The following is a 42974-nucleotide window of genomic DNA, read 5'->3' on the forward strand; positions in this document are numbered from 1 at the left end:
CCGCCGGAACATCATTACAGGTCGAGGACCCCAACCACCAGGTTGGGGTCCTCCCGCATTTAAACCGCACCCCCGGAAAGTGCTGCCCACACCTTCCCCCAGTACCGGGCACGCCCCCGCGATCGTCCCGCACCACCGACACACCCCCGGGGCGTGCGGCAGCGTCGGGCCGATCACTRCAGGACGTGAGCGAGCGTCAGACACAGGCCCGCAGGCTGCCCGGATACCAGCCTGGCGGTGCCATCATGCGTTGGGAAGTCCGGCAGCACGGACGGCGACGGACCGTGGTGAAAACGGCACTGATGGAGGGGCGTCCGCTCTCGGCGCAATTTGACCGCGATCGGCGTCGAATCCAGTGATTTTCCCCAAAAAACGCCGAAAACACGCGGAATTTGCCACCTMGGCGGCGCCAAGCTGGTAAGTTTTCGAACAGTGGTTTGTACGCATGCCGTGTGCAGGCTCCAGAAATCATGACCGTCCAGGAGGACATAAATGGCTAAGAACCGTAGTGAAGTTGTTGCAGAGGTAGCGGGCAAGGCCGGCACCAGCCAGGCAGCAGTCAACTCCGTGCTCGACGCACTGTTCGAGGTCTTCGAGACCTCTGTCGCCGCGGGCGAGAAGATCACMATCCCGGGCTGGCTCGCAGTCGAGCGTACCGACCGTGCAGCTCGCACCGGCCGCAACCCGCAGACCGGCGAGACCATCCAGATTGCCGCTGGCCACAGCGTCAAGCTKACCGCCGGCTCCAAGCTGAAGGCTGCAGTCGCCAAGAAGAAGTAGTCTTCTTCTCACGCTTGAAAGGAGCGGCAACCCTCGGGTTGCCGCTCCTTCTGCGTCCCAACCCGGTTCGCCAGATTTGCTTAGCCGATTCAGCCGTTCGAGGTCGGGGCCGATTCGCTGAGCCGGGCGGCGTAGCGGACAATGGAAGGGTGCCTTCCGCAGTAAATCCCACTCCCACAACCGCAGCGCCCGTCCCCGGGGACGCGCGCGGCCCCGGCCAAGGTCCCGACGGGATTTCCCGGCCGTGGCTGATTGCCGGCCTTGCCGCGCTGTTCGTGGGCCTGGCCGCGGCACTTATCTTCTCCGGAGCAGCAGCCGCACGCGAAGTCTCTGATCCCGGGGCGCTGGTGCGCTGGGGGCTGCCGGTKAGCAAAGCAATCCACAACGTCGCGGTGGCCACCGTGATCGGCGGGCTGATCTTCGCCGTCGGCATCCTCCCGCGGGACAGGACCGGCTCCCGGTCCAAGCAACGGGACGCCCCGGAGCATCCGGCCTTCACCCGGGCGCTGGGGGTGGCCGCCKCCGCAGGCGCCGTCTGGACGCTCTCCGCGATCGCCGTGCTGGTCCTGGGCTACGCCGACATTGCAGGGCAGGGTATTTCCGGGGATCCGGAATTCACGCGGTCCCTCGTGTACTTCATGACGGATATCGAAACGGGACGCGCCTGGCTGACCGTGGTGATCATCGCCGCCGTCGTTACTACCGTCCTGTTCKGGGTGCGCTCCCGCGGCGGGCTGGCACTCACGCTGATCCTGGCCCTGATCGGGCTGGTCCCGGCCGCCCTGATCGGACACTCGTCGAGCTCCAGCGACCATGAGGGCGCCATCAACTCGCTCGGCCTGCACCTGGTAGGCGTATCTGCCTGGGTTGGCGGCATCATCATGCTGGCGCTCCTCTCCGGCGTGCTGGGCGGCCCAGGTGCCGGCGGCCGCAACAAGGGCGCGTCCGCGGGGACCCCAGACATCACCGAGCCGACCCTCCGCCGGTTCTCCTCCCTCGCAGGCTTTGCTTTCGCCCTGGTCTTTGCCTCCGGCGTGATCAATGCCAGCATCCGCCTCACCACATGGAGCGACCTCTTCGGCTCGGCCTACGGGCAACTGATCCTCGCCAAGACGGCAGCGGTCCTGGTGCTGGGCGGCATTGGGCTCATGCACCGCCGCTGGGTCATCCCGCAGCTGGGCAACCGCGCCATGGGCCGGTCCGCCCGCCGGGTGCTGTGGCAACTCGTGATCGTGGAACTGATCATCATGGGGGCGACCTCTGGGATTGCCGTGGCGCTGGGGCGTTCTGCCCCGCCACAGCCCACCACCTTTGCCCCCGAGGCGTCGCCGGCCTTCCTTCTCTCCGGCTACGAACTACCGCCGGAGCTGACGCCGGAACGGTGGCTTACGGAGTGGCGGCCCGACTGGCTCTGGATCGCCGTCGTGGTCTTTGCCCTCGTCTCGTACTTCCTCGGTGTCCGGAAGATCCTGCAACGGGGCGACTCGTGGCCCTGGTTCCGGACGGTCAACTGGGCGATCGGACTCGTAGTCCTAACGTACGTGACCTCGGGGCCGCCCTCGGTTTACGGCCGCATACTCTTCTCCGCCCACATGGTGGACCACATGGCCCTGACCATGGTGGCCCCTATCTTCCTGGTTCTCGGCGCCCCCATGACGCTGGCGCTMCGGGCGCTGACGCCGCGTCGGGACAGCTCCCGCGGACCGCGTGAGTGGCTGCTGATCATCATTCACTCCAAGTTCTCGCAGCTGGTGACCCACCCGCTGTTCGCGGCAGCCAACTTCGCCGGCTCGATCGTGCTCTTCTATTATTCTGACGCGTTCGGTTACGCGATGCGGGACCACGTGGGCCACGAACTCATGAACCTGCACTTCGCCCTCACCGGCTACATCTTTGTGCTCACCATGATCGGCACCGACCCGCTGCCGCGCCGCGCCCCATACCCMATGCGGCTGCTGCTCCTGTTGGCCACCATGGGCTTCCACGCGTTCTTCGGAGTCGCCATCATGGGCGGTACCGGGCTGCTGGCCGCAGACTACTTCGGCAACCTCGGCCGGCCGTGGGGCCCCTCCGCGCTGCTGGACCAGCAAATGGGYGGTGCCGTGGCCTGGGGCATCGGCGAAGTACCGACGCTTCTGGTGGCGATCGGCGTCGCCATCATGTGGTCCCGCTCCGACGCCCGCGAGTCCAAACGCACCGACCGGGCGGCGGACAGGAATAACGACGCCGATCTCACCGCTTACAACGACATGTTTGCCAAGCTGGCAGAACGCGATGCCAGGCTCGCCGAACGCAATTCAAAGCTGGAAGGACGCTGATGACCGACACCGTACGCACCCACCTCCGAGTCCGGGCCTCCGAACTGGTGGGCCGTAACTGGCTCAACACAGGCGGCAAGTCCCTGGACCTCGAATCCCTGCGCGGCAAGATCGTCCTGCTGGACTTCTGGACGTTCTGCTGCATTAACTGCCTGCACGTCCTGGATGAACTCCGCCCGCTTGAGCAGCAGTACTCCGACGTCCTCGTGACCGTGGGCGTGCATTCGCCCAAGTTCGAGCACGAAGCGGACCCCGTGGCGCTGGCGGCCGCCGTCGAACGCTACGAGATCCGCCACCCGGTCCTTGACGACCCGGAGCTGGAGACCTGGAAGGCCTACACGGCCCGCGCCTGGCCGACCCTCGTGGTCATCGACCCCGAGGGTTACATCGTGGCGCACCTCTCCGGCGAGGGCCACGCCGACGGCCTTGCCGTGCTGATCCCCGAGCTGATCGCCGAGCACGAGGCCAAAGGCACGCTACACCGCGGCGACGGCCCCTACGTGGCGCCGGAGCCGACGTCGGGAACGCTTCGCTTCCCCGGCAAGGCTCTGTACCTCCCTGCCGGCCGCGGCGTCGGAAGCGCCACGGAAGCCGGCTCCTGGCTCGTCACCGACACCGGGCACCACCGCCTCGTGGAGCTCTCCACGGATTTCCAGACCGTCCTGGCAACCTACGGTTCCGGCGAAAAAGGCCACACCGACGGTACGGCCGCCCATGCCCGGTTCAATGAACCGCAGGGCCTCGTGCTGCTGCCCGCGGAGGTCGCCGCGGAGACCGGCTACGACGTCGTGATTGCCGATTCCGTGAACCACCGGCTGCGCGGACTCTCGCTGGCAGACGGAAGAGTCCGGACGCTTGCCGGCAACGGCGTGCAGCGGCTGCTGGAAACCGGGCCGGCCCGCGTCAACGAGGAAGGTGCCGCCTACGGTGCCCGGCTGGAGGCGGACCCGCTGGCGGTGTCCCTGAGCTCCCCGTGGGATGTGGTCTGGTCCGCCAAACTTCAAGCCGTGGCGGTGGCGATGGCCGGCGTGCACCAGATCTTCAGCTTCGAGCCGACGTCCGGCGCCGTCAAGATCATCGCCGGCAACGGCCTCGAGGGACTCCTCGACGGCCCGGCCGCCGAAGCCTGGTTCGCCCAGTCTTCCGGCCTCGCCGAGGACGCCGAAGGCAACATCTGGGTGGCCGACTCCGAGACTTCTGCCCTGCGCAAACTGGTGATTGACGACGCCGGCAGCATCACCGTCGAGTCCGCCGTCGGCAAGGGCCTGTTCGATTTCGGTTTCCGCGACGGCCCCGCCGCAGAGGCACGGCTGCAGCACCCCCTGGGCGTGACGGTGCTTCCTKACGGCTCGGTGGCAATCGCCGACACCTATAACGGCGCCGTCCGCCGCTTCGACCCCGCCACGGGGACGGTCTCCACGCTGKCACGCGGGCTGTCCGAGCCCTCGGACGTCATTGTGGACCACACCCKGGTGGCCGGAGCCGAGCCGTTGCTGGTGGTGGTCGAGGCCAATAAGCACCAGCTGGTCTACGTCCCCATCCCGAAGGAAGCGCAGCAGGTGGACGAGGGCGCGGCACAGACCCACCGGCCCAAGAGCCCCGTCGCGCCCGGGCCGCTTGAGCTGGCCGTCCGCTTCACCGCCCCCACCGGGCAAAAGCTGGATGACCGCTGGGGCGATCCCACCCAGCTGAAGATCTCGTCCACGCCGCCCGAACTGCTGGTCTCCGGCGGCGGGACCTCCGTGGGCCTGCAGCGCACCCTGGAACTGTCCTCTGACGTTCCCGAGGGCGTCCTGCACATCACTGCCCGCGCGGCGGCGTGCGATGGCCCCGAAGACGCCGACGGCGAGATCCCGGACCACGCGGCCTGCCACCTGTACCAGCAGGACTGGGGCATCCCTGTGCTCCTGCAGGCCGACGGCGACACCGAGCTGGTCCTGGACCTGCGCGGAATKGACTGAGCCGGCGAGTCTGAGCCGCAGCTGACAAAAGGCTGCTGTCCGTGACCTGTCGTCATGGACGGCAGCCTTTTGGCTTAGTCCCGGCCGGGCGGCCCCGGATTCCGGGAGTGCTGAATCCTGGACCGCGCAAGAACCTGCTTGGCGTGACACGAGACTATCCACATAGCGTTCCGTGCGGGTGTCGCGGCCCGCGTTCAGGCGGCAACGTAACCCTATGGACGTCGTGAAGGCCCTAACCATCTGCGGGGGAGCCGCCCGCCGGCCGGCCCTCGCCCGCTTGGGCGTCGACGACGCCGCTCTCCGCCGTGCCGTGCGTTCGGGAGCGGCCCGGCAGCCGTGCCGCGGACTTTACGCGCTTCCGACGGCGGTGCCCGACTACGTCGCGTTGTTGCGGCGCAGGCAGTTGCTCACGTGTGTGAGTGCCGCGCCGTTCTACGGGCTCTGGGCGTTGGAACCGACGGGTCCGCGGCATGTGTACCACCGGCGCGGGGAAACGGCAGACGGGGAATCGCGGCACGGTGGACTGCTGTTTGAGCCGCATCCGCACCGGCCGGTTGCAGCCCTGGGTGATGTCCTCATCCATGCGCTGCGCTGCCTGCCGTTCCGGGAGTCCCTGATCATGGTCGAGTGTGCCGTCGGGAGGGGCGACATGACGTTGGATTTCCTACGGCAGCGACTTCCCGGGACGCGCAATGGCAAGGCCCGGGATGTCCTCACGTGGGTTGACCGCGGCGCAGAGTCCCTGCTCGAGACCCTGGCGCGAATGTATTTCCGACAAGCAGGCATCAAGGTGGAGACGCAGGTCTACATTGAAGGCGTCGGGTACGTGGATTTGTTGCTGGAGGGCAGGTTGATCGTGGAGCTCGACGGGCGTCAGCACGGTGAGTGGGCCCAAGTGAAGAAGGACCATCGCCGCAACAACCGCTCCGTCGTCCGGGGCTATGCGGTGCTCCGCTACTACTATGCGGACGTGGTTCACGCACCGGCGGCAATGGTCGCGGAGGTCCTGGCTGTCCTTGCCGGGATGAAGGCGCGCGGATAGGCGTCACGGGCAGCAGGTTTTCGGCCGCCGGCGGAGAAGAAATCCCCGGGTTTCAGGGGAATCCGGGGATTTCGTCTGGTGCAAAGTCTGCCCTGGGTGACGGGGAGGGGCTGCCCGGCGGGCCCGCAACTGCGGTTCTAGTAGTTAAGCTGCGGCGTGATCTTCACGGTGTCGCCGTCGATATCCAGACGGGTCGTGAAGCTGAAATCATGKACGGTGTTGATGTCGGTCACGGCGCCGGTGAACAGATCCACCTGGCGGGCTTTGATCCGGGCCTTGCCGTCCAGGGGTGCCACCACCCAGCGGCCGCCAAACGGCTCGATGCTGACGGTGGGGTAGTCGGTGATGCTCCAGTCAATGGTCCCGTCAAGCACGCGGTTGTTGGTGGCGTGGTAGAACGGGCAGTCGGGTTGCAGCTTCTGCTGTTTGTCGGCCTCGTCKGCACAGGAATCCAGGAACTCCTTGACCTTGCCGCTCACGGCAGCCTTCAGGGAGTCTGTTGCCTCGGTCAGGAGATTCAGCKGAGCCGGGTGCGAGTCTCCGGCGGTCACGGTGGCCCGGGTGGGCGGGGCCAAGAAGTACTGGCCGTTCAGGGCGGCCTCGTACTCGCCAGGGTAGAAGACGGCGAAGGAGTTGCGGCCGTTGGGCATGTTCACCGGTACGCCGTTCAGGGTGGCCTCGCCGGAGTTAACCACGGTCACGTCCAGGACGGGCAGCCCCGCCGGCACGAAGGACCATTTGTGGAAGAACAGCCACTCGGTGCCGGACCGCTCCAGCAGGAACTCGGTCCGCAACTTGCTGCCGTCGATGGTGTAGTCGACGGGCACCATGACCTGGTCCGCGCCGCGCTCTTCAGCATCGCCGACCTTGACGTCGGAGAGGCGTGCGGCTGYGGTCTGCAGGGCGGATCCGTCSAGCATTGCGGGATTGCTTTGCGGCACGGAGGCGTGCAGTAGCCCCAGCGCCTTTTCGCCTTCGCCCTTTTGCAGGGCACTGAGATACTCCCGGACGGGCTGCTKGGGACCGGCAATGGAGTTGTTCACCAGATTGATCGACACGATGGCTCCGGCCACGGCAAGCATCAGTCCCAGCAGCCACCCTGCTGCGATTTTGACCAACGCCTGACTCATTTGCACGATTCTTACGTTACCTGCACGCCGCAGGAAACCCGGTGTCACGGTCCGCGTCTGTGACGCGGAGCATTGCCGCCCGCGGCCCGGACACCGTGGCCCCGGTTCGCCGGCGCCGGGATCCTAGCGGCGGCGGCGTTTCGAGGACGTGCCGAAGACTCCGCGGAGCAGCTCCCGGCCAAGCTGGGTCCCCAGCGAGCGGGCCATGCTCTTGAGGCCTCCGCCCAAAGCCCCCGCAAGGTCATCGCCGATGCCGCCACCGATGCCACCGCCGCCTGTCGGCGGTGCCTGCCGCTCGGGCGCGTCCCCGTATCCGGGCTGCTTCGGCGGTTCCGCGGGGCGGCTGCTGGGCCGACCAAGGATTTCTTCTTCGATCCGGCGGGCCTCGGCGTCGATGGCGTTCGGATCCAGGGCGCCGCCCGGAGCCGCGCCGCCGTCGCCGCCGTGCCCCCTGCCGCGTGAGCCGCCGTGGTGCGCGGCGCCGGCCGCCGGCCCGGTGGGGGCAGCGCCTGTGTAGCCGCCGCCTTCGGCGGTGATTTTCTCGTAGGCGGAGATGTTGTCGACGGCGGTGCCGTATTTGGGTAGGAGGGCGGAGCCGGCCACGGTGCTGGAGATCAGGGCGTCGGTGCTGGGACCCATCACGGATTCCGGGGCGCGCAGCCGGGTGAGTGCCACGGGGGTCGGGGCGCCCTTCTCATTCAAGACCGTGATGACGGCCTCGCCGATGCCGGCCGTGGTGAGGGTCTCTGCGAGGTCGTAGTCGCTGGTCGGGAAGGTGGAGACGGTGGCCTTGAGGGCCTTGGCGTCCTCCGGGGTATAGGCGCGTAGGGCGTGTTGCACCCGGTTTGCCAGCTGGCCCAGGACATCCGCCGGGACATCCTTGGGAGTCTGCGTCACKAAGAAGATGCCGATGCCCTTGGACCGGATGAGCCGGACGGTGGTGGTAATTGCGTCAAGGAAAGCCTTCGAGGCGCCGTTGAACAGCAGGTGGGCCTCATCCAGGAAGAACACGAGCTTGGGCTTGTCGAGATCCCCGGCTTCCGGCAGGTCCTCAAAGAGATCTGCGAGCAGCCACATCAGGAACGTTGAGAAGAGCATGGGCTTGGTCTKCAGCGTGGGAAGCTCCAGGCAGCTTACGACGCCGCGGCCGTCCGGCGCAGTACGCAGCAGTTCGGCGGTGTCGAACTCGGGTTCGCCGAAGAACTTCTCCATGCCCTGCGCCTCGAGCGTGATCAGTTCACGCAGGATCACGCCGGCGGTTGCCTTGGAGAGACCGCCCAGTTCCTCGAGCTCGTCCTTGCMCTCGGCGGAGGTCAGGAACTGGATTACGGCGCGCAGGTCCTTGAGGTCGATCAGCTCGAGGTTGTTCTTGTCCGCGAAGTGGAACACGAGCTGCAGGCTGGATTCCTGGGTCTCGTTCAGGTCCATCACACGGGAKAGCAGGATGGGGCCGAAGGAAGTGACTGTGGCGCGGACCGGTATGCCCTGGCCGTCGCCGCCGAGGGCCAGGAATTCCACCGGGAAAGTCTTGCCGGACCACGGCTGTCCGATGCTCTCGGTGCGGGCCAGGAGCTTGTCGCTGCCGGTGCCAGCGGTGGCCAGCCCGGAAAGGTCACCCTTGATGTCGGCGAKGAATACCGGCACGCCCGCCGTGGAGAGCTGCTCGGCCATCATGTGCAGCGTGACAGTCTTGCCGGTGCCCGTCGCCCCGGCCACGAGGCCGTGCCGGTTCATCATCGCGAGCGGCAGCCGGACGGGGGCGTCCTTGCGGAGTTCGCCGTCGACGATCGCCGCTCCGAGCTCGATCGTCGGGCCCTGCAGGGTGTAGCCCTGGACGATCGTGGCGACTTTGTCTGCAGTGGATTTKATGGCCATGCGGTTAGCTTAGCCGGGTCCGGGGTTTCCGGACCCGGCTAGGGCTGGCCTATTCGGCGAGGGCCTTAAGGACTTCCTTGGCCACGTCCTCACTGGACTGCGGGTTCTGTCCGGTGATGAGGTTTCCGTCCCGCACGACGTGGGACGTCCACGCCGCACCGTTCTCCACGATCGCGCCTTTCTCCTTCAGCACGTCCTCCACGAACCACGGCGTGTTGGGCCCCGTGCCGCCGCCCAGCTCCTCCTCATTGGTGAAGACAGTGAGGCGGCGGCCGGCGAAAGTGAACGAGCCGTCGTCGTCCGTGGCGCTCAGCAGCCCGGCAGGGCCGTGGCAGAAGGGCGCGATGATTTTGGCCGCCGCGTTGGCGCCGGCGAGGATCCTGCCGAGGTCGGCGTCCTGGTAGAGGTCGGCCATGGGGCCGTGGCCCCCCGGCATGACGACGGCGTCGTAGCCGGCGACGTCGACGTCGGCCAGCACCAGCGGCGCGGACAGCTCGGCGTCGATCGAATCCAGGTACGTCCGGAAGCCGTCCGCGCGGTCCTGGCCGCCTGCGGACTCGGCCGCGAGACTGACCTCGTCCACGGTGGGCTTCCGGCCGCCGGGGGTGGCGATGTGCACGGTGTGCCCGGCGTCGAGGAGGGTCTGGTGCGAGACGACGAGTTCCTCGGCCCAGTAGCCCGTGGGGTGTTCGCTGCCGTCGCGCATGGTGAGGGAGTTTGCTGCCGAGACGACCATCAGGATGTTAGCCATGGTGTTGTTCCTGTTCTGCCGGCAGGGCCGGCGGGTAGTGGAGGGGTTTAGCGGGCCGCGTGGAGTTCGGCGTAGGTGGCATCGTCAAGCACGAGGCCGGCCGCGGCGAGGTTCTCTTCGAGATGCTGAAGGGAACCGGTGCCCGGGATGGGCATCATGACGGGGGAGCGGCGCAGCAGCCACGCCAGGGCCACCTGGGAGGTGGTGGCGCCGAGCCGTTTGGCGGCCTCGTCCAGCGGTCCGCCCGGCCGGGCGAGCTCCCCGGCGGAAATCGGCGCCCACGGAATGAAGCCGATGCCGTTCGCCTCCGCGTAGCCGAGGACATCCTCGGAGCTGCGGTCGGTGAGGTTGTAGCGGTTCTGCACCGTGGAAACGGTGAAGTACTTCCCGGCTTCCTCCAGCTCCTCCACGCTGACCTGGGACAGGCCGAGGGCTTTGACTTTGCCTTCCTTCTGCAGATCGCGCAGCACCGTGAACTGCTCCTCGCGGTCCACCTTGGGGTCGATCCGGTGCAGCTGCAGGAGGTCCAGGGAGTCCACCTTGAGCTTGCGCAGGCTCAGTTCCGTCTGCTGGCGCAGGTATTCGGGCCGGCCGACCGGTATCCAGGCGTTGGGCCCGGTGCGGGCGAATCCGACCTTGGTGGCGATCGTGAGGCCGTCCCGGTAGGGGTGCAGCGCCTCGGCGAGGATTTCCTCGCTGATGTTGGGGCCGTAGGAATCGGCGGTGTCAATGAAGTCGACGCCGAGCTCCACGGCGCGGCGCACGACGGCGATCGCGGCAGCACGGTCTGCCGGCTCGCCCCAGACGCCGTCACCAACAATGCGCATGGCGCCGAAGCCCAGCCGGTGGACAGTTCCCAGGTCCTTCAGGTCGATCGTGGCGGATAGTTCCGGATGCTGTGGATTGTCATGGCTCATAGGGTAGGGAACATCCTCAGTCTGCTGACTATTCCATCGGGCTATTCCTTCGGGCTCGCCGGCCGGGCGCTGAGGGGCCGGCAGGAGGGCCGCATTGGCGGGCATTGCGACCCGTGCCGAATTACACCACCGATTAGAAATTTTGCCTTAGACTGTGGCATGCCCAACTCGCTCCCTCGCATCGTACTGGCCTTTGTAGTGACGCTCGGCCTTGTCCTCCTGGGTGGAGGACCGGCCTCGGCCGCCACCGCCAGCTCCCCGGGACCGGGCATCGACGTCTCCTGGCCGCAATGCGGCACCACTTTGCCAAAACAGCCCGCCTTCGCGATCGTTGGCGTCAACCACGGCCTGGCGAACAACACGAACCCGTGCCTGGCGAGCCAGCTGGCCTGGGCGAAGACGGCAAAGGCCCCTGCGACGACGGCGCAGCCGAGGGTGGCGCTGTACGTTAATACCGCCAACCCCGGCCGGCAGGGGTCCTGGTGGCCGACGTCGAACACGTACAACGGTGTGAAGGTCACCAACCCCTACGGCAGCTGCGCCGCGGGGACGTTCAAAGCCTGCTCCTACATGTACGGGTGGGCGAAAGCGTCGGACGACGCCAAACGCCGCGGTGTCAGCAACCCGCAGTCCTACCTCTGGTGGCTGGATGTGGAAGCGGAAAACACCTGGCAGACCGACAAAGCGGCCAACGTGGCTGTCCTGGAGGGCATGACTGCGTATTTCAAGAGGATCGGCGCCCGCGTGGGCCTCTACTCGACCGGCTACCAGTGGGGACAGATCGCCGGAACCGTGAAGTCGACCAGCCCGCTGGCAGGATTGCCCAGCTGGCTTGCAGGCGCGGGATCAGCCGCCAAGGCGAAGGCGAACTGCACCCTTCCCGGGTTGACCCCAGGCAGCCGCGTCTCGATGACGCAGTACATMTCCGGAGGCCTTGACTACAACTATTCGTGCGGCTGATCCGACCGCTGAAATATCCGGGGCGCCGCCGTCGTTGACCCCAGTGTGCCCGCGCCGGAAACCCGGCGCCGCCCGGACCGTGGCTCCCAACCCTGGTCCGAACACTGCTCCGCTACGAAAGGCCGGCTTTTTCCGTGACTGTTCCGCTTTCCATCCTTGACCTCRCAACCATCGGCCCGGGCCAGACGGCGGCCGAGAGCTTCGCCGGAAGCGTGGCGATGGCACAGCTCGCCGAGGACCGGGGCTACCGGCGGATCTGGTACGCCGAGCACCACAACATGTCCTCGATCGCGTCCTCCGCCACGAGCGTGCTGATCGCGCACGTTGCGGCCCATACCTCCAGCATCCGGCTCGGCGCCGGCGGCGTGATGCTGCCCAACCACTCGCCGCTGACCATCGCGGAACAGTTCGGCACGCTCGAAACCCTGCACCCGGGMAGGATCGACCTCGGGCTGGGCCGGGCGCCCGGCAGCGACCAGAACACCCTGCGGGCCCTGCGCCRCGACCCGATGTCGGCAGACAGCTTCCCGCAGGACGTCCTGGAACTCCAGGGCTACCTGACCGGCCCCACCCGCATMCCGGGCGTCGAGGCCACCCCGGGCAAGGGCACCAACGTGCCGCTGTACATCCTGGGCTCCTCCTTGTTCGGGGCCAGGCTGGCCGCGCAGCTGGGCCTGCCGTACGCCTTCGCCTCGCACTTCGCGCCTGCCGCGCTGCAGGACGCGGTGGCGACCTACCGCCGCGAATTCCGGCCCTCCGCGCAGCTGGACACCCCGCACGTGATCGCCGGCGTAAACGTCATCGCCGCGGACTCGGCCGCCGAAGCCCAGGCGATGTTCCAGGCGACCAAGCGGGCCAGGGTTTCCCTGTTCTTCGRCAACGGGCGTGTGTTCAGCGACGACGAGGCGGACATGATCCTGGACTCGCCGCAGGGCCAGCACATGGCGCAGATGATGAAGTACTCCGCTGTCGGCACCCCTGATGCCGTCCTCGCCTACCTCGAGGAGTTCACGGACCACGCCGACGCCGACGAACTGATCGTGGCGCATCAGAGCACCGKGACCGAAGCCCGGCTGCGTTCCGTGGAACTGCTGGCCGACGCTGCCCGGCTCGTGCGGGCCTAACGGCCGGACTTTTCTATGGCCTCGCGGAGCCGGGCGGCGGCCGTTTCCGGCKGGATGTCCGCGATGAACGCGCCCATCGCCGCCTCCGAACCCGCCAGGTACTTGAGCTTGGTTTCCTCCCGGCGCGGGGAKGTCAGCTGCAGCATGAGCCGGATGTCGTCCCGGTGGGCGTGGACGGGGGCCTGGTGCCAGGCCGAAATATACGGGGTGGGGGTGTCGTACAGGGCGTCGACGCCGCGTAGGATCCGGCCGTAGAGCCGGGAGAACTCATCGCGTTCCTCGTCCGTGGTGGCGGCGAGGTCCGGGACGTGCCGGTGCGGGAGCATGTGCACCTCCAGCGGCCAACGCGCGGCAAACGGAACGAACGCCGTCCAGTGGTCGCCCTGGAGCAGCACCCGCTCGGATTTCTGTTCGAAGCTGAGGATGTCCTCGAACAGCGGGCCGCCGTAGTTCTCGATCGTGCGGATCAGCTGGGCCGTGCGGGGTGTGATGTACGGGTAGGCGTAGATCTGCCCGTGCGGGTGGTGCAGCGTCACCCCGATCGCCTCCCCGCGGTTCTCGAACGGAAAAACCTGTTCGACGCCGGGCAGCGCCGACAGCGCCGCCGTCCGGTCCGCCCACGCCTCCACCACCGTGCGCATCCGGGACAAGGGCAGTCCTGCGAGGGAACCGGTGTGTTCGGGGGAGAAGCACACCACTTCGCACCGGCCCACGGACGGCCGGCTGCGGCCCAGCCCCACCCGGGCGAGGTCCGCCAGACCCTCCGGTGCGGCGGCGCCGGCCAGCTCGGGTCCGAAGGACGGGGACTTGTTTTCGAAGACGGCGACGTCGTAAAGGCTCGGAATTTCCGAGGGGTTCTCCGGCGACGCCGGGGCCAGCGGGTCCAGGTGCGAGGGCGGCAGCACCACACGGTTCTGCCGGGCGGCCGCGATTGAAATCCACTCGCCGGTCAGGACGTCCTGGCGCATGGTGGCCGTGGGCGGCCGGACGGCCGGCTCGCGGAGGTCCTCCCCCCGCTCCGGCGGCAGGACGGTGTCGGCGTCATCGAAGTAGATGATGTCCCGGCCGTCGGAGAGCTTGTAGGCGCGTTTCGTAATCCGGCCCATGCTAAGAGTCCCTCACGGGGTGGCCGCCGGTCGCGGCGGGTTCGCCGGATGGTTCGGGGGCTGGTTCGGCAGCGGTGGCGCGGCGGACGGACAGGAGCAGCCCGTGCTCGGGGTTCAGGACAGGCATTGGCAGGCCGGACTCCGCCAGGAAGCGGCCGGTCGCCTCGACGCCGCCCCCGAGCCACCCCGGCGGCACCGCCTGCAGGAACGCCCGGCCGTCGTCGGCCGCCGGGTAGACCGCTTCCACCCGGTACCCGGCGTCCGGCAGCAGCCCCGGCAGGCAGACCCGCCCGGGGACTTCGGCGAACGACGTCGCCACGGACACCAGCGCGTAGAGGGCCTCGACGCCGTCATGGGACACGACGCCGTGGAGCCGGAKGGACGGATCGGGTTCGTCGGCCCGCACCATGCGCCCGCTGTGCAGCAGGGGACGGTACTTCTTGAACAGTGCGATGGCCGTGGCAAGCTCGGTGCGCTCGGAATCGGCGAGGTGCCGGACGTCCCATTCGAGGCCGAAGTGGCCGAACATGGCCGTGATGGCCCGGAAGGAGAGGTCGTGCGTCCGGGCGGTGGTGTGGCTCGTGGTGGGCCCGATATKCGATCCGACGAGCTCCGGCGGCACCACTATGCCGGTCCACCGCTGGATTGTCTGCCGTTCCAGGGCATCGTTGCAGTCCGAGCCCCAGATCCGGTCGGTGCGTTCGAGGATGCCGAGATCTACGCGGGCGCCGCCGGAGGAGCAGCTTTCGATCTCGACGCCGGGGTGGGCTTTGCGGAGTTCGTCGAGGAGGCGGTATACGGCCTGTGTCTGGGCATGCACCGAGGGGCGGCCGGCATGGCCCATTTCGGCCAGGTCCCGGTTCTGGTCCCATTTGAGGTAGCTGATCCGGTATTCGCTCAACAGGGCATCGAGCCGGTCGAAGATGTATTGCCAGGCCTCCGGATTGACGAGGTCCAGCACCTGCTGGTGCCGCCAGCGCTCCGGAAGCCGGCCGGCCGGGCCGCTGCCGGGAGCGGCCGGGCTGCCCCCGGCGGCCTGGTTCCCCCCGGCGGCCTGGTTCCCCCCRGCGGCCTGGTTCCCCCYGGCGGCCTGGTTCCCCCCGGCGCTCCGGGGTGCCGGTCCGGCGATCCAGTCCGGGTGGGCCCGGGCCAGGTCCGAGTCCTCGTTGATCATTTCGGGTTCGACCCAGAGCCCGAATTCCATGCCGTGGCCGGTGACCGCGTCGATCAGCGGGCTCAGGCCCTCGGGCCAGAGGTCCTCGTCKACGTACCAGTCGCCGAGGCCGGCCGTGTCGTTGCGCCGGCCGCGGAACCAGCCGTCGTCGAGGACGTAGCGTTCCACGCCCAGCCGCGCGGCGGATTCGGCGAGGTCGAGCAACGCGGGCATCCGGTGGTCGAAATACACCGCTTCCCAGACGTTGAGCACCACGGGCCGGGTTTTGCCGGACCGCACGCCGGGGTGGTGCGGGCGCCCGCGGAACCAGGCGTAGAAGGCATCGCTGATGCCGTCCAGCCCGGCGGCGGAGTACGCTGCGAACAACCACGGGGTCTCGTAGCTGGCGTTTGCCGCCAGGGTGATCTCGCCCCCGCCGAGCAGTTCCGAGGCGCCGATAACGGTCCGGCCGTCCGCTGAGGCATCAACGAAACTCTCGTGGTTGCCGCTCCAGCCCAGATGCACGGCCCAGACCTGCCCGTGGCGGTTGCCGAAGCCGGCGGTCCCGGCGGCCAGCAGGAGCGAGGCATCATGTCCCGTCCKGCCGTGCCGGCCCGAGCGGACCCACGTTCCTTGGCGCAGCGGCAGGCGCTGGGGGTGGGACTCCCGGCACCAGCGGCCGGTCAGGTCCAGGATCTCGGTGGCGGCGCGGCCCAGCGGCAGCACGGCTGCGAGTTCGTCGAGGCTGTAGGGATCCCCGCCGTCGTTGTGGAGCCGGTGCCGGAGCTGAAGCAGGCCGCCGTCGTTGATCTTCACCTCCGTGCKGACGGTGACGCCCGCATCCGGGTCTGCCTGGGTGATGACGGCGGAGCACCCGTCCCCTTGCGCCCGTTCGACGGCGACAACCCGCAGGCAGGCCGAGAACGCCTGGCCGTTCCGGTGGCCGCGGAGGGCTGGACGTCCCCGCCAGCCGGAGGACGCCTGCGGGATGAGCCCCAGCGTAACCGGGATGTCGAGGGCGGAGTGCGGCACGGCGTCGCCGAGCAGTGACAGGTCCGGGAGGGCCGGGCCGAGGTCGGCGCCAAAGTGGAGCATGGCGGGCTCGCCCGTGCTGAAGTCGATGAGCAGGGACGTTCCGGAACGGCGCAGGTAGAGCGGCTCCACGTGCGGGACGCCCAGGGGGGAACGGGTCTCGGGGGCAAGAGTCAGGTCCGGATTGTTCACGGTAGCTCCAGGCGTAGTGGTTTGGGGGTGGGCGGGGCCGTGCCGGTCAGCCTGAGGCGGCGCTCTGGGCCATCGTTGTCGGGGCCAGGCGGAGCCGGCCGACGCGCTCGCCGAGGATCCGCCGGGCCTCACTGCCCAGGAGGTCGTCGCTGATGAGTTCGTCAGCGTCTTCGAGGGCGGCGATGGTGCTGATGCCCAGGGTGCCCCACTTGGTGTGGTCGGCCAGTACCACCACCCGGCGGGCCGCGGCGACGAAGGCACGGTCCGTTTCGGCTTCCAGCACGTTCGGAGTGGTGAATCCGGCGTCGGCATCCACGCCGTGGACGCCGAGGAACAGTACGTCCAGGTGCAGCTGTTTGAGCGAGGAGGTGGCCAGCGGCCCGACGAGGGCATCGGAGGGGGTGCGCTCGCCGCCGGTGAGGATCACGGTGGACGGGGAGGAACTTTGGTGGAAGACGTCCGCGATCCGCACCGAGTTGGTGACCACCGTGATCCGGGGCCCGGCGGACAGCAGTTGGGCCAGCGCCCAGGTGGTGGTGCCGGCACTGAGCCCCACCGCCATGCCCTCGCGCACCTGGGCGGCTGCCTCCTGCGCAATCGCCATCTTTTCGTCCTTGAGCTGGGTCACCTTCAGCTCGAAGCCCGGCTCGTGGGTGCTGGCCCCGCCCGGCAGCTTCGCGCCGCCGTGGATCTTCTCCACCGCGCCCGCCGCGTCGAGGGCCTCGATGTCCCGCCGCACGGTCATCAGGGAGACGCCGAGCATCTTGGCGAGGTCCGCGACACGGACGATCCGTTCACGCTGGACCTCTGCGAGGATKGCGGAATGGCGGGCTGCGGCTAACATGTGGAGTCCTTACGGKCGTGAGTGGATTGACTGGATTGACTGGCTGGCGGACGTGCCGACCAGGTGGGCGGCCCGTKAACGGACGACGGCGACACTTCCGGCGGCGAGGCCGAGCCCGCCGTCGAGCTCGGTGCCGGTGAGCACGTCAACGCCCTCCAGCGGAAGCCGGACGTCGTGCGCCCCGTGGTTGATGCAGAACGTCCAGTCGGTCCCGTCCTTGCTGCGCCGGGCAACTTCGACGTCGGCCGGCAGGTCCGGAACGAGCGGCTGCACCCCGGCATCGGCGCAGACGACGGTGAGCAGTTCGCCCAGGCCCTCCGGCGCGAGCGTGGTGGCGACATAGTAGGCGCGGCCGCTTCCGGCGCGGTTGCGGGTCACGGCCGGCGAACCTGCGGCCGGTCCCTCGTCCACGGCAGCGAGGACCTCGGCTGTGGTGGCCCGTCCCAGTTCGTTCCAACAGCTGCCTGCGCCGAAGCCGCTGAGCCGGACGCTTTCCCCGGCGCGCAGCGGGAAGAACTCCTCCATGTGAACGCCGAGCAGGCCGCTGAACGCGCCCGGGTAGCCGCCAAGCCTGATGTGGTCATTTTCGTCCACGATACCGGAGAAATACGTCACCACGAGGTGGCCGCCGGCGCGCACGTACGCGTCCAGGTTCGCCGCCCCGGCATCGCTGATGAGGTACTGCATCGGCGCCACGATGAGCCGGTAGCCGGAGAGGTCGTCGGTGCTTTGGCGGAAGTCGGTGGGGATGCCGGCCCGGTAGAAGGCATCGTGCCAGCGCCGGGTTTCGGCGATGTTGGAGGCGTCCACGCTTGGATGCGAGTCCAGCTCCGAGGCCCAGCGGGCGTCGGTGTCGTGGAGGATGGCGACGTCCATCCGGCCGGATGCTCCCGTGACCGTCGAGCCGCTGACTTCGGCCAGGCTGCGCAGCGTCTGGCCGAGTTGGACCACTTCGCGCCAGATCTTGGTGTCCGTGCCGGCGTGCGGCAGCAGCCCGGAGTGGAACTTCTCGGCTCCGGCACGCGAGGCCCGCCATTGGAAGAAGAGCGCGCCGTCGGCGCCACGGGCAACGTGCTGCAGGGAGTTGCGCAGCATCTCGCCGGGGGCTTTGGCGATGTTGCGGGGCTGCCAGTTGACGGCCGACGTCGAATGCTCCATGAGCAGCCACGGCTTGCCTTTGGCCCAGCCGCGGGTGAGGTCCGCAGTGGCCGCCAGCTCCTGGAAGTTCCGCAGATCTTCGGCGATGAGATAGTGGTCGTTGGAGACCACATCCATCTCCTCGGACCAGCGCCAGTAGTCCACCGGCTGGTGCAGGCCCATGTTGAAGCCCATGAAGTTGGTGGTCACGGGATGGTCCGAGTGCGAGCGGATGATCGCTGCCTCGGCTTTGTAGCATTCGAGCAGTTMGTCKGAGKAGTAGCGGGCGAAGTCCAKCTGCTGGGTCGGGTTGACCCAGGTCCCGGAGGTCCGCGGCGGCAGGATCTCGTCCCAKGCCGAATAGCGCTGGGACCAGAACGCGGTGCCCCACGCGGCGTTGAGCGCGTCGAGGCTGCCGTAGCGGTGTTCGAGCCAGCGCCGGAAACCGGCGGCGGCGCCGTCGGAGAAGTCCGGCTGGTTGTGGCAGCCGTATTCGTTATGGACATGCCACATGACCACGGCGGGATGGTCCTTGTAGCGGAAGGCGATCTGCTCGGTCAGCGCCGMGGCGGCCCGGCGGTATTCGGGGCTTGAGGCGGCGAAGGCCTGCCGGGAACCGTAACTGTGCCGCACGCCGTCGGCCGTTACCGGCAGCGACTGGGGGTACTTGTGGCTGAACCAGGGCGGCGGGGACGCCGTGGCGTTCGCCAGGTCCACGCGGATCCCGTTGGCGTGCAGCAGGTCCAGGACCCGGTCCAGCCAACCGAACTCGTAGACGCCCTCGGACGGTTCCAAGAGGGACCAGCTGAAAATGCCGACGCTGACCAGGTTGACGCCGGCCTCGCGCATCAGCCGGACGTCCTCGTCCCATGTCTCCTCGGGCCACTGCTCCGGGTTGTAGTCGCCGCCGAAGGCCAGCATCGGGGAACCCTCGGAGCCGAGGCGGGCGGTGATGTAGTCCATAGCTGAGTTATTGGGGTCGGTGTCGTTGACGGTGTTGTCCACTTTTATCCTTTGCTGGAGCCGAGGGTCAGGCCCGCCACGAAATGGCGCTGCAGGAGCAGATAGATGATCAGGGCCGGAACCGCCGTGATCATGGCGCCGGCGGCGATCAGGTTGTAGTTGGAAAGGAACTGGCCTTGAAGGTTGTTGATCGCGGTGGTGACCGGAAGGCGGTCGCCGCTTTGGATGAATAGCAGGGGCCAGAAGAAGTCGTTGTAAATGAAGATCACTTCGAGCGTGCCCATGGCGGCCAGGGCCGGCCGGCACAGCGGCAGGATGATGTCCCAGTACTGGCGCCAGACGCCGGCGCCGTCGACCAGGGCCGCCTCGGTGAGTTCGGGGGAGAGGGCCTTCATGTAGTTCGAGAGCACGAAGGTCACGAAGCCGATCTGGAAGGCGGTGTCCACGGCGATCACGCTGATGTAGGTGTTGAGCAGGTTTCCGGAGTCGCTGATGGCGTAGGGCAGCTCGAAGTGCTTGAACATTTCAAAGAGCGGGGCCGCGAGCACCTGCGGGGGCAGCAGGTTTCCGGCGGTGAACATGATCAGCAGKGTGATGTTGAACTTCCAGCTCACGCGGCTGACGGCGAACGCCATCATGGAGGCGAAGAACAGGATCAGGAACACGGACGGGACGGTAATGAGCACTGAGTTCCAGAACAGCTGGCTGAAGCCGCCCTGGGTCCAGGCTTGGGTGAAGTTGTCGAAGTTGAAGGCGCCGCCGGTGCTGAAGTAGCCGTACTTGTCCGTGTCCGCCTTGGGGCGCAGGGCCGTGAAGATGGCCCAGCCCAGGGGCACCAGCCAGATCGCGGCCATGACGATGAGSAAGCCGTGAGTGCCGTAGTGCCGTTTTCCCTGTTTGTTGTTGGCCGGGCGGCCGGGCCGGGGGCCGGTGCTGCCAGCGCCGGAGTTGCGGTGTGCGACGTCGGCCGGGGTGCCTGCCGCAGCGGCATCGGTTGGATGGGCGATGCTCATGCCTCTTTGTCCTTTCCGAACGCGCGGGACAGGTAGAAGGTGATGGGGATCAGGGAGATGACGAGCAGGATGACGGCCAGTGCGGAGCCGATGCCGATCACCTGTCCCTCGCCCACGAGGTTCTGGATGACGAGGGCACTGATGAGTTCCAGGCCGTTGGTGCCGCGGTTGATCACGTAGACGATGTCGAAGGCCCGGAGGGATTCGATGACGGTGATGACGATGATGATGACGTTGACCGGGCGCATGGCCGGGAAGATCACCTGGAAGAAGGTCTGGACCGAGTTGGCGCCGTCAATCTGGGCCGCTTCGCGCAGGGTGGGGTCCACGCCCTTGAGGCCGGCCAAGTAGAGGATCATGACGTAGCCGGCGTGCCGCCAGGTGGCGGCGAAGAGGGCAGCCCAGATGTTGACGCTGGAATCCCCGAACCAGTCGACGGCCTGGGGCGTGCCTGCCGTGCCGAGGACGAAGTTCAAGAGGCCGCTGTCACGGTTGTAGAACAGCTGCCAGATGATCCCGATCAGGGCCAGGGACAGCATCACCGGGGCGAAGAAGATGCTCTGGTAGATCCTGGTGCCGCGGATGTTCTGGTCCAGGAGCACCGCCAGCAGCAGGCCCAGCGGGGTGGCGACGAAGGCCAGGAACGCCAGCCACAGCACGTTGTGCTGCATGGCGGGCCAGAACGGCGGGTAGTCCTGGGCGATGAACTGGTAGTTTTCGGCCCCGGCGGGTTTGATGTCGGTCAGCTCAAGCCCGTTCCAGCGGGTGAAAGACAGCCCGACCGACATGAGGGTGGGGATCCAGACCATGACGAGCTGGATGAGCGTGGGGATGCCCACCATCAGGCCKAGCACCAGTTTGTCGCGGCGGGACAGCCGCCGAACCCGCCGCGCGGGKGCAACTGCCTTGCGCCCCCGMGCCGACGGATTGGTAGAGACACTCATGGAGATTCCTTGCTTTGGTAACTGCTGGGGAAAAGGCGCGCAGGAAATGCGTGTCGGGACACGCCGCTACTGGGCGGCGTACAGGGACTTGGCCTGGGCTTCCAGGTTCTTGACGTCGACCGTGCCGTCCTTGATGAAGGTCTGCAGGGCCGGGATCATCACGTTGTTGGCCATGGCGGGCAGGGCGTCACGGTCGAAGAACTGGCTGATGTTCTTGGCGCCGCTGATGGCATCGGCCAGTTTCTTATTGAGCGGCGTGAACTTCGAGGTGTCCGCGCCCTTGGCGGTGGCAATGTTGGACGAGTCCACCGAGGCGTACACATCCTGGCCTTCCGGGGTGCCTACGTAGGCCAGGAAGTCCTTGGCGGCCTGGTTCTGGCCGCCCTTCTTGGAGAGGAGGAGTCCGTCGATGGGCGCCTCGATGGAATCCCGGCCCTCCACCGCGATCTCGGGGAACGGGAAGAAGTCGATGTCGTCGGCGATGGCCTTGTCCGTGTACTGCTGGGTGAGGAAGGACCCGAGGAGGTACATGCCCGACTTCTTGTCCGCGAGGGACTTCGCGGAGTCCTGCCACGTCATGCCGAGGGAGTTCGGGTTCTGGAACGGCAGCAGGGCCTTCCAGGTGTCGAAGACGTCGCTGACTTTCTTCTGGTCCCAGCTTTCCTTGTGAGCGGTGAGGTCCATGTGGAACTGGTAGCCGTTCAGGCGCATGTTCAGGTAGTCGAACGTGCCCATGGCGGGCCAGCCGTCCTTGTCCGCAAACTCGATCGGGATCAGGCCGTMGCCCTTCATCTTGGTGGCCAGAGTCTTCAGTTCGTCGAACGTCGTGGGGACGGTGTAGCCCTTTTCCGTCCACAGGCTCTTGCGGTAGAAGAAGCCCCAGGGGTAGTTGTAGTTCGGGATCAGGTACATCTTGCCGTCGGCGCCGGTCGACGCCTTCTTCAGGGCATCCGAGAAGTTTCCACCGACCTTCTCCCAGACGTCATCGATMGGGGCGAGCAGTCCCTTGCCGGCGTAGTACTGCATGCGGTAGCCGGCGAACCAGGTGAAAGCATCGTCCGGGCTGCCCTGGAGGTAGGTGTTGATCTTGTTCTGGAAGTCGTTGTGCGCCACAACATTGGTGGTGATCTTGATGCCGGATTTCTTCTCGAAAGCGTCCGTCACGGCCTTGTAGGCTGCCTTGGGGACCTCATCCGAGGAACCCGAACCGAACGTGGCGGTGTTGGCGCCGCTGCTGGCAGGAGCGCTGCCGCCCGTGCAGGCCGTGAGCAGGGGAATGCCTGCCATGGCCACTGCTCCGGCACCGAAGGTCTTCAGCAGCGTCCGCCGGTCCCACCCGCCTTGGCTGGAAGCCCGGAGCAGTGCGTCCTCATGCATGGTCATAATTTCTCCTTTGAAATAACGCGGGTGACGTGAAGCAGCTCACATAATTAGATATCATAATCGCACAATAAGGAACGTCAAGTGGCAAAAAAGAACATTTCGCGTCAGTCGGATGCGGCCAGGGCCGTAACCTCCGAGGCTGGCGGTCCGCTCCGTTGACTTAGCGCTGGCGCGCTCTTAGCGTTAAGCCCCTCAGGGTGCCGATGTGGTCCGCCGACGGCGGTGGCGCCCGGATCCGCGGATACATGGCGAAAACCTAGGTGCACCCATGAAGATCAAGCCCACGGCCGCCGCCACCCTGGTCATCCTGCTGTTCCTGGCCGGACTGCTCGGCGATGCATCCGCGCCGGCGTCGGCCGCTGGGGTCACGTACTACGTGAGCGCGGACGGCAGTGACACGAGCAACGGAACATCACCCGCATCCGCCTGGCAGACCCTCGACAAGGTCAACGCCGCCGCGCTGCAGCCTGGAGATTCCGTCAGCTTCCGGCGCGGAGACGTCTTCTCCGGCGGCTTGGTGGTCAGCCGGAGCGGCACAGGCCGGCTCCGGATCACCCTGAACGCCTTCGGCGACGGGGAGCCGCCCGTCATCACGGGGGGACTGACGGGCACCTGCATCCGGCTGGACGGCAGCTTCATTGCCGTGGACGGCCTGCGGGCGGACTCGTGCGGATACGCGGGCTTCAGCGTCTATGGCGACCACAGTTCCGTGCGGAACTCCGCCGCGGCAAACAACGCCGCCGGGATCAAGGTGAGCGACGGCTCCGACTTCGGCAGCTACGCCAACAACACACTTACCGATAACAACATCATGAACGTCAATACGCCGGGGACGGGCTGCGGCACCACGACGGAGCTGAACTGCAGCGACGACTCCGGCGCGTTCGGCTTCCTCATCAACGGCAGCGACAACGAGTTCTCCGGCAACACCGTCTCCGGGTCCTCCGCGCTGTCCTACGACTTTGGCCATGATGGCAGCGCATTTGAGATCTTCAACGGGAACCGGAACAGAATCCACCACAATGTGGCGGTTGATAATAACGTCTTCTCCGAACTTGGGCGCGGCGGGGACGGCACCGCGGACAACAACACGTACAGCTACAACCTCATCAGGTCCACCTGCGTCCCGGATTGCGGTCAGGCCATGGGGCTGATTGCGCGCGGCACGACGTCGTCCTTCGGCCCGACCAACGGCACCACGTTCGAGCACAACACCGTGTGGCTGGACGGTCCGGATTCCCAAGCTGTGGTCTGCCACGCCTCCTGTCCCACCTCCACCGTCATCCGGGCCAATATCCTCGTKGCGGTCCGCAACTCGCTGTGGATGGACAGTTCGGGATGGACCGAGGAGCAGAACGTCCTCAACGGCCCCACCAACATGGTCCCCAGCGCCACATCCACCACCGAGCCTGCCGGCTTTGTGAATCCCCCCGCCGATCTCCACCTCACCGGAGCGAGCCCGGCGATCGACCGCGCGGGCGAGAGCCCGTTTCCCATCGATCTGGACGGGCGGCCGACCACCCAAAGTGCCGGCTGCCAGGGTGGCGGAGCGGCCGACGCCGGAGCGTACGAGTACAAGCCGGCCAGCTGCTGAGCGCCTGCGCCGCCGGGGCGGACGCCTCAGCGGAGGCCCGCAACGCGCAGGGAGCCGCCCCTGGTGCATGACTGGACGGTCCGGCCCAACGACTGGAACTCCAACCTCATGGTGCTCGCTGACTTCAACCTGGACCGGATCGACGACCCGCTCTACGACGCATTCATCTCMACGGGCCCTGGCCGCCGACCGGGCTGCACGCAGTCCCGCGGACGATCTTCGACGACGACAAAACCAAACACTTCTACGACCAGTTGGCCTGGTTCTCCAAACCCGACGGCACCTCGCTGCTACGCGGCCTGACCTACGGGCAGCGGGCCGRAACATGCGACTTCATMCAGCGCATCTCCCGGGACATGACCCGCAGCGAAGTGTCCTGGCGGATCTCTGACCACTACCCGCTGTCGTGCGAGCTCCGGCTCACCTGAAACGCCCCGTCCGGTCTACCGGGTTCCGACCGTCCGGCGGAACCAACCGGCCTGCAGGAGGGCAGTGACCCGATAAATACGGCCTCTACGCAGCCGGGCTCACCGTGTCGGCATGGCGACGGGCTGCCTTCCATTGGCCGTTTTCACGGCGGTACACCTGTGTGGCCCGGAGAGTGACGGTCCATTGGACCACGCAGTTCCGCCTCGGGGTGCCGGACACGGACACGGGATCGATGGGCTCGCTCACGGCTGGATTCCCAAACAGCTTCTGAACTGCGGAAACGTCGGATTCTTGGCTGCACAGGCGTTCTCGCATCCACTGCAATTCCCGTACTTTCCATGCCGATAATGGACCTTCAGTCAAGCTACGGCCGCTTTGGCTAAGCGCAACGACGACGGACGATAGCCTTGAGGCGCCCTTGCCCTGACCGTCGACGCTCGTGGTACCGCCGTGAGCCGGCACTCGAGGCAGGGCTGCCCATGCGGGACGAATGTCGTCAATAGGACGGAGAAGCTCAGGTTCGTGTACCAGCAGTGTCTACCGTGTGGTGTTCGGTCACGAAGGGGCCGAGCAGCGTCCTGAGGTGGGAGTGGACTTGGTCGGGCGTTTGGCCGGATTCGAGCATGCGGGTGCCGGCGTGGACGACGGAGTTGATCATCTCTGCCAGCGACTCGGGGTCCGGAACCCCGAGATCTGTGAGCGTCTCTATGAGCGGTTCCTGAAGCTGGCGGTGCATCCGGGTGGCTTGTTCGTCGAGTTCGGCTCCCGGGGCCAATGCCGCCAACGCTGCCCCGACGGCGTGGGCTCCTTCGGCGACAAGGTCCACGTTGGCCGTGGCGTAGGCCAGGATGCTGTCCGCTTTGGTGGGGGCGGCGGCCATGGCGCCGGTGACACGCTCGGTCCAGCGCGGGAAAATGTCCCGGACCAGAGCCTGGAGCAGGTCCTGCCGGGAGTCGAAGTACTGGTAGACGCTGGGCCTCGAGAGTCCGGCCCGCAAGGCCACGTCGGCCATGGTCGGCGCTTCCGAGGTTTCCTGCAGGAGTTCATGGGCAGCGTCCAGTAGCGCGCGCTTCTGTGCGGCGCGGTGCTCCGCGACGGTGGCGGCACTGATTCTGGGCATTGCGGGATCCTTTGACTCTGACTGACTTACGCATCAAGAGTACGGCGCGCGACGGCGGCCTGCTGAGCAGGCCGCCGTCGTCGTGCCCGGGGTCGGGCGGGTTAGCGGACCGGGGCGGGGGCACCTACGCGGCCGTCCACCATTTCAACGACGCTGTCGCAGTAGCCCAGGACGTCGTGGTCGTGGGTGACCATGACGGTTGCGACGCCGTGTTCGTGGCTTTGCCGTGCGAGGAGTTCCACGACTTCGCGGCTGCGGGCCCGGTCCAGGGACGCGGTCGGTTCGTCCACGAGGAGGAGTTTCGCTCCGGTGACGAGTGCGCGGGCGATGCCGACGCGCTGGCGTTCGCCGCCGGAGAGCTGGCCGGGGCGGTTGGTCGCCCGGTGGGCCATGCCGACGGATTCCAACAGCGCTACAGGGTCGAAGGTCTTCGGGCCGCCCGCGAGGCGGTTGACCAGGCGGAGCTGGTCCGCCGCGGTCAGTGCGGGGATGAGGTTGCCGGACTGGAAGACGAAGCCGATGTTCGCGAGCCGGAACGCGGCGCGTTTGCCCTGGCTCAGCTGGGAGAGGTCATGACCGTTGACCGTGACCGTTCCGGAATCGGGGGATGCCAGGGCGCCGGCGACGGCGAGCAATGAGGATTTGCCGGAACCGGACKGCCCGACGATGGCGAGGAACTCGCCTGGAGCAACATCGAGGCTGACGTCATCGAGKGCTGTCACCCGGGTGTCGCCGTCGCCGAGTTCCATCACCGCGTGGCGGATGGACAGGCCGGCGGCCTGCGGTGCGTCGGCACGGCTTGCCCCGGCTGCGGGAAAGGTGGGGTTGGTCATCGCTGTCCTCCGAGGGCGTTGAGCGGGTTGATCCGGGAAATGCGCACCACGGCCACGGCGGCACCGATCAGGCCCAGCCCGATGGTGAGAGCCGTGGCGATGGCGATCGGTGCGGCCTCGAGAGCGAACGGCATGGCKGCCGGCATGGCGGCGCCCAGTCCCAGGCCGGCGGCCACGCCGAGCGCAGTGAATCCCACCAGCAGGATGGCGGCCTGGGCCAGTCCATCCCGGAGGAGGTAGCCAGTCGAGGCCCCGATGGCCCGCAGGATCGAGATTTCGTGCTTGCGCTGGATGGTCCACACCGTGAAGAACGCGCCGACCACCAGGGCGCAGATCGCGTAGAGGAAGACCTGGATCATGCTCAGGGTCATGGTCTCGGCCTCATAGCCGGGAGATGCATTGAAGGCGGCGGACAGGGACTTGCTGGACGTTCCGGCGGCAGTGTCGCCGGCGGCAAGGTCAAGCTTGGCGCCGGGCTTGGCCTGGACGGCGACGACGCTGGCGGTATTGAAGTCCAGCGAGGACAGCTGCGCGGCGCTGGGAGCTCCGGCTGCAGCCTGGCCGGAGGCGATCAGCTGCCAGGTTTTCAGGGGCAGGTAGGCCACGTCGACGTGGCCGAAGGTGGCCTGCCCTTCAGTGAAGCCAACCACTTTAAGTTTCGTGCCGATCCGGTCCAGCGTGACGACCGTGCCGAGGTCGATGCCCTCAGCCTTCGCGGTCGAGGACACGACAATGCCGTCAGGACCCCCGAGACCGCTGCCCGCGGACCGGGACGGTTCCAGGAAGGACCCKGGTTCGATGCCGAAAAGCGTGAGGTCGACCTGCTTGCCGGAATCGGTGGTGGCATTGGCCATACCCACGCCCATCTTTTCGGCGGCGGCCACGCCCTCGACGCCGCGCCAGGCGGTGAGCTGCTGGTCATCGGTGACGGAGCGGGAGAACGCGTTATCGGTCTTGGTGCCCTGGTCGAAGGCGATGGCGGTCACGGGCATCGATTTGAGGCCTGATACGCCGTCGTTGACGAGGCCGGAGGAAAGGCCGGAGAGCATCACCATGAGAACGGCGATGAGTGCAATGACACCGCCCATCAGGCTGAAGCGGCCACGCGCGAAGATCAGTTCGCGGAGTGCAAGGAACATTGACAGTCCTAGGTTAGATGGGGAAATGCAGATGCTGACACGTTGTCGGCATCTTTCCGACAGGCTGTCAGGAAAATGCAAACATTTCAAATCTCACATGCGAAACGGCGCAAGAGATCCAGTCGGAGGGCTGATCCACACCCGGTAAGGCGGCTGGCTAAGCGGCCAAGTCGACAATGCAAAGCTCAAGCCACCGCAGGACACAGCAGCAGTTTCCGCCAGCGAGCATTCCGGGCTCTTGCGGTACCCAGGCTGGAGACGGTGACACGCAAGTTGGTGCAAAGTGGGGGTCCGTCGTAACCTCAGGGCCGTTGCTCAACAGGGATGAACAAGACGGTGAAGATACCCAGGCCGGCAAGGACAACGACGCTTGCGGCGACGGCGGCGACGGAGGCGACGTCGGGCATGAGTACTTCATGTTTGATGCCGTGGATGGCGCGGTGAAATCTTCGCGTGCGGGTGAGGTTGATAACCAGGGCCGTAACGACGGAGGCCGCCACGAGCGTGGCCGCGAACCAGCCATGGTGCGGCATCCAGCGAAGGAAGGCTGCGGCTGCGACCGTCAGGGACAGGGTAGTGCGTCCCCACGCCATGTCTGTGCGTTCCGGCTGGAGTCCGGGGTCGTCATGGATTGGCGTCTCAGATGCGCGAGGCATGGATTAGACGGGGCGGACGAGGACGAAGACCGTCATGATGGCGGCGACGAGGCCTCCGCCGATTGCCAGAACCGGGGCAATCCAAGGCAGTGGAAGCGGGTCTTTGCGGCGCATGGAGCGTTCAACATTTAGCCAGCGGAAGAATGAGCCCCCGCCGATGAGGAGCGCGAGAACGAGGAGCAGGACGGCGACCGTTTTGCGCAGCTCGGGGCCGAATAGATCGGCCATGAAGGCCTCGACGGCGACACCGCCGGCGAGCAATGCCAAGGAGGTGCGGATCCACGCTAGAAATGTTCGTTCATTAGCCAGGGTAAACCGCGGGTCAGGTTCGGTGCCGAAGCCCAGGATCCGGCCGGAAACGCCGGATCTTCCACCGCCGCTGGCGTTGAAATTCTCCATGGGTGTTTCCTTCCGTGTCCATCGATTGTTCTTCAGCTCAGGCGAGTGCGGAGGCCGCGTTGCGGCCTCCGCACCGGGTCCCTGCGGTGATGTTTTAGGCCTTAGTGACTGCCGCGATTGCTGTTGCCTCGGCTCCGGCTGCAGGGGTGGCCGCCTCGAGTGAGAAGGCGGCACCTACGTCAAGGCCGAGGCGGCGGCGGTCGCGCTGCTGGTTGACGAGTACCAGGGCCAGGACGCCGAAGGTCAGCATGAGGCCTCCGGCCAGGGCGAACGCCGCACGGTAACCATCTGCCGGGGTGGCTGCGCCGCCGATCAGGAATCCGGACACTGCCGGTGCGAACACGCCTCCTGTGGTGAGGACGGCGTTGGCGATGGCGAGGTTGGCGCCGCGCTGGCCAATGGTGGTCAGTTCTGCCACGACCAGGTAGGTGATGGCGAAGAGCGCCGGTGCGGTACCGAAGCCGAAGACCATCAGGGCGATGGACAGAAGGGGGGCGGTGGTMATTGTCGCCCCTAGCAGGCAGGCCCCGGCGAAGGCGCCAGCACTCCCGAGTACCCAGCCGCGGGCCTTCCTGGTGGGAACGCCTTTAAGGTGCAGGCGCTGGGTCAGAGCGCTGAGGCCGATAGTGGCAATGGTGCCCCATGCTGCGGGCAGAGCGATCATGGCACCGGACTGCTGCCCGCTGAAGCCGAGGACGTTCTGGAAGTAGGCAGGTCCCCAGGACATGGCGAGGGTGAAGGTCCAGTAGCCGAAGAACGAGGCCAGGACCGCGAAGATCCAGCTGGGGGAAAGGATGGTGCGCCAGTAGCGGATCTTGGTTTCGGTCACCACAGGAGCCTCTTGCGGTGCTATGCCGTCGATTTCCTGTTCTGCTTTCCGGCTCGTGTAAGGGCCTTCCTTGCCCACGATGACCCAGAAGACAGACCAAACCAGTCCCGCGATGGCCAGCACGGCAAAGGCGGTCTGCCACCCAAATTGTCCGATGACCCACGCCAGGACCGGGGCGAACGCCACAATGCCCAACGTCACGCCGGACGATGCCAGCGCGGCGGGGGTGGCGCCCTTCTTCTCGGGGAACMACTTGTAAATGCCATGCATTAAGACCGGTGCCAGCGGGCCCTCGCCGGCGCCGAGCAGCAGGCGGCTTGCCCAGAGCGCGGGAAGGGAGGCGAACAGCAGGATGGGAACCTGTGCCACGGACCACAGCAGGCACAGGACCAGCAGGATCCACTTGCTAGATACCTTGTTGGCGATGGGGGCAGCAACGATMTGGGCCACGCCGAAGGTAAGGAACATGGCACTGCCCACCAGGCCAAACTGTTCAGGCGTGATGCCCAGCTGTTTCATCAGGGGGACGGCGGCGATGCCGAGGACGGCCTTGTCAGCCCAGCTGAGCATCATCAGGAAGAGGAGGCTGAACGTCATGAACCAGCCGTAGCGGTTGCGCTTGGCCMGGGACCAAGTCCGGGGATCGCGGGAGGTCGCGGAGCCCGGCGTCATACGGGGAGTTTCAGACACAGTTTGCCCAATCGTTGAAGGGGAGTCTTTGCCGGTTTCACCGGCGTTTCCTCGACTCTAGGCTCGTGTGACCGGCCTTACATTTGAGCTTTCCGTTGGGCGGAAAGCCACTTTTGGCAGTGGGGCACACCGCCGACGCTCCCGCCGTCGGCCCGTCCCAAGGAACACCAGCAGAGTCATCCCCAGAGTGCTCAATCCACATGTCAGCCACCAGGTGGCGCCCCAGCCGCCGGTGGTGGTGGCGAGCAGGGCAAACAACATGGGTCCCAGAAAGTTTCCCACGTTGAAGATCTGCTGCGTGAGCCCGAGCACGGCGGTGACAGAACCATTTGCGGGTGCGATGCGCACCGAGTAACTGGTCACCGCGGCAGGGATGAGGCCCCCGACGGCGGAAAACAGGGCGATGAGGACAACCTGGACGAGGATGCCGTTCGCGACGTCGTCCCAGCCGACGGCGAACGTGGCCACGGAAGCGGCGGACATCGACAGGAAGGTCCAAAAGATAACTCTCCGCTCCGACAGGCCCCGCTGGATCAGCGGACCGGCGCTGAGGGCCCCGATGGCGTTCACGCCTCCGACTATGGCGCTGAGTATGCCCGGCCACGGACCGTTGAGCCCCGCTGCCCGGTAAATTGAGGGCAGGAAGCCGAGTACCGCCATCCACTGCGCCGTGTAGCAGGCGAAGACCAGGCCTATGATCCATGGCCGGCGGGTGGAAACGGTTCGGCCAACCCGCAGCAGCGCCGGCCGGAGCCCGGCCTCGGCAGGGGGCACATCCTTCKGCACCCGGCGCAGCAGCAGCGGCACCGGGAGAAGCGTGAGAATAGCCATGACCAGCCACCATTCGCGCCAGCCTGCCGTCTGTAGGAATAACGCACCCGCGGCCAGGCCGATCAGCGTGGCTGTTCCCTGGAACGTGGCCCAGCTTGCCAGTGCAATGTTCAACCGCCGGGGCGGGGCCACTTTGCGGATGAGGGCAGGGGCGACGACCACGGCCAGCAGGAAGCCGACGCCCTCCAGGGTGCGGGCTGCCATCAGCCATTCGGTGCTGGGGGCGGCAGCGCCTAGCACGGAGGCGGCGCTGAGCAGGACCAGGCCGGAGATGAGGAGACGGCGCAGGCCAGCCGTTTCACCGGCCACGGCCGTGGCCAGGCCACCGACTACGCTGGCCAGCTGGATGATGCCGAGCAGCAGGCCGGCCTGGATTAGTGAGGTGCCGAGATCCGCCTGGATGCCGGCCAGGGCGGCCGGAAGTTTCCAGATGTGCATGGCCGCCGCGATGCCCGCAACGAGGACGGCAAGCCAGGCCCCGTCCGCCGTCGACTTTGTGTMATCGAGTGGGGTGGTGTGCGACGGCAGTGCCAAGAGTGGTCCTTCCTGCAGGTGAGGGGGGTTCCTTAGGGCAGGGCGATGTTAGGCGGGCGCCAGGACGGGACTGCCGATGCGGAACCGCTGGCCGCTGACGGCTACGTTCACAGGGCCATCAAAGGTTGAGGCGGCACGGCCGCGCCACCACTCCGGCTCCGCACGCCCGGCCAGGTGTGAAAGGACAAGGCGCCCCACGCCGGCGGCGGTAGCCACCCGGCCGGCTCCCTCCGGCGTGGTGTGTGCGATCTGCTRGTGGTTCAGGAACTCCGGTGCGAAGCCCTTGTCTGCATAGAAGTCCAGGTTGACCGCTTCATGTACCAGGACGTCCGCTCCTTCGGCGAGCAATGCCATGGCCTCGCATTCGGCCGTGTCACCGGAGAACACCACAGAKCCGGCGTCGGTTTCGAAGCKGAATGCCAGCGCAGGCCGTACGGGCGGGTGCTCCACCAGGATGCCGGTGACCTTGACCCTGTCATCCTCGTAGACGTCAAAGGGGCGGCCCGCCGCCGGTGACTTATGTGCGGGCGTGGCCAGTTCCACAGTGTGCACCAGGGAGACCAGGTCCGGGCGGGCCTCGTCATGGACCCGGATGTCGATGTCGTAGKAGAAGGCTTTCAGCGAGTGGGACACCAGTTCACCTGTGCCGGAAAGCCCGGCGCCGCCGTCGCGGGTGGCGTCCTTGCCCGGGCCAACAATGGAGACAGGGCCGGTGAAGCCCTCCACCGGGTTCCCCCAGTTMCATAGCAGGAAGCCGGGAAGTTCCACCACGTGGTCCGAGTGCAGGTGGGTGACAAAGCCTGCCACGAAGTCTTTGCCCCGGAGTCCTGCCTCGTGGGCGGCGCGGGAGCAGCCGAGGCCGAAGTCCACCATGTAGAAGGCATCGCCCACTATCAGTGCGCTGGAGATGCCGTTTTCCGGTCCGCGGATGGCCGGGCCGGCGGCGGTGCCGAGAGTGATCAGTTCGACGCTCACAGGAAAGTCCTTCTGCAGAGTTTTGGGGTCAGGAGTGGGGGCGGCCATTGATGACGCGGGTTTCCAGGTATTCCTCCAGGCCCCAGCGGCCGCGTTCACGGCCGATGCCGGACGCTTTCCAACCGCCGAATGGGGCGTCGGGTTCCACTAGGGTGTGCTGGTTGATCCAGACCGTTCCGGCCTCAATGCGTGAGGCGGTGGCATAGGCGCGCTCCTGGTCCGGGCTCCAGACGGATGCGCCGAGGCCGAATTCCCCCGCATTCAGCCCCGTGATCGTCTCATCGAGGTTGTCGTAGGCCACGATGGGCAACGCCGCTCCGAACTGCTCCTGTTYCACCAGGTCCATGCCCGGTTCGGCGTCGACCACCACCGTGGGGGCGAGGAAATAGCCGGGCAGGTCGCAACCGGAGGTGCCGCCGGTGATGATGCGGGCGCCGGCGCCTACGGCGGAGTCAACCAGGCCGTGGACCAGCTTGAGCTGGGACTCGTTGTGCATCGGGCCCATGGTGGTGCCGTCCGCAATGCCGTGGCCCAGCACATGACGGGCTGCCTCGGCGGCGATGGCCTCAGCCAGTTCCGCGCTGCGGCTGCGCGGTACATACACACGCTTGACMGCCATGCAGACCTGGCCAGCATTGCGGAAGGCGCTGCCGACAATGCCGCGGGCGGTGACAGCGATGTCCGCGTCGTCCAGGACGATGGCAGGATCGTTTCCGCCGAGCTMCATGGTGACGCGCTTGACCGTTGAGGCGGCCTGCTGGGCGATGGAGATGCCCACCTMCGTGGAGCCGGTGAAGGAGATCTTGCGGATGTCAGGAGAGGTGCTCAGGGCCAAATTTACGGTCCGCCGCGAACTGGTCCGGGCCTGCAGGACGCCGGCCGGAAGGACCTCGTTGAGGAGATCCACCAGCGCAAGGGTGGACAAGGGCGTGGACGGCGAAGGCTTGGCGATCACAGTGCAGCCGGCCACGAGGGCAGGGGCCAGTTTCACGCAGAGCAGGGAAATGGGGAAGTTCCACGGCGTGATGGTGCCAACAATGCCCACGGGCCGGTACTGGACCTCCAGGCTGCGGTCGGMGCGCGGGTTGAGTTGCTGGGCTTCGTCCCACTCGAGGTCGKCGTAATATTCGAAAAGGCCTGCAGCCACGGAGAACTCACCGGCAGCATCGGCCTTGGGCTTGCCTTGTTCCCGGGAGAGCAGGGTGGCCAGCGTGTCCAGGTCACGGCGGATCAGTGCGGCGCATGCATGGAGGGCGCTGCGGCGCGTTTCCCGGTCCGTAGCCCAGCCGGCGGACGCTGCGCGGGCGGCCGCTACCGCCACCTCAACGTCCTGCGCGGTGTTGTCTGGAGCGTGTCCAACAAGCTCAAGGGTGGCCGGGTCATGGACCTCGTACTGGGCTGCCGTCATGGTTTGTCCTTTCGGCCGGGAGGKAATTCTTATCCCAGTGTCATGGCACCGGTCACAATTTGCGGGGGACCTTTCCGTCCAACGGAAAGCGCTCCGCGAGGAAGGGAGTCAGCTTGCCACTATGGAGTGAAGCACGTCACGCACTTACCAGGAGTCCCCATGTCCCAAGAGCAACTGCCCATCGTACTCACCGGCGTTTCCTCCGGAATCGGGGCCCGGGCGGCCCGGATCCTCTCCGGCCGCGGCGTCCCGCTGATCGGCATCGACCGTAACGCGCCAACGGAGTTCAGCGGCACGTTTGTCCAGGCGGACCTTTCGAGTCAGGCCGGCATTGACGCCGCCGCGGCAGCAGTCGCGGCTGCAGCACCGAATGGCATCGCGGGACTGGCGAACATCGCCGGGGTCCCTGGCACAGCACCGTGGCGAACCGTGCTGGCGGTCAACGTCTTCGGCGTCCGCGGGCTGATCCGGGCGCTTGCACCCTTGCTTGGCGAGGGGGCAGCCGTGGTGAACCTCGCCTCCAGCGTTGCCGTGAACTGGCGGGAGGTCAAGGCAAAGTGCTCTGCTTTCKCGCTTGCTGACGATGAGGCCGTCGCGCTGGAGTCCGTTGCCGGCGACGCGGAGATCACCGGCGAGTCCTACCTCTTCTCCAAGCAGTGCGTCCGGTTCCTCACCGAGCACCTGGCCGCCGAGCTGCTGCCGCAGCGCATCCGCGTCAACAGCGTCAGCCCGGGACCCGTGGCCACCCCCATCCTCGAAGACTTCAAGAAAGACCACGGACGCGACAAGGTTGAGGGCGCCGGCGCCCTGCTGGGCCGCTTCGGCGACCCGGACGACATCGCCCCCGTCATCGACTTCCTCCTCCGCCCCGAATCGGGCTGGGTGAACGGTTCGGATATCCGCGTGGACGGCGGTCTGGGTGCGTACCGCGGCTCCGGCCTCGCCGCTGTGGCCGGCTGAACGCCGTGGCCACACGGCGGATGCATTAACGTACGACGCCGGTGCCTCGCCTTTTCGCGCTAGGGGGCACCGGCGTCGCGCCTAAAATGGCAGGACGCAGCGCTACGCGACGTGCAGCGCTCTCCAGCACTCAGAAGGGTGACCCATGGCAAACGCTGCCCCGGCAGGCCGGACCACCCGGCGCCCGGGTGCGACGGCCGCGCCCAAGCGTCCGGCAGCCGACGGCGGTGCTGCCGACCGCCAGGCGGCCAGTGTCACCTCACGCGCCCTCGCCCTGTTGGGCACCTTCGACGCCGAACACTCCGTCCAAAGCCTCAGCTCCATGGCCCGGCGCGCAGGGCTGCCGGTGGCCACCGCACACCGCCTGGCCGGTGAGCTGGTGGCGTGGGGCGGCCTGGAGAAGGTGAACGCCGAATACCGCGTGGGCCAGAGGATCTGGCGGCTGGGCCTGCTGGCGGCGGCGCAGCAGAACATCGCCGAGGTGGCGGCTCCTTTTATGCAGGACGTCCTTTTTGTCACCCACAACGTGGTGAATCTGTTCATTCTGGACGGCGAAGAGGTCCTGCTGGTGGAGCGGATGTCCGGGACCGGCGCGGGCCAGCCGTTCCGGCGCGTGGGCGCACGCCTGCCGCTGCACGCAAGTGCCGCAGGCAAAATCATGCTTGCCTACGGGGCCAAGGACCTGTTTTCCTCCGCTATCCAGCGGCTGGAGCCGCATACGCCCCGGACCATCACACACCCCGGGCAGCTGGCCGCCGAGATCGAGCGGGTCCGCGCTAACGGTTACGCCACCACTGAGGAGGAAGCCGGCCCGGACAACTACGGTCTGGCTGTCCCGGTCTTCCTGCCGAACAAGCAGGTGGTGGCCGCGCTAGGAATCGTCACCCGGGGGCGTCCGGCACCGGTGGGGAGTGTGGTTCCCGTCCTCAACATCGCCTCGCGGGKAATCGCACGGCGGCTGGGCGTGGAGCATCTGCCGCAGTAGTTCTGGCCTGTACGCCTCCGACCGGCMAATCTTTCCGTTGGATGGAAAGATTTTCATGACCTGTGTCGTGGAACACCTAACCTCAAGTAAGCCCTTAAAGAGGCCGGACCTCCGGCCCAAGCCTGCTCGGCAGGCGAGCCGTTCCAAAGGAAGTGAAGACCCCATGACTGCATCTGCAGGAGCCACCATCGACGCCGTCGTCGATCAGGTGGACATCGTGGCCGGCCAGGTGGTCTCCCTGGTGCTGCGGCGAGCCGACGGCCAGCATTTTCAGCCGTGGCAGCCCGGCGCGCACATCGATGTCCATGTGGGCGACGGCTTGGTGCGCCAGTATTCCCTGTGTTCATCGCCGGAGGAGCTGGACCACCTGCGGATCGGTGTGCTGCATGTGCCTGATTCCCGGGGTGGGTCAAAAGCGGTGCATGCACTGCTGGCCGGAACGCCACTGACCATCTMAGAGCCACGCAACAACTTTCCGATGCGTGAGTCGCGGCGCTACCTCTTCCTCGCAGGTGGCATCGGTATCACGCCGCTGATTCCGATGCTTGAGGCGGCCGAAGCTGCCAGCAAGGAATGGACCCTGATCTATGGTGGCCGGAGCCGGAACACTATGGCCTTCGCCCAGCAGCTGGAGKACCGGTACGGCCCGGACCGTATCCGCATCTTTGCCGAGGACGAGGTGGGCCGCCTCGACCTTGACCAGATCCTCGGCATGCCCCGGGCACACATGCTGGTGTACGCGTGCGGTCCGGGCGGGCTGCTCGGCGCCATTGAAGAACGCTGCATGGGCTGGCCTCCGGGCGCCCTGCACACCGAACGCTTCGTGGCATCCACACTGGGCGCCGCGTCGGCCAACGCACCGTTTGAAGTGGAACTGGCCAGGACCGGGACCACTGTGACCGTCCMGAACGACAAGACCATCCTCGAAGCCGTGGAAGAGGTGGGCGTGCGAGTCCTGTCCTCCTGCCGTGGCGGTTTGTGCGGCACCTGTGAAACCCAGATCATCTCGGGTGAGCCCGAGCACCGCGACGCAGTGTTATCGGAAGAAGACCGTGAAGCCGGCGAGGTCATGCTGGTCTGCGTCTCCCGCGCCGCCGCCGGTTGCCCGCGCCTCGTCCTGGACCTCTAGCCACCTCACCTATCCACCCAAGTTCTTCCTCACCAGGAGTGTTTCCCATGAGCGTTACCACCCATGAAGCCAATGTATTGGGCGAGGACCCTTTCGACACGGCGAACCTCCTGGACCCGTACCCGTTCCTGGGACGACTCCGCGACGCTGGCGCCGTCTCCTACCTGGAGAGCACCGGCAGCTATGCCGTGGCGGGCTATCAGGAGGTCTACGAGGTCCTCACCGACTTCGAAACCTATATCTCCTCCGGTGGCCTGGGTCCCAGGGACATTCGCAAGGACTCGGGCTGGCGCCCGCCGAGCATCCTCGAATCGGATCCGCCCATCCACACCGTGATGCGCCGCGCGCTGACGGGTGTCATTAATCCAAGCGCCGTCCGTGCCCTTCGCGAGCCGTTTACACCGCCAGCTGTGGAGCTRACCGAGCAGCTGGCGCAACGCGGGACTTTCGACGCCATCACGGACCTCGCCGAAAAGTACCCCCTGCGTGTCTTCCCGGACGCGGTGGGGATTCCCGACGTCGGACGTGAACATCTGCTGCCGTACGGCAATATGGTGTTCAACGCCTTCGGCCCGGAGAACTACATCTTCAAGCAGGCTTTCGCCCAGGGCGACGAGCATGCTGCCGCGGTGATGCGGAACTGCCAGCGTGAAAACCTTGACGACGTCGGCTTCGGCGCCCAGATCTGGAAGCGCGTGGAGGACGGGCTGATCTCGGAGCAGCAGGCCACGCTGCTCGTCCGCGCGCTGCTGTCCGCCGGCGTGGACACCACCATCTTCGGCATCGGCAACACCCTCTCCGTGCTGGCACGCTACCCCGAGGCTTGGGCCCAGCTGCGGGAAAACCCCAGAATGGCMAAATTTGCCGTTGACGAGGCGCTGCGGCTGGAATMGCCGTTCCAGAAGTTCCACCGGACCGTCGCCGTGGACACCGTCCTCGGCGGTGTGCACCTGCCTGCAGGTGMCAAGGTCCTGGTGTTCCTCGGGGCCGCAAACCGTGACCCGCGCAAATGGGGCGAGAACGCCGATGACTTCGATCTCAACCGCAATGCGTCAGGCCACGTCGCGTTCGGAATGGGCCTGCACCAGTGCGTCGGGCAGCCGATCGCCCRGCTCGAAATGGAAATCGTCCTGCAGCAGCTTCTGGAACGGGTGGCGACCATCGAGCCGGAGGGTGCCCCGGTGCCGATCCTGCACAACGTGCTCCGAGGCTTCGAGTCCCTGCCGGTGCGGATCACGGCCGGGTAGATCTCCTAGCTTTTCGCGGTGCTGTCTTGACCTCCCTTACGCGCACAAGCCGCGGGGRYCCGCCGTGCAGGTGGGGCGTGGCGGGAACTGCCCCCAAGATGAACGCCATTCAAAACGCCCACTTCCCGCAAATTCCGGACGCCGATAACGGACGTTTCGTCAACCTAGGCTGACGTCGTCACGGCTATCGACCGCAGGCAGGGACTCACAGTCTCCGGTGGTGACAGACTTCCCCGTCTTCGTAGCCGTGCTCGATTCCTGACAGACCGCGGCCTGGGGATCCCCTAGCCAGGGTCCGGCCGAGAACAGGCACTTGTTGCCTGCCCCGCTGCACCAGGTCCACGGAGAATAGTTGGGCAGAACGTTTGCTCAGTCACTGTCTGCACAAACCGCCCCTTTCCTGACGGGGGAACGCTGGCGGGCGTCTACTGCGAAGTGGCCGGTTGGTGCGGTCTACGGGCTACGTCGTCGTCGAGCTCAACACGGGCAAATTCCAGCCCGAATATGCCGGCAAACTCAATTTCTACGTCGTGCTGGCCGAACGCAGGTTCGGCCGCAACAGCCTCGGGCCCGCGACCTCGCTCATGGCTGTAATCAGGCGTCTCCAGGCCGTTGCAGACGTTACACACTTGCAACAGCCGGGACACCGCGGCGAAATCGGCCCGGGATGATACTTGGATTATGCCCTCCCGGGGGCAATCTCATGCAGGCATTGGGGACTACTCGAAGGACCGCGCCGATGCCCACTCCGCTTAACCAGTCGCTCGCTGACTCCGCACTGCTGACCAAATCGCTGCCGCTGGGCCTGCTCCGGGCCTTTGTGCAGACTGACGCCGCGGACGACGGGCTGACCCCGCAACTGCTGGCCGAACTCAAGATCCTGGCCCGCACGCCCGGGCTGCTCGTGGCATGCAACTACGGGGGAACCCTCTGCACCGCGGAGGGMATCTCGACCGAGACCCTGCCGCTGGGCAGCGCCGCCATTGCGCTCCGGGCGTTGGCCGCCCTCCCGAATACCCATGCCGCCGTCGTATCCGGCCGGTCGCTGCGCGATCTCGCCGCCGTCTCACGCCTGCCCGCCGAGGTGCATCTGGTGGGCTCGCACGGTGCCGAGTTCGACATGGGCTATGCCCACAGCCTCTCGCTGGCCACCGAGTCCGTGCTCCAGCAGGCCCACCAGGCGCTCGCCGAAACGGTCGGGGCCCACCGGGGCATCACCATTGAACGCAAGCCGGTCGCCGTCTCCGTCCACACCCGCTCCGCGGCGCCGGACATCGTTGCCCTGGCCACCCGGCAGGCGTCGGACATTGCCCAGGCGCACGGGCTGCACTTCATCGTGGACGGCTCGGTGCTGGACCTTTCCGTCGTCGAACCGTCCAAGGCCACCGCCTTGGAGCACCTGCGCTCCGTGCTCGGTGTCAGTGCCGCCCTCTACGCCGGCGACGCCTCCAGCGACGAGCTGGCCATGGCGACGCTGCGCGGGCCGGACATGGCGCTGCGCGTGGGGGAGGGGCCAACAGTGGCGGCCCACCGGCTCCGGGACCCGGAGTCGTTCGCCCGCGTCCTGGCGATACTATTCGAGCTGCGGCGGGCGTGGCTTTTCGGCGAGGACGCCGTTGGCCTGGAACGGCATTCGATGATCGGCAACGGATCCTCCACCGCGCTGATCACGCCGGATGCGAAAATCTGCTGGATGAGCCACCCGCTGCCGGACTCGGGGTCGCTGTTCGCCCACTTGCTCGGCGGTGACGCGGCCGGCCACTTCTCCGTGGAACCGGCGAAGTCCTCGCAGGTCCTGGGCCAGCGCTACGTGGACAGCACCATGATCGTCGAAACCCGCTGGGCCGACGTCACCGTGACGGACTATCTGGAACCGGCGCCGGCGGGCATCACCAGCCTGGTTCGGGTGCTTTCGGGCACCGGCACGGCCCGGATCGTGTTCGCCCCGCGGCCGGACTACGCGAATGCGCCGTTCAGCATGGAGGCGCGCGGGACTGAGCTGCACGTGGTGGGAACCGCGGATCCGATCATCCTGCGGGCGCCCGGCGTGAGCTTTTCCATCACGTCGGACGGCCGGCACGCCACCGCGACGKGCGACGTCGACCTGCGGGACGGGCCCGTGGTCCTGAACCTGCGCTGCGGCGATACCGAACCGCAGCCTGCGGTGGCCGAAGACGAGACGGAGCGGCGCTCCGCCGTCGCGCATCATTCCCGGCGCTGGGTCCATGAGCTGCAGATGCCGGGCGTGAAGCCGTCGCTTGTCCGCCGGTCCGCGCTGGTGCTGCGTGCCCTGGTTCACGAACCCACCGGCGCGGTGCTGGCCGCGCCCACCACCTCGCTGCCGGAGGGAATCGGCGGAACCCGGAACTGGGACTACCGGTACTGCTGGCTGCGGGACGGGTCCATGACGGTCAACGCCCTCGTGGACCTCGGATCCACGGCCGAGGCCGAGGGTTTCCTGGCCTGGCTGGGCCGGATTCTGGATCACGCCCCGGGCCCGGAGTGGCTCCATCCGCTGTATTCGGTGACGGGGGCGCCGCTGTCCACCGAGGCCATCATCGAGAGCCTGCCAGGCTATGCGGGATCACGCCCGGTCCGGATCGGCAATGCGGCCGACCACCAGGTGCAGCTGGACGTGTTTGGCCCGATTGCCGAGCTGATCGACGCCCTCAGCTCCCGCCAGGGTGTGCTCTCCGACGACCACTGGGAGCTGATGGTTCAGATGGCCGCGGCCGTGCTGGCCCGCTGGCATGAGGCGGACCACGGCATCTGGGAGGCCAGACGGGCGCCACGTCACCATGTCTACACGAAGGTCATGTGCTGGGTGGCGCTGGACCGGGCGCTGCGCACGGCCGGCCGGCACGGCCGGGAACCATTGCCGGCGTGGGAGTCCACGGCGGCGACCATCCGCGAGGAAGTCCTGCGCGAAGGCTGGGACGAGTCGGCGGCTTCCTACACCGTGGCCTACGACAGCCCGGACCTGGACGCAGCCGTGCTGCACATCGGGCTCTCCGGCCTGCTGGACGTCAACGACCMCCGCTTCCTGGCCACGGTCACGGCGGTGSAGCGGGAACTGAGGGTGGGTCCCACCGTGTTCCGCTACAGGTACGACGACGGCCTGCCGGGTCTGGAGGGCGGCTTCCACATCTGCACGACGTGGCTGATCGAGGCCTATATCGCCGTGGGCCGGATCGAGGAGGCCTGGGACCTCTTCGACCAGCTGGTCAACCTTTTCGGCCCCACGGGGCTGTTGCCGGAGGAATACGATCCTGGCACGGAAACCCACCTGGGCAACCATCCCCAGGCCTACTCGCACCTGGGCTTCATCCGCTGCGCCCGGCTCCTGGATGAACACCAGAAGAACTGATCAGCAGCCCAGTCCCTGACAGACTGCAGGCGGGCCGGTGGTCCGCACGCCGGCCGGAGCTACTCGCAGCCGACGCCGTCCCCGTCGCGGTCCAGCTTGCTGCTGTACCCCGGCTGGCCGACGTGGATGGGTGCCKCACCGGCKGCGCGGACCGCGGTGCAGTTTGCGTAGTACACGCCGGCCGCCGGTGCTGGCGCGGGTGCGGGGGCCATCTGGACCTGCGCCGGGACCGGCTGCGGCGCTGGCTGCTGTGCCGGCTGCTGTGCTGGGGCTGGGGCGGCCTGCGCGGGAGCGGTGGCCGGCTGGTTGGTGGGCGCCAGAGCATTCGGGCAGTCGGACAGGACCCGCGCCATGGCATCGTGCTCGGCCTGGGTCACCCAAAGGCCGTAGCTGGACTTCACCGAAATTTGGCGGGCGACGTAATCGCAGCGGTAGGCCTTGTTCGGCGGGAGCCAAGTGGCGGCGTCGCCGTCGCTCTTGCTTTGGTTGGCGGGGCCGTCCACCGCCAGCAGGTTCAGGGGATCATTGGCGAAGGAGAGCCGCTGCCCGGGGCTGAGTTGTTRCGCGCMCTTCTGCCAGGCGTCGCTGAGGGCCACGACGTGGTCGATCTGGACTGCGGTGCTGGTGGCGTTGCCGCGCAGGAAGTTGATGGCGGCGGCCGTGTAGGGGTCGTTCAGGACGCCTGAGAGGACCACGCAGTCCCGCGTTCCGGGCTTGAGCGCGACGGATTTGAGGTCGCGGCGGAGCACATCATTACGGGTATCGCAGCCGTTGTGGTCGACGTCGGACCACGCCGGGCCGAACTGGTCGCGGGAATAGCCCGTCTTCGGCGCACGGCCCTTGACGGGGAGCGTCGCCAGCACCGCGAGGGCCTTGCTGGCGAACGCGGGCTGCTGGTGCGGGGCGTCGACGCCGGGGGCATCGACTCCGGGGGGCGTGTCGGGATCCAGCGGTGTGCTGTCCGCGCTGGCCGTCGCCGTGGCAGAGGCTGCCGCGGTGCCGGGGCCGACGACGCCGGTCCCGGCGGCCGGGGTTAGTGTCCCGGGGCCGGCGCACGCCGACGTCGCCACGAGCAGCAGGCCCGCGACGCCGCGGGCAATCCAGTCGACCGCGCCGATCTTCCGCCCGCGTGTGGCCTGTGCCCCGCGGTCAGATGCGGGACCGCTGCTGGCCGGGACACTGAGTGATCGGCTACTGCCTGATTGGACGCCGGCTGCTTCGACG

At 67.0% G+C, this 42974-nt stretch carries 35 protein-coding genes; 14 read left to right on the forward strand and 21 right to left on the reverse strand.

What is annotated here, in order from left to right:
* Positions 1 to 492 precede the first annotated feature (492 nt).
* The 4 genes from AC1DBQ_RS04920 (at position 493) to AC1DBQ_RS04935 (ending at position 6101) form a co-directional block, all read left to right on the forward strand.
* Positions 493 to 780, forward strand: a complete 288-nt coding sequence (locus tag AC1DBQ_RS04920; RefSeq protein ID WP_476927438.1) for an HU family DNA-binding protein — start codon at positions 493 to 495, stop codon at positions 778 to 780.
* A 149-nt stretch (positions 781 to 929) separates the two neighbouring features.
* Positions 930 to 3098: a bifunctional copper resistance protein CopD/cytochrome c oxidase assembly protein gene (locus tag AC1DBQ_RS04925; protein ID WP_476927439.1), complete on the forward strand. Its 2169-nt coding sequence runs from the start codon at positions 930 to 932 to the stop codon at positions 3096 to 3098.
* A complete protein-coding gene (locus AC1DBQ_RS04930) occupies positions 3098 to 5059 on the forward strand; it encodes an NHL domain-containing thioredoxin family protein (protein WP_476927440.1) in 1962 nt (653 codons plus the stop codon). Before AC1DBQ_RS04925 ends, AC1DBQ_RS04930 begins: the two co-directional genes overlap by 1 nt.
* A gap of 214 nt (positions 5060 to 5273) precedes the next feature.
* On the forward strand, positions 5274 to 6101 hold the full coding sequence (locus tag AC1DBQ_RS04935) for a DUF559 domain-containing protein (protein WP_476927441.1): 828 nt from the start codon (positions 5274 to 5276) through the stop codon (positions 6099 to 6101).
* Positions 6102 to 6238: 137 nt separating this feature from the next.
* On the opposite strand, the gene AC1DBQ_RS04940 is transcribed toward AC1DBQ_RS04935, so the two are convergent.
* The 4 genes from AC1DBQ_RS04940 to AC1DBQ_RS04955 form a co-directional block, all read right to left on the reverse strand.
* Positions 6239 to 7231: a hypothetical protein gene (locus AC1DBQ_RS04940; RefSeq protein WP_476927442.1), complete on the reverse strand. Its 993-nt coding sequence runs from the start codon at positions 7229 to 7231 to the stop codon at positions 6239 to 6241.
* A 123-nt stretch (positions 7232 to 7354) separates the two neighbouring features.
* Positions 7355 to 9106 carry a helicase HerA-like domain-containing protein gene (locus tag AC1DBQ_RS04945; protein ID WP_476927443.1) on the reverse strand — a complete coding sequence of 584 codons (1752 nt, stop codon included), beginning with the start codon at positions 9104 to 9106 and terminating at the stop codon, positions 7355 to 7357.
* Positions 9107 to 9155: 49 nt separating this feature from the next.
* Positions 9156 to 9857 carry a type 1 glutamine amidotransferase domain-containing protein gene (locus tag AC1DBQ_RS04950; RefSeq protein WP_476927444.1) on the reverse strand — a complete coding sequence of 234 codons (702 nt, stop codon included), beginning with the start codon at positions 9855 to 9857 and terminating at the stop codon, positions 9156 to 9158.
* A gap of 47 nt (positions 9858 to 9904) precedes the next feature.
* Positions 9905 to 10774, reverse strand: coding sequence for an aldo/keto reductase (locus tag AC1DBQ_RS04955; RefSeq protein WP_476927445.1), 870 nt, complete (start codon positions 10772 to 10774; stop codon positions 9905 to 9907).
* Between the two features lie 159 nt (positions 10775 to 10933).
* Between AC1DBQ_RS04955 and AC1DBQ_RS04960 the strand changes: the two genes are divergently transcribed.
* Both AC1DBQ_RS04960 and AC1DBQ_RS04965 read left to right on the forward strand, forming a co-directional pair.
* Positions 10934 to 11734 (forward strand): glycoside hydrolase family 25 domain-containing protein, encoded by an 801-nt coding sequence (locus AC1DBQ_RS04960; protein ID WP_476927446.1) that lies wholly within the window; start codon positions 10934 to 10936, stop codon positions 11732 to 11734.
* Between the two features lie 134 nt (positions 11735 to 11868).
* Positions 11869 to 12858: an LLM class flavin-dependent oxidoreductase gene (locus AC1DBQ_RS04965; RefSeq protein ID WP_476927447.1), complete on the forward strand. Its 990-nt coding sequence runs from the start codon at positions 11869 to 11871 to the stop codon at positions 12856 to 12858.
* On the opposite strand, the gene galT is transcribed toward AC1DBQ_RS04965, so the two are convergent.
* The 7 genes from galT to AC1DBQ_RS05000 form a co-directional block, all read right to left on the reverse strand.
* Positions 12855 to 13964, reverse strand: coding sequence for a galactose-1-phosphate uridylyltransferase (gene galT, locus AC1DBQ_RS04970; RefSeq protein WP_476927448.1), 1110 nt, complete (start codon positions 13962 to 13964; stop codon positions 12855 to 12857). The genes AC1DBQ_RS04965 and galT overlap by 4 nt on opposite strands.
* A gap of 1 nt (position 13965) precedes the next feature.
* Positions 13966 to 16281 carry an alpha-galactosidase gene (locus AC1DBQ_RS04975; RefSeq protein WP_476927472.1) on the reverse strand — a complete coding sequence of 772 codons (2316 nt, stop codon included), beginning with the start codon at positions 16279 to 16281 and terminating at the stop codon, positions 13966 to 13968.
* Positions 16282 to 16387: 106 nt separating this feature from the next.
* Positions 16388 to 17185: a DeoR/GlpR family DNA-binding transcription regulator gene (locus AC1DBQ_RS04980; protein WP_476927449.1), complete on the reverse strand. Its 798-nt coding sequence runs from the start codon at positions 17183 to 17185 to the stop codon at positions 16388 to 16390.
* Positions 17186 to 17194: 9 nt separating this feature from the next.
* Positions 17195 to 19327 (reverse strand): beta-galactosidase, encoded by a 2133-nt coding sequence (locus tag AC1DBQ_RS04985; RefSeq protein ID WP_476927450.1) that lies wholly within the window; start codon positions 19325 to 19327, stop codon positions 17195 to 17197.
* A 2-nt stretch (positions 19328 to 19329) separates the two neighbouring features.
* Complete coding sequence (locus tag AC1DBQ_RS04990; RefSeq protein ID WP_476927451.1) at positions 19330 to 20298, reverse strand: carbohydrate ABC transporter permease; 969 nt, start codon at positions 20296 to 20298, stop codon at positions 19330 to 19332.
* On the reverse strand, positions 20295 to 21242 hold the full coding sequence (locus AC1DBQ_RS04995; protein WP_476927452.1) for a carbohydrate ABC transporter permease: 948 nt from the start codon (positions 21240 to 21242) through the stop codon (positions 20295 to 20297). The genes AC1DBQ_RS04990 and AC1DBQ_RS04995 overlap by 4 nt, the downstream gene beginning before the upstream one ends.
* Before the next feature lie 66 nt (positions 21243 to 21308).
* Positions 21309 to 22625, reverse strand: a complete 1317-nt coding sequence (locus tag AC1DBQ_RS05000; RefSeq protein ID WP_476927453.1) for an ABC transporter substrate-binding protein — start codon at positions 22623 to 22625, stop codon at positions 21309 to 21311.
* A gap of 268 nt (positions 22626 to 22893) precedes the next feature.
* On the opposite strand from AC1DBQ_RS05000, the gene AC1DBQ_RS05005 reads away from it, so the two are divergent.
* Together AC1DBQ_RS05005 and AC1DBQ_RS05010 are read left to right on the forward strand one after the other, a co-directional pair.
* A complete protein-coding gene (locus AC1DBQ_RS05005) occupies positions 22894 to 24219 on the forward strand; it encodes a right-handed parallel beta-helix repeat-containing protein (RefSeq protein ID WP_476927454.1) in 1326 nt (441 codons plus the stop codon).
* Between the two features lie 254 nt (positions 24220 to 24473).
* A complete protein-coding gene (locus tag AC1DBQ_RS05010; RefSeq protein ID WP_476927455.1) occupies positions 24474 to 24647 on the forward strand; it encodes a hypothetical protein in 174 nt (57 codons plus the stop codon).
* 515 nt (positions 24648 to 25162) lie between these two features.
* Here AC1DBQ_RS05010 and AC1DBQ_RS05015 read toward each other — a convergent pair.
* The 9 genes from AC1DBQ_RS05015 to AC1DBQ_RS05055 form a co-directional block, all read right to left on the reverse strand.
* On the reverse strand, positions 25163 to 25768 hold the full coding sequence (locus AC1DBQ_RS05015; protein WP_476927456.1) for a TetR/AcrR family transcriptional regulator: 606 nt from the start codon (positions 25766 to 25768) through the stop codon (positions 25163 to 25165).
* A 101-nt stretch (positions 25769 to 25869) separates the two neighbouring features.
* Entirely contained in the window at positions 25870 to 26601 is a 732-nt protein-coding gene (locus AC1DBQ_RS05020; protein ID WP_476927457.1) for an ABC transporter ATP-binding protein, read from the reverse strand.
* Positions 26598 to 27740 (reverse strand): ABC transporter permease, encoded by a 1143-nt coding sequence (locus AC1DBQ_RS05025; RefSeq protein ID WP_476927458.1) that lies wholly within the window; start codon positions 27738 to 27740, stop codon positions 26598 to 26600. Before AC1DBQ_RS05025 ends, AC1DBQ_RS05020 begins: the two co-directional genes overlap by 4 nt.
* 302 nt (positions 27741 to 28042) lie before the next feature.
* Positions 28043 to 28396 (reverse strand): DUF202 domain-containing protein, encoded by a 354-nt coding sequence (locus AC1DBQ_RS05030; protein WP_476927459.1) that lies wholly within the window; start codon positions 28394 to 28396, stop codon positions 28043 to 28045.
* 3 nt (positions 28397 to 28399) lie between these two features.
* Entirely contained in the window at positions 28400 to 28795 is a 396-nt protein-coding gene (locus tag AC1DBQ_RS05035; protein WP_476927460.1) for a YidH family protein, read from the reverse strand.
* A gap of 94 nt (positions 28796 to 28889) precedes the next feature.
* Positions 28890 to 30221, reverse strand: coding sequence for an MFS transporter (locus AC1DBQ_RS05040; RefSeq protein WP_476927461.1), 1332 nt, complete (start codon positions 30219 to 30221; stop codon positions 28890 to 28892).
* A gap of 150 nt (positions 30222 to 30371) precedes the next feature.
* Positions 30372 to 31679: an MFS transporter gene (locus tag AC1DBQ_RS05045; protein WP_476927462.1), complete on the reverse strand. Its 1308-nt coding sequence runs from the start codon at positions 31677 to 31679 to the stop codon at positions 30372 to 30374.
* 48 nt (positions 31680 to 31727) lie between these two features.
* On the reverse strand, positions 31728 to 32654 hold the full coding sequence (locus AC1DBQ_RS05050) for an MBL fold metallo-hydrolase (protein WP_476927463.1): 927 nt from the start codon (positions 32652 to 32654) through the stop codon (positions 31728 to 31730).
* A gap of 28 nt (positions 32655 to 32682) precedes the next feature.
* Positions 32683 to 34062: an aldehyde dehydrogenase family protein gene (locus tag AC1DBQ_RS05055; RefSeq protein WP_476927464.1), complete on the reverse strand. Its 1380-nt coding sequence runs from the start codon at positions 34060 to 34062 to the stop codon at positions 32683 to 32685.
* A 159-nt stretch (positions 34063 to 34221) separates the two neighbouring features.
* On the opposite strand from AC1DBQ_RS05055, the gene AC1DBQ_RS05060 reads away from it, so the two are divergent.
* The 6 genes from AC1DBQ_RS05060 (at position 34222) to AC1DBQ_RS05085 (ending at position 41750) form a co-directional block, all read left to right on the forward strand.
* Positions 34222 to 35022 carry an SDR family oxidoreductase gene (locus AC1DBQ_RS05060; RefSeq protein ID WP_476927465.1) on the forward strand — a complete coding sequence of 267 codons (801 nt, stop codon included), beginning with the start codon at positions 34222 to 34224 and terminating at the stop codon, positions 35020 to 35022.
* A gap of 145 nt (positions 35023 to 35167) precedes the next feature.
* Positions 35168 to 36007: an IclR family transcriptional regulator gene (locus AC1DBQ_RS05065; protein ID WP_476927466.1), complete on the forward strand. Its 840-nt coding sequence runs from the start codon at positions 35168 to 35170 to the stop codon at positions 36005 to 36007.
* Positions 36008 to 36170: 163 nt separating this feature from the next.
* A complete protein-coding gene (locus tag AC1DBQ_RS05070; protein ID WP_476927467.1) occupies positions 36171 to 37136 on the forward strand; it encodes a PDR/VanB family oxidoreductase in 966 nt (321 codons plus the stop codon).
* Between the two features lie 47 nt (positions 37137 to 37183).
* Positions 37184 to 38383, forward strand: a complete 1200-nt coding sequence (locus AC1DBQ_RS05075; RefSeq protein WP_476927468.1) for a cytochrome P450 — start codon at positions 37184 to 37186, stop codon at positions 38381 to 38383.
* 443 nt (positions 38384 to 38826) lie between these two features.
* Entirely contained in the window at positions 38827 to 39054 is a 228-nt protein-coding gene (locus AC1DBQ_RS05080) for a hypothetical protein (RefSeq protein ID WP_476927469.1), read from the forward strand.
* A 68-nt stretch (positions 39055 to 39122) separates the two neighbouring features.
* Positions 39123 to 41750 (forward strand): trehalase-like domain-containing protein, encoded by a 2628-nt coding sequence (locus tag AC1DBQ_RS05085; RefSeq protein WP_476927470.1) that lies wholly within the window; start codon positions 39123 to 39125, stop codon positions 41748 to 41750.
* A 59-nt stretch (positions 41751 to 41809) separates the two neighbouring features.
* Here the strand turns inward: AC1DBQ_RS05085 and AC1DBQ_RS05090 are convergent.
* Positions 41810 to 42974: GmrSD restriction endonuclease domain-containing protein (locus AC1DBQ_RS05090; protein ID WP_476927471.1), on the reverse strand; the 1165-nt coding region annotated here is incomplete at its 5' end.

The sequence above is a fragment of the Arthrobacter sp. 10T413_2 genome (assembly GCF_056394205.1).

Coding starts and splice junctions, on each gene's coding strand:
- AC1DBQ_RS04935 (WP_476927441.1), top strand. CDS start 5,274: ATGGACGTCGTGAAGGCCCTAACCATCTGCGGGGGAGCCGCCCGCCGG.
- AC1DBQ_RS04950 (WP_476927444.1), bottom strand. CDS start 9,857: ATGGCTAACATCCTGATGGTCGTCTCGGCAGCAAACTCCCTCACCATG.
- AC1DBQ_RS04955 (WP_476927445.1), bottom strand. CDS start 10,774: ATGAGCCATGACAATCCACAGCATCCGGAACTATCCGCCACGATCGAC.
- AC1DBQ_RS05015 (WP_476927456.1), bottom strand. CDS start 25,768: ATGCCCAGAATCAGTGCCGCCACCGTCGCGGAGCACCGCGCCGCACAG.
- AC1DBQ_RS05030 (WP_476927459.1), bottom strand. CDS start 28,396: ATGCCTCGCGCATCTGAGACGCCAATCCATGACGACCCCGGACTCCAG.
- AC1DBQ_RS05035 (WP_476927460.1), bottom strand. CDS start 28,795: ATGGAGAATTTCAACGCCAGCGGCGGTGGAAGATCCGGCGTTTCCGGC.